45 protein-coding genes, 1 tRNA gene and 1 pseudogene (1 of these 47 running past the window's edge) are annotated in these 57,671 nt (G+C 60.8%); 25 read left to right on the top strand and 22 right to left on the bottom strand.

Annotated elements, in window-relative coordinates:
• The 5 genes from SM764_RS19515 to SM764_RS19495 all read right to left on the bottom strand — a co-directional run.
• Positions 1 to 549, bottom strand: partial view of a hypothetical protein gene (locus SM764_RS19515; protein WP_065273753.1) — the 5' portion only. Its footprint begins 18 nt before the window's first position; the window shows 549 of its 567 coding nt (coding positions 1-549); the start codon lies at positions 547 to 549; its stop codon lies beyond the left edge, outside the window.
• Between the two features lie 133 nt (positions 550 to 682).
• Entirely contained in the window at positions 683 to 2,017 is a 1,335-nt protein-coding gene (locus SM764_RS19510; protein ID WP_369002521.1) for an HlyD family type I secretion periplasmic adaptor subunit, read from the bottom strand.
• Positions 2,014 to 4,467 carry a type I secretion system permease/ATPase gene (locus SM764_RS19505; RefSeq protein WP_369002520.1) on the bottom strand — a complete coding sequence of 818 codons (2,454 nt, stop codon included), beginning with the start codon at positions 4,465 to 4,467 and terminating at the stop codon, positions 2,014 to 2,016. The genes SM764_RS19510 and SM764_RS19505 overlap by 4 nt, the downstream gene beginning before the upstream one ends.
• A gap of 82 nt (positions 4,468 to 4,549) precedes the next feature.
• Positions 4,550 to 6,463 carry a hypothetical protein gene (locus SM764_RS19500; RefSeq protein WP_369002519.1) on the bottom strand — a complete coding sequence of 638 codons (1,914 nt, stop codon included), beginning with the start codon at positions 6,461 to 6,463 and terminating at the stop codon, positions 4,550 to 4,552.
• Between the two features lie 237 nt (positions 6,464 to 6,700).
• Positions 6,701 to 8,158: a hypothetical protein gene (locus SM764_RS19495; RefSeq protein ID WP_065272815.1), complete on the bottom strand. Its 1,458-nt coding sequence runs from the start codon at positions 8,156 to 8,158 to the stop codon at positions 6,701 to 6,703.
• A 709-nt stretch (positions 8,159 to 8,867) separates the two neighbouring features.
• Between SM764_RS19495 and SM764_RS19490 the strand changes: the two genes are divergently transcribed.
• Together SM764_RS19490 and SM764_RS19485 are read left to right on the top strand one after the other, a co-directional pair.
• A complete protein-coding gene (locus SM764_RS19490; RefSeq protein ID WP_274839759.1) occupies positions 8,868 to 9,557 on the top strand; it encodes a helix-turn-helix transcriptional regulator in 690 nt (229 codons plus the stop codon).
• Positions 9,554 to 10,051, top strand: coding sequence for a hypothetical protein (locus SM764_RS19485; protein ID WP_369002518.1), 498 nt, complete (start codon positions 9,554 to 9,556; stop codon positions 10,049 to 10,051). The genes SM764_RS19490 and SM764_RS19485 overlap by 4 nt, the downstream gene beginning before the upstream one ends.
• A gap of 61 nt (positions 10,052 to 10,112) precedes the next feature.
• Here the strand turns inward: SM764_RS19485 and SM764_RS19480 are convergent, their stop codons facing one another.
• The 3 genes from SM764_RS19480 to SM764_RS19470 form a co-directional block, all read right to left on the bottom strand.
• Positions 10,113 to 11,261: an aminotransferase class V-fold PLP-dependent enzyme gene (locus tag SM764_RS19480; RefSeq protein WP_369002517.1), complete on the bottom strand. Its 1,149-nt coding sequence runs from the start codon at positions 11,259 to 11,261 to the stop codon at positions 10,113 to 10,115.
• A gap of 64 nt (positions 11,262 to 11,325) precedes the next feature.
• A complete protein-coding gene (locus SM764_RS19475) occupies positions 11,326 to 11,997 on the bottom strand; it encodes an amino acid ABC transporter permease (protein ID WP_065272818.1) in 672 nt (223 codons plus the stop codon).
• 94 nt (positions 11,998 to 12,091) lie between these two features.
• The gene (locus tag SM764_RS19470) at positions 12,092 to 12,901 is read right to left on the bottom strand and encodes an ABC transporter substrate-binding protein (RefSeq protein ID WP_369002516.1); all 810 of its coding nucleotides are present in this window, start codon (positions 12,899 to 12,901) and stop codon (positions 12,092 to 12,094) included.
• Between the two features lie 181 nt (positions 12,902 to 13,082).
• On the opposite strand from SM764_RS19470, the gene SM764_RS19465 reads away from it, so the two are divergent.
• The 4 genes from SM764_RS19465 (at position 13,083) to SM764_RS19450 (ending at position 19,657) form a co-directional block, all read left to right on the top strand.
• Entirely contained in the window at positions 13,083 to 13,745 is a 663-nt protein-coding gene (locus SM764_RS19465) for a GntR family transcriptional regulator (RefSeq protein WP_065272820.1), read from the top strand.
• Positions 13,746 to 13,798: 53 nt separating this feature from the next.
• Complete coding sequence (locus SM764_RS19460; RefSeq protein ID WP_369002515.1) at positions 13,799 to 14,581, top strand: amino acid ABC transporter ATP-binding protein; 783 nt, start codon at positions 13,799 to 13,801, stop codon at positions 14,579 to 14,581.
• 199 nt (positions 14,582 to 14,780) lie between these two features.
• On the top strand, positions 14,781 to 16,538 hold the full coding sequence (locus SM764_RS19455) for a methyl-accepting chemotaxis protein (RefSeq protein ID WP_369002514.1): 1,758 nt from the start codon (positions 14,781 to 14,783) through the stop codon (positions 16,536 to 16,538).
• A gap of 293 nt (positions 16,539 to 16,831) precedes the next feature.
• Positions 16,832 to 19,657 carry a Hint domain-containing protein gene (locus SM764_RS19450; RefSeq protein ID WP_369002513.1) on the top strand — a complete coding sequence of 942 codons (2,826 nt, stop codon included), beginning with the start codon at positions 16,832 to 16,834 and terminating at the stop codon, positions 19,655 to 19,657.
• A 2-nt stretch (positions 19,658 to 19,659) separates the two neighbouring features.
• Here the strand turns inward: SM764_RS19450 and SM764_RS19445 are convergent, their stop codons facing one another.
• The gene (locus tag SM764_RS19445) at positions 19,660 to 21,090 is read right to left on the bottom strand and encodes a sensor histidine kinase (protein WP_369002512.1); all 1,431 of its coding nucleotides are present in this window, start codon (positions 21,088 to 21,090) and stop codon (positions 19,660 to 19,662) included.
• 3 nt (positions 21,091 to 21,093) lie between these two features.
• Positions 21,094 to 21,792, bottom strand: coding sequence for a response regulator transcription factor (locus SM764_RS19440; RefSeq protein ID WP_368948711.1), 699 nt, complete (start codon positions 21,790 to 21,792; stop codon positions 21,094 to 21,096).
• A gap of 205 nt (positions 21,793 to 21,997) precedes the next feature.
• Here SM764_RS19440 and SM764_RS19435 point away from each other — a divergent pair, with 205 nt between their 5' ends.
• The 5 genes from SM764_RS19435 (at position 21,998) to SM764_RS19415 (ending at position 27,396) form a co-directional block, all read left to right on the top strand.
• A complete protein-coding gene (locus tag SM764_RS19435; RefSeq protein WP_369002511.1) occupies positions 21,998 to 23,254 on the top strand; it encodes an ABC transporter substrate-binding protein in 1,257 nt (418 codons plus the stop codon).
• A 112-nt stretch (positions 23,255 to 23,366) separates the two neighbouring features.
• Positions 23,367 to 24,239, top strand: a complete 873-nt coding sequence (locus tag SM764_RS19430) for a carbohydrate ABC transporter permease (RefSeq protein ID WP_368948733.1) — start codon at positions 23,367 to 23,369, stop codon at positions 24,237 to 24,239.
• Positions 24,232 to 25,119: a carbohydrate ABC transporter permease gene (locus tag SM764_RS19425; RefSeq protein WP_274830197.1), complete on the top strand. Its 888-nt coding sequence runs from the start codon at positions 24,232 to 24,234 to the stop codon at positions 25,117 to 25,119. Before SM764_RS19430 ends, SM764_RS19425 begins: the two co-directional genes overlap by 8 nt.
• Positions 25,120 to 25,129: 10 nt before the next feature.
• Positions 25,130 to 26,242: an ABC transporter ATP-binding protein gene (locus SM764_RS19420; RefSeq protein ID WP_369002510.1), complete on the top strand. Its 1,113-nt coding sequence runs from the start codon at positions 25,130 to 25,132 to the stop codon at positions 26,240 to 26,242.
• 440 nt (positions 26,243 to 26,682) lie between these two features.
• Positions 26,683 to 27,396: a trypsin-like serine peptidase gene (locus SM764_RS19415; protein ID WP_369002509.1), complete on the top strand. Its 714-nt coding sequence runs from the start codon at positions 26,683 to 26,685 to the stop codon at positions 27,394 to 27,396.
• Between the two features lie 166 nt (positions 27,397 to 27,562).
• Here SM764_RS19415 and SM764_RS19410 read toward each other — a convergent pair whose 3' ends face one another.
• From SM764_RS19410 to SM764_RS19395, 4 genes are all read right to left on the bottom strand, one after another.
• Positions 27,563 to 28,735 (bottom strand): HlyD family type I secretion periplasmic adaptor subunit, encoded by a 1,173-nt coding sequence (locus tag SM764_RS19410; RefSeq protein WP_347510590.1) that lies wholly within the window; start codon positions 28,733 to 28,735, stop codon positions 27,563 to 27,565.
• Positions 28,732 to 31,176, bottom strand: a complete 2,445-nt coding sequence (locus SM764_RS19405) for an ATP-binding cassette domain-containing protein (protein ID WP_490363089.1) — start codon at positions 31,174 to 31,176, stop codon at positions 28,732 to 28,734. The genes SM764_RS19410 and SM764_RS19405 overlap by 4 nt, the downstream gene beginning before the upstream one ends.
• Positions 31,173 to 32,471, bottom strand: a complete 1,299-nt coding sequence (locus SM764_RS19400; protein WP_369002507.1) for a TolC family protein — start codon at positions 32,469 to 32,471, stop codon at positions 31,173 to 31,175. Before SM764_RS19400 ends, SM764_RS19405 begins: the two co-directional genes overlap by 4 nt.
• A gap of 87 nt (positions 32,472 to 32,558) precedes the next feature.
• Positions 32,559 to 35,639, bottom strand: coding sequence for an Ig-like domain-containing protein (locus tag SM764_RS19395; protein ID WP_369002506.1), 3,081 nt, complete (start codon positions 35,637 to 35,639; stop codon positions 32,559 to 32,561).
• A gap of 505 nt (positions 35,640 to 36,144) precedes the next feature.
• Here SM764_RS19395 and SM764_RS19390 point away from each other — a divergent pair.
• Positions 36,145 to 37,239 (top strand): M24 family metallopeptidase, encoded by a 1,095-nt coding sequence (locus SM764_RS19390; protein ID WP_368948717.1) that lies wholly within the window; start codon positions 36,145 to 36,147, stop codon positions 37,237 to 37,239.
• Positions 37,240 to 37,278: 39 nt separating this feature from the next.
• Here SM764_RS19390 and SM764_RS19385 read toward each other — a convergent pair whose 3' ends face one another.
• On the bottom strand, positions 37,279 to 37,941 hold the full coding sequence (locus SM764_RS19385) for a GntR family transcriptional regulator (protein WP_368948718.1): 663 nt from the start codon (positions 37,939 to 37,941) through the stop codon (positions 37,279 to 37,281).
• A 137-nt stretch (positions 37,942 to 38,078) separates the two neighbouring features.
• The gene (locus SM764_RS19380; RefSeq protein ID WP_065272835.1) at positions 38,079 to 39,194 is read right to left on the bottom strand and encodes an S-(hydroxymethyl)glutathione dehydrogenase/class III alcohol dehydrogenase; all 1,116 of its coding nucleotides are present in this window, start codon (positions 39,192 to 39,194) and stop codon (positions 38,079 to 38,081) included.
• Between the two features lie 357 nt (positions 39,195 to 39,551).
• On the opposite strand from SM764_RS19380, the gene cueR reads away from it, so the two are divergent.
• Entirely contained in the window at positions 39,552 to 39,965 is a 414-nt protein-coding gene (cueR, locus tag SM764_RS19375) for a Cu(I)-responsive transcriptional regulator (RefSeq protein ID WP_065273756.1), read from the top strand.
• A gap of 34 nt (positions 39,966 to 39,999) precedes the next feature.
• On the opposite strand, the gene SM764_RS19370 is transcribed toward cueR, so the two are convergent.
• The 5 genes from SM764_RS19370 to pcaC form a co-directional block, all read right to left on the bottom strand.
• Positions 40,000 to 40,920 (bottom strand): PHP domain-containing protein, encoded by a 921-nt coding sequence (locus SM764_RS19370; RefSeq protein ID WP_369002505.1) that lies wholly within the window; start codon positions 40,918 to 40,920, stop codon positions 40,000 to 40,002.
• 343 nt (positions 40,921 to 41,263) lie between these two features.
• On the bottom strand, positions 41,264 to 42,094 hold the full coding sequence (locus tag SM764_RS19365) for a 3-oxoadipate:acetyl-CoA acetyltransferase (RefSeq protein WP_274868894.1): 831 nt from the start codon (positions 42,092 to 42,094) through the stop codon (positions 41,264 to 41,266).
• Positions 42,095 to 42,106: 12 nt separating this feature from the next.
• Positions 42,107 to 42,727 (bottom strand): protocatechuate 3,4-dioxygenase subunit alpha, encoded by a 621-nt coding sequence (gene pcaG / locus SM764_RS19360; RefSeq protein ID WP_369002504.1) that lies wholly within the window; start codon positions 42,725 to 42,727, stop codon positions 42,107 to 42,109.
• Positions 42,727 to 43,467: a protocatechuate 3,4-dioxygenase subunit beta gene (pcaH, locus tag SM764_RS19355; protein ID WP_274835099.1), complete on the bottom strand. Its 741-nt coding sequence runs from the start codon at positions 43,465 to 43,467 to the stop codon at positions 42,727 to 42,729. The genes pcaG and pcaH overlap by 1 nt, the downstream gene beginning before the upstream one ends.
• Before the next feature lie 13 nt (positions 43,468 to 43,480).
• Entirely contained in the window at positions 43,481 to 43,888 is a 408-nt protein-coding gene (gene pcaC / locus SM764_RS19350; protein WP_274835098.1) for a 4-carboxymuconolactone decarboxylase, read from the bottom strand.
• Between the two features lie 93 nt (positions 43,889 to 43,981).
• Between pcaC and pcaQ the strand changes: the two genes are divergently transcribed.
• Positions 43,982 to 44,896 carry a pca operon transcription factor PcaQ gene (gene pcaQ / locus SM764_RS19345; RefSeq protein WP_369002503.1) on the top strand — a complete coding sequence of 305 codons (915 nt, stop codon included), beginning with the start codon at positions 43,982 to 43,984 and terminating at the stop codon, positions 44,894 to 44,896.
• Here the strand turns inward: pcaQ and SM764_RS19340 are convergent.
• Entirely contained in the window at positions 44,893 to 45,504 is a 612-nt protein-coding gene (locus SM764_RS19340) for a TetR/AcrR family transcriptional regulator (RefSeq protein WP_369002502.1), read from the bottom strand. The two genes, pcaQ and SM764_RS19340, sit on opposite strands and share 4 nt — an antisense overlap.
• Positions 45,505 to 45,820: 316 nt before the next feature.
• On the opposite strand from SM764_RS19340, the gene SM764_RS19335 reads away from it, so the two are divergent.
• The 11 genes and pseudogenes from SM764_RS19335 to SM764_RS19285 all read left to right on the top strand — a co-directional run.
• The gene (locus SM764_RS19335) at positions 45,821 to 46,696 is read left to right on the top strand and encodes a branched-chain amino acid ABC transporter permease (RefSeq protein WP_065273757.1); all 876 of its coding nucleotides are present in this window, start codon (positions 45,821 to 45,823) and stop codon (positions 46,694 to 46,696) included.
• A gap of 4 nt (positions 46,697 to 46,700) precedes the next feature.
• The gene (locus SM764_RS19330) at positions 46,701 to 47,786 is read left to right on the top strand and encodes a branched-chain amino acid ABC transporter permease (protein WP_065272843.1); all 1,086 of its coding nucleotides are present in this window, start codon (positions 46,701 to 46,703) and stop codon (positions 47,784 to 47,786) included.
• The gene (locus SM764_RS19325) at positions 47,783 to 48,550 is read left to right on the top strand and encodes an ABC transporter ATP-binding protein (RefSeq protein WP_065272844.1); all 768 of its coding nucleotides are present in this window, start codon (positions 47,783 to 47,785) and stop codon (positions 48,548 to 48,550) included. Before SM764_RS19330 ends, SM764_RS19325 begins: the two co-directional genes overlap by 4 nt.
• Complete coding sequence (locus tag SM764_RS19320; RefSeq protein ID WP_065272845.1) at positions 48,550 to 49,323, top strand: ABC transporter ATP-binding protein; 774 nt, start codon at positions 48,550 to 48,552, stop codon at positions 49,321 to 49,323. Before SM764_RS19325 ends, SM764_RS19320 begins: the two co-directional genes overlap by 1 nt.
• A gap of 11 nt (positions 49,324 to 49,334) precedes the next feature.
• Positions 49,335 to 51,230, top strand: a complete 1,896-nt coding sequence (locus tag SM764_RS19315) for an AMP-dependent synthetase/ligase (RefSeq protein ID WP_369002501.1) — start codon at positions 49,335 to 49,337, stop codon at positions 51,228 to 51,230.
• Positions 51,231 to 51,277: 47 nt separating this feature from the next.
• Positions 51,278 to 52,438, top strand: a complete 1,161-nt coding sequence (locus SM764_RS19310) for an ABC transporter substrate-binding protein (RefSeq protein ID WP_274830182.1) — start codon at positions 51,278 to 51,280, stop codon at positions 52,436 to 52,438.
• Between the two features lie 251 nt (positions 52,439 to 52,689).
• Positions 52,690 to 53,577, top strand: coding sequence for an MBL fold metallo-hydrolase (locus SM764_RS19305; RefSeq protein ID WP_369002500.1), 888 nt, complete (start codon positions 52,690 to 52,692; stop codon positions 53,575 to 53,577).
• 292 nt (positions 53,578 to 53,869) lie between these two features.
• Positions 53,870 to 55,537, top strand: a complete 1,668-nt coding sequence (locus tag SM764_RS19300; protein ID WP_065272849.1) for a transcriptional regulator — start codon at positions 53,870 to 53,872, stop codon at positions 55,535 to 55,537.
• 200 nt (positions 55,538 to 55,737) lie between these two features.
• On the top strand, positions 55,738 to 56,742 hold the full coding sequence (locus SM764_RS19295) for an NADPH:quinone reductase (RefSeq protein ID WP_369002499.1): 1,005 nt from the start codon (positions 55,738 to 55,740) through the stop codon (positions 56,740 to 56,742).
• A gap of 105 nt (positions 56,743 to 56,847) precedes the next feature.
• Positions 56,848 to 56,922: transfer RNA gene (locus SM764_RS19290), tRNA-Gln, on the top strand.
• 256 nt (positions 56,923 to 57,178) lie between these two features.
• Positions 57,179 to 57,552, top strand: a pseudogene (locus SM764_RS19285) (integrase core domain-containing protein); the annotation flags it as partial.
• Between the last annotated feature and the right edge of the window lie 119 nt (positions 57,553 to 57,671).

The raw sequence follows: 57,671 nt of genomic DNA, 5'->3' as shown, positions 1-57,671 counted from the left end.
GCGGTCCGATCTTTGCGCATGCCGTTCCGCCACACGCGCCCGGGATGCGGCAAGATGTGCCCGCGCAGCGCGAGCCCGGTCCTGTAGCCTGTCATCAGGCACTTCGGGTGGGAAGCCGCACAGAACGTTGAAGCCTTTGTGGTCAGTAAACGCCCACTGAGCTGCCAAAAGCTGGTAGCATTTCAGATCCCAACCCTCTTCATCCGGTTCAAATCGGATACGCCAGTTGCCCCGTACCTGAACCGGCAGGCGCAGCCGCCGGATCTGCATCATGGCCTCGTGGCCGTTTGTCGCCGTGCGCAGCCCCTGTTCCCGCAGTTTCTTGATCCGGTGCAGCAGGCCTGCTGCCTCAGGTTTGCGGCGGCCGGCAAAAAGCACTTCGATCTCTGCGTCGGGTCTGACGATCCCCTTGATCAGCAGATCTCCCCGGTTGTTGCGGTTGACCACGGGGATCAGCTCCACAGGCACATCGCGCAGCTCACGCTTGAACAGGCCGGCGTCTTCGCTTTGCGGAGTCACGTGCTTTTGCTCTAGGCGTCTGTTCGTCATGCGAATGTCCGGGCGCTGGTTCATAGGGCAGACAGGGCGATAAATGCTATCGTCCTGCTTTCACCCGAAGATTTACCGCGCGCCGGTTAACAGGGCATTGAAAACAGTGTCTTTCTGCGACCAAGCCACGGGATCATTGCTCCCGGAATGCGCGTGACATGCTGTCCTTCACCGGTTTGATCAGATATTCAAAGAAGGTCCGTTCCTCGGTTTCGATCATGATGTCGGCAGGCATCCCGGGCACCGGCGCGAAGTGCGACACCCTCGCATATTCCGCTGACGACAGATCAATATGGGCGACATAGACCTCGCGGGCGATGCCCTGCGAGGTGTCGGTGATGGAATCCGCCGACAGGTAACTCACGTGACCGGTCAGCATCGGCGTGGTGCGCCGGTTCAGCGCCGAAAGCCGTACCGCCGCGACCTGTCCGACGCGGATACTGTCGATATCAGTGCGCGGCACCAGGGTTTCGATCAGCAGGGGTGCATCGGCGGGCAGGATCTCGGCGATGGGTTTGCCGCTTTCGATGACGCCGCCAGAACTGTGGTAGTAAAGGCGCACGATGGTGCCGTTGACGGGCGCCACAACGGTCGAGCGGGACAGCACGTCCTTGGCCTTGCGGGCCTTTTCGCGGATCGTGTCCAACTCGGCCTGCACCGCCTGCAGCTCATCCAGCGCCTTGCGCCGACGTTCCGTTGTCAGTTTTTCGATCTCCAGCTCAAACTTAAGCCGGGATCGTTCTATTTCTTCAACCTCTGATTCAATCCGTGCGATATGGCCGTCTGTCTCCAGCATCGCGCGGCGCACATAGTTGAATTCGGGGCGCCGGATCAGGCCGCGTTCCAGCAGGGCTTCCTTATCGCTTAGCTCTTCGCCGAGGTTCACGCCCCGCGCGCGATAAGCGGCCAGCTGCGCCTTGTAGCCCTTGCTGCGGATTTGAAGCGAGGCGATACCGTTCTCCAGAATCTCCAGCTCCTTTTGCTGCATGTGCCGGGCCGAGGTAAAGGATAGCCGCTGATCCTCAACGATTTGGGCCACCTGCTGGTTCTCTTTGGCCAGTTGCAGAAGGCGGGGGGAGAACGTGACCTCCTCCGCCTCATCATATTCGGCCCGAACCCGCGCTTCGGCGGCCTCAAGCCGCGCCTTGCGGAACTCCATTTCGCGCAGGTCGGCCTGCGCCGCTGTCTGTTTCAGCTGGATGATTTGATCGCCCTTGCTGATGCGGTCGCCCTCGGAGACAAGGATCGCCTCGATGATGCCACCTTCCAGGTGCTGGACGATCTTGTTCTGGCCGGTGGCGACGAAGCTGCCCTGTGAAATCACCGCCGCCGCCAGCGGCGCGCGGAAGGCCCAGGTGCCAAAGCCGCCAAAGGCGATGGCAAAGAGCGCGATGCCAAAGATCACATGCTTGCGGATCGAGCGGGGCACCTCGTGGTGCCATTCCATGAGATCGACGGTCTGTGTCATTGCGCGTTCCCCCCTTGTGTGGGCGTGGTGCCCCCCTCGGGACCACGGGTGTTGCCCTGCTGGAAATTGGCCAGCTGCTTCAGCACTTCATTGCGATGCCCCATCAAGGCGACATTGCCGTCCGACAGCAGCATGATCTTGTCGACAACGCTCAGCAGCGTTGGTTTCTGGGTGATGACCACCACGGTGATCTTGTTCTCCTTGGCGTGCTGAATAGCGCGCGCCAGCGCCTGATCACCCGCGACATCCAGGTTCGAATTCGGCTCGTCCAGAACCAGAAGCCGCGGATTGCCAAAGAAGGCCCGGGCCAGGGCGATACGCTGTTTCTGCCCACCCGACAGGGGCGATCCATCCGCTGCCACCATGGTTTCATAGCCCTGCGGCAGTGACGCGATCATGTTGTGCACGTCGGCCAGTACCGCAGCGCGGTGGATCTGTTCGTCGGTGGCATCATCGCGCATCCGGGCGATGTTCTGTTTGATGGAACCGGGGAACAGCTGCACGTCCTGTGGCAGGTAACCGATGTTCTCGCCCAGCTGGCGCGGCTCCCAGTTTCGCAGATCCATCAGATCAAGCCGGACATTGCCCGAGGTCGGCAGGATCGACCCCACCAGCATCTTGCCCAGTGTCGTCTTGCCCGCGCCGGAATTGCCGATCACCGCCAGCGTATCGCCGGGTTCCAGAGAAAATCCGACAGCATTCAGCACCACCTGTTTGGTGCCGTTCGGGACATATAGCAGCCGCTCTACATCCAGCCGACCTTGTGGATCGGGCAGGCGCAGCCGTTCGAACTGATGGGCAGAGCGGGTGAGAAGGTTGGAAATCCGACCATAAGCCGAGCGCGACAGCAGGAAGGCGTTCCAGCCTTCGATGGCGCCTTCGACCGGGGCCAGCGCCCGGCCGGCAATGATCGAGGCAGCAATCACCATCCCGCCGGTAATCTCCCCGGCAATCGCCAGATAGGCGCCCCATCCCAGCATCCCGACCTGCGTCAGTAGCCGCACGCCGCGCGACAGGGTGGCAGACATCACGTTGCGGTCTTGCGCGCGGACCTGCGAGGTCAGCGAAGCCGCAGTGTCGCGGCCCCAGATGGTGACCGCCTCAGGAATCATCGCCAGCGCGTTGATGATCTGGCTGTTCCGGGTCATGGAATCGAGGTGCATATTCGCTTTTGACTGCGCCAGGTTCGCCTCGGCAAAGGGGCGCGCGGTCATTTTCTGGTTCACGTTTGCGATCACCAGCAGAACGATTGCCGTTCCCGCAACGATATAGCCCAGATGCGGGTGCACCAAAAAGATCGCGACCATAAAGATCGGCGCAAAGGGCACGTCGAGAAAGGACATCAGCGTGCCGGAGGTGAGGAAACTTCGCACCTGCTGCAAATCGCCCAAGGCCTGATACTCGCGCCCGGATCCATGCAGCGAGGCATGCGCCGCCGCGCTCAGGATTGGCGCGCCAAGGCGGGCAGCCACCTCGACCGCGGTGCGCATCAGCATGAAGCGTCGCACCGCGTCAAAGACTGACTGCAGGATCACCGCGCCGGCAATCACCAGCGTCAGCATGATCAGCGTATCCACCGAGCGGCTGGTCAGCACGCGGTCGGAGATCTGAAACAGATAAAGCGGAATGGCCAGCACCAGAACATTGGTGGCGCAGGTCATCAGCATCACGAAGCCCATATTGCGCCGGACCGCCACGACGCCTTCGCGCAGGCTCTTTTCGTAGTTCTGTGGTCCAAGCCGCCGGTGGAACCGTGCAGGTCCGCCACCGCCGCCATTGCCGCCTCCGTTGCCGCCTCCGTTGCCGCCATTGGCAGGGGGCTCTGCGGCGTCGTCCTGCTTGCGCACACGGGTATTGATCTGCCCCTCCAGCGTTGTCCCGCCCAGCCCGCGGGCCGGTGGGGTCATGCGGCCTTCCTCGGGGGCTTTCTGTTTCGCTCTGGCAGTCTGTAAGGCCTGAGAGATCGGCCCGGCCTTGGGGGTCGGCCGGGGGGTGGAGGGGGGCGTGGTTTCGGGCGCGACTTCCGGGTCGGCAGCCTTCATCGTCTCAGGTGTGATCTCGGCCTCTGCCGGGGTAGGTTGCGGCATTGCGAGAGAGGGGGGGCTGTCGCTTGCGGCAGGTTCGTGGCCCGAATTGGGAGGCGCCGGTTCCTCGGTGGGTCGGCGCATGTGGCGTTCCAGGCAATAGGGCGCGGGATCCGGTTTGGCCTCCAGCTGCTCCGGCCCGAACCGTTCCGGCTTTTGCTGGTCTTGATCGTCGGTGACCAATGTCAGAGTGCTTGTTTGCTCTTCCTGTTGCGGCGCCGTGGCTATGGTGTGCGGGAAGCCTGCGGTTCGACCAGATTTTAGTGAGGCTGCGGCCTTTGCCTGCAAGACCTGCAGAGCTTTTTGGTTGTCGATTGCTTCTTCTTCCTCGGTGCCGCAGCGTGCATCGTATTTGGTAATTTTCATGACACTCCCCCTGTGTTTCGTCCCTGTTTCTCGTCCCTGTTTCTCGTCCGTGTGTTTGTCCCTGGTCTCAGTCCCTATTGGTTCAGGCCAGCATCGTCTGCATGACATCCAGATGTGCGGGCGCTTCGTCTTGAACCGCGGTTGACGCGGCTGTGTGATCCGCATCCGCGGCGTTTCCGGTGGCATTCAGATCGGTCAGAAAGGCCACCGCTTCGCTTGCCAGTGGCGCTTCGGGGCCGGGGGCAAGACGCACATCGGTGGGCGGCGCATCGCCGGAAATCAGCTGGGCCTGGTACAAGACCGCGTCGGAAAACACCGATCCGCCCGACATCACATGAGAAGGCAGACCATTGTCGAAGATCGTGGCCAGATTTACGGTCGCATTGGCGCCCGTGCTGACCATCGCCGCATCACCCGGAGCCTCAGGGGCCTCGGGGCCGTCCGGGGCGTTGGGAATGTCGATCAGGTCGCTGTCGGAGAGGACATTGATCTGGGTGACCTCGCGCATTTGGATGAGGTCGCCGCCGACATAAAGGACGCTTGGCACCTCCTGCGGGGCCCAGAGGCCGCTGGTCAGAACCGGCGACAGGTCGGGCGCTTCGGGGTCGAACCCATCCAGCAGAGCGCGGAAGTCCCCGGTGAGGGCGCTGATCTGGTCTTCTCCGGTATGGGTGATCGACGCGCTGTTGATCAGCGCGTTGTCCGAGCTTTGGCTGGCTGCGCCGGGCTGAGAGGCCGCGGTCGGCGCGGGGTGGGGCAGCCAGAAATCCTCATCCAGCAGGATATTAGTCTGCGTGATCGTGTTCTGTATAATCATGTCGCCGGCGACAATGATCAGGTCATAGGCCTGACCAAAGGTGCCGGTGAAGTTGAAATTGACGGCTTGGTTTTCACCGGTGGACAGGGTGGTTTCGCTGCCGGAGGTGGTGAAGGAGACCGTATCCTCATCCCGGATCATATTGATCTGGTGAATCCAGTCATAGGTGATCAGGTCATCCTCGATACAGGCGAGGGTCACCAGACCGGGCAGACTGCCCGCGCTGCCGGTTGCGGGCGGGGCGGTTTCTGTCGGCTGTCCGTCAAAACTGGCTGCGTTGATCAGCTGGTTGTCCTCTTCGGGCCGCGCAGCGTCATCCCGCAGCACGTTGACCTGCGAAATTACATCCAGGTTGGCCACGTCGCCCCCGACCGCGATGACGGCCGCATCGACGCCACCGCCGCTGATTATCGCTTCGTTGAGAGCGAGGTTCTCACCAGTGGTCTGGGTTGGGGTGTCGGCCGCCTGTGGTGTTTCGTCCGTTTCTGTTTCGGCATCGGGTTGCAGGGGTTGAGGCAGTGCGTCCTGCCAGGCGGGTAGCTCCGGCTCTGCCTCACCGTTCATTGTCACACCCTGCAGGGATGTGCCCGTGGCGATATGGACTGTAGCGGCTGGTGTCTGCGCCGCAGCATCATCGGCGCGGTCGAGGATCTGCGTGACGATCGTTTCGCCCACCTCGGCCGGGCTTGGCAGGTCGTTTTCCTCTGCCAGATCGTCAGATTGACTGGAAAACTGATCGGTAGCGAGGGTGACGGCCTCAGGATCCAGCACCTGCAAGCGCGCGGCCAGAACTTGCAGCTCCATCAGGTTCTCGCTCTGAGTCTGCACGAAGCCCTGAGCGGTTTCTGCGGAGATGTTCAGATTGTCCTGATCCATCAGCGTGTTCACCTGCAATGTAACATGTACGGAAGCGCCCGGCGGCGGTGCTGCATGGACTGGCGGCAGAGCGCCGCTCGGCCCGGCAGCACTGGCCTGCTCCAGCGGAGGCGCCAAGGCGCCTGGCGGCAGGTGGACATCAGGCGGTGCCAGAGAGGTTTGCGGAAGAGGCTGCGGCGCCTGGGGCGCGGGTGTCGGTGCCGGAAGGCTGTAAGACGTGGCATCCTGAGCCTGCGGGGCGTACCCCTGTGGGCCGTAGACGAAATCGCGGGCTGCGGAGTGTTCCTGCAGCAGGTCGAGCATCTGTTTCTTTTGTTGGAACCGGAAGCTGCTATATTCAATACGTGAATGTGTATTTTCGGTAACCGTTTGAAAGAGGCCGATAAAATATGCGATCGCTTCTGTCGTCTTGTCCATAAACATGGCGGACGCTACCGATACGGAAAAAGAGTTTCGGGGCAAGCCCGCGCGATAGATACGCCGCGCGGGCCGGTTTCTGGTGGGGTGCCGGCACGTTGTCCGACACCCCCGGCTGTGGGGTCAGCCGTCGTCTTCGCCGGTCAGGGTGTAGGTCGAGTTCAGATCGTGACCGACGGTGGTCATGTCCACGGTATTGCCAAGGACATTTGCACCCATGGTGATCGACTGGTTGAACGCCGTGGTGTCCAGGATCGCATCTGCCGAGGCATAGGATTCGCCTGTGACGAAGCCGTCATCCCCGTTGTGCGATCCCCACATGCCGCCGCTGCCGCCGCTGCCGCCGTCACCACCGACGGCCATCGCTGCGTCGCCGCCGATCACCGAGGAATGGGCCGCGCCTGCAGTGGTGCTGCCACCAACCGCGCTGCCGGTTGCGCCGCCTGCACCACCGGCTGCGCCGGCTGCACCAGCCGCACCAGAGGCTGCGCTGGAATGTGCGCCCGCAGCGATCCCGCCGCCTCCGGCCATGGCGCCAGAGCTGGCCGCCGCGATCGCCGCAGCCGCATCGCCGCCTTCCAGGAAGTCGAGCAGGCCAAGGTCAATACCACCTTCGACCGCTGATGCACCTGCAGCCGCGCCACTGGCCGCTGCGCCGACACCGACGCCAACATTCACGCTGGTGGCATCGGCCGCGCCGCTGGCGCCGCCCTGAGCAGATGCTGCCCCGCCGCCGCCGCCATCACCGGATTCGACATCGTCGGATTGCGACCAGCCGCCAAAGGCTGCGCCAAGCGCGTCACCGCCGCTGGAACCGGCGTCACCGCCGCTGGAGCCGCTGCCACCTTCGGCCGCGATGCCTTCGTCAGCCTCTGCCGAGCCACCGGTGGCACTGCCATTCTGGTTGAAGCCGGCGCCGGAATTGGTGACATCCGGATCATGCAGCGAGTCGTTGTCATTGAGCTTGTTGTTCATGACGTTGACGGTGCCGACATCATTGCCCGGGCCGTTGAGCGCATTGTTGAGCAGGTTTTCCAGGTTCACGTCATCGCCGATGTCGTAGTGCATATCGCCGTCTTCGGTCATCAGCACATCACCAATCGAGGAGCCACCCTGCACGTCGATGTCGGCAAAGTCGTCATCGTTGGGCATGTAGCCTTCCATATCGATATCGATATCCACGTCCACGTCCGTATCGGTGGTGTGGGAGCTGTCGGTGGCCGTGCGACTGATATTGGTGTCGCTGTTGGTCGTCGTGGTATTGTTGTTGTTGGTGTTGCTGTCCGTATTGGTGTTGGAATCGACGTCCTCGTTGTAGTCGTAATTCCAGTTGCCATTGGCGTTACCGTTGGCGTTGCCGTTCAGGCTGGCGTTGCCATTGAGGTTCAGGTTGCCGTTGCCATTACCGTTGAGGTTGAGGCTTTCCTGGGACTGCGCCTGACCCTGACCTTGGCCCTGGGCTTGCCCCTGACCTTGTCCTTGATCCTGGTCCTGAGTTTGTTCCTGATCGCCGTTGTCGTTATAGGTCACCGGGCTGTTGTTGAACCATCCGAGCGCGGTTTGATTGTTTTTGATAGACATTGCTTTGGGTCCTTTGTCGGTTTGCCCGCTGCGACCGTCAGTCATCTCTAAAACGGCCATCTCCGGGCGGTTGAGTTCAGCCGGGCATGTGTGTCCAGCTGGCTTCGGGGAACGCCGCCTTCAGCAGGCATTGGCATTCCGGGCGCTGCAATAAGCGCTGGACCAGAGTGCGCGTGGACCGGGTGAAAAAATAGCTGGATGAAATATTAATGCTCGAACCGGCGTGGTTTCTTTCCGCTTAGAACAAATGGACAAAGTTTGTAGTGGGATTCGGAAAGTCGGGCAGGGGGCTACTACCGATTCGGTCTATTTCAGCAGAAGCAAGCCCTTTCCGCAAAGGGCCCAGGTCAGCGGCTGTCAAGAGGGTGGTCAGCGTCGCGCCGACTGAAAAAATGTTAGTTAATATAACGTTAAGACTTTCCTGGTGCAGGGCGCTCGCCCCGGGGCAGGTGGCTTCGCGTTAAGTCTAAAGGTTAATATAAATTAGAATTTCACCTCTTGGTTCGATTTGTGTAATGTTTATTCAGAGGTGGTCGCGCCTAACAGCGCCGGGGGGCCATCCCGATGGGGAAGCTGACATTACCGGCGACAAAAACCGCACCCTTGCTGTTGAGGATTGCGACAGACACCCGATGTAAAAATATTGCAACATTTGAAGCCGGACTGTTGAGCAGTCGGTCCCGACCTCGATGGGTTGTGGAGTAGTGTTATGAGTGTAAAGTCTATTACGATCCTAGGCGGGGGGGCGACCCTGTCCGAACAATGTGCCCGTGTGATCAAGCAAGAATATGCGGGTGTTCAGCTCATTCGGCTGAAGAGCATCGACCAGTTGAAGATTCTCGAACATTCCGAGGGCATGACTGTTCCCGGTCCAACCTCCCTTGCGCTTGTCGAGCAGGAGGTGATCGAAGAGGATATCGAAAAGGGCCTTGATGCCGTCAAACTGCTGGCTCCGAAACGGGTGGTTCTGGCCTATCACGACGATGATGTCGCTGCCGAGTTCTACCGTCACGTGCGCGGACGGCAGGAGCTAGGCCGTTTCGGGTTCCTGCCGATGAACCTGCAGCTTGATTGCTGGCTGTCGATGCTGCGGTTGCTGATCCTGGACCAGGGCTGCGTTCCAAACGCGCTATTGGCCAAGGTGCGGCCTCAGGCATCTTCCCGGGTGAGCGAGCAAGTCACCGGCGGCTGCCGCTGCGCCGACGCGAACCTCACTCCGCGCGAGAACGAGATCCTGCGTCTTGTGGCGCGGGGCAAGCAGAACAAGCTGATCGCGGCCGATCTCGCGGTTTCGGAGCACACGGTGAAACTGCACATGCACAATATCATGAAGAAGCTGGGCGTGCGGAACCGGACCGAGGCTGCCGGGCTATACTTTAGTGAGGCTAGGACCGGATGACCCTGGCGGCCGATCAGAACTTTTCTCAGTTGCTGATGTTGATCGGTCGCCTCAACTACACCTGGACCAATACCGAAAGCCTGTTCATCCATCTGATTGCGGGGCTGTCCGATACGGATACCGAAGCGGCGCTGATCATCTTTCTGACGCTCAACACCACCCGCGCCCGGGTCGAACTGGTCGAGCGCCTGGTCAAGCTGGAGCGCTGTGACCGAGAACTGCGGGGGCGGGTGCTGGAGGCGACCAAGCTGATGATGCGCCAGTCCGCCCTGCGGAACAGGTACAATCACTGCATCTATTCCTTTGACAAGGACGCGGGCATGGCGCGGACAATTCTGATGCGCATTTCCGACCGCAAGGACCGGCTGAAGATCGGGCAGACAAGTGATGTCGATGATCGCGCGATAGAAGAGATCGAACGCACGATCGCCACGCTTCAGGACGTTAACAGCACCATCTGGACGATCGTTCAGGATTACGGGTTTCCGACCTGACAGGGCCGACCAGGGCCGCCGCCGCGCCCGTGGACACGGCGGCGGTGAGGCGTGTGTGGTGTCAGGCGGCCTTTGCCAACAGGCTGCCAAGCGCTTGCAGGGCACGCGAAACGCCTGCTTCGGTGGTGATGGTTCCCGGGGACATGCGCAGGATCTGACCGCGTGCATCCATATAGATCTGCTGGGTGCGTAGCTGCTCCAGCACCTCCGGCGCCGGGGTGCCTTGCGGTAGGGAAACCATCAGGCTGCCACCACGCTTGTCAGGATCCAGCGGGCTGGCCAGTCTCAGGCCAAGAGAGGTGAGACCATCGCACAGCTGCTGCGACAGGGCGCGGTTGTGTGCCACGAACGCGGCATCGTCCTGCTGCATCCGCCATTGCAGCGCGGGCAGGCTGGCGACCGCAGGCAGGCAGGAGGGGGTGCCATTGTCGAACCGGCGCGCATCCGGGGCAAAGGAAAAGGCATCCAGTGCCCAGGAGAACGGGTTGTCCTGCGAAAACCATCCACGCAGGTCCGGCTCACACTGCGGCAGCAGGCCTTCATCCACGTAGATAATACCGGCGCCTGGCGTGCCACAGAGCCATTTGAGGCTGGTAGAAATCACGAAATCGGCCTTGGGTTTGGCCACGTCATAAGGCAGCAATCCGGCGCCTTGGGTGATATCGACGCCGATCAGGCTGCCCATCTTGCGGCCATGGGCAGCCAGACGTTCAATGTCGCTGCGGTGTGAACTGGTGGAGCTGATCCAGGTGAGCAGGGCCAGACCGACGTTTTCGTCCCATTCGGCCAGAATATCGTCATCCTCGACCCAATGGGCGCCTTGCCGCATGGCAACGGTCTGCAGGTCGAACTCGTAACGCTCCGAAAGACCGCTGAGCAGGAAATGCAGCGACGGAAAGCCATCCTCGGCCACCAGGACCTTTTTGCCTTTCAGTGTTTCGGCAGGCAGGGCACCGATCACCGACATCAGTGCGGCGGTCACGTTCTCGGCCGTGGTCAGGGTGCCTGGCGGCGCCTTGATCAGTTGTTCCCAAAGGTCGATGAACTGCTGGCGCTTGTGCAGGATCTCGCCCCATTGTCCGTCGTCGAAGGCGGCCCAGGTCTGGGCAAAATCAGTCAACCCGCGGGACAGGTCGGCCTCTTTTTCGGGGTAGTGGCCGATGGAATGATACAACAGGTAGGCGTCGCCGCCGCCGGAAACTGCGGACATGGTCTTCTCCGTGGAATGGGATTGGGCGCCGGGGGCGCCGGGAGTGGGATGGCTCAGCCGGGGATTAGCGGTAGCCACGTTTATAGTGTTGTTCGAGCCAGCTGGTGAACCGGACTAGGGGCCACAGGAAAGCGGCATAGATGGCCGCAGCCAGCAACAGCGGGGTTGGGTTGGCAAACAGCGCCTGCGCATCGGTTGCCTGTTTCAGCAGGTCATCCATCGCCACCACCGAGGCCAGCGAGGTGTCCTTGATGATCGCAACACAATATGACGCCAGCGGCGGAATCATCATGCGAAAGGCCTGCGGCAGCACGACCTTGCGCATGGTGGTGAGAAACGAAAGGCCAAGCGCCTCGGAGGCTTCGAACTGGCCCTTTGGTACCGCTTCGATGCCCGCGCGCACCACCTCGGCGGTATAGGCGGCCAGCACCAGTGACAGGGCGATGGTGGCCGCGACGAAAGAAGAAAAGACGATCCCGGCAAAGGGCAGGGCGTAATAGACGAGGATCAGTACCACCAGCACGGGGATCGCGCGCAGAAGATCAATGTAAAAGGTGGCCAGCAGCCGGAAGGGTTTCGCGGCATAAAGCCGGACCAGACAGATCAGCACGCCAAGGCTGCCACCCACCACAATTGCGGAAGCGCCCAGAAGAAGCGTGTTCAACAAACCGCGCATCAGGATGGGAAAGGCGCGCTGCATCACGTCCAGATTGAAGAAGATATCGAAAATTTCCATGTGATACTCTGCTGTCTGTAGGACGTTGGGCCAAAGGGTTGGCCCGGCAGGCGCAGCGAGGGTGGTCGATCCCATCCCCCGCTGCGCCCAACGTTTAGTCTGCCGAGGTCGGGACCGGCAGTGGGGTCACGGTCAGGCTGTCGGCCTTGGGCGCAACCTGGAACCATTTCTCGTAAAGCTTCGCCATGGTGCCATCGGTCTTCATCTCTGAAATCGCGTCGTTGAAGGCCTCAAGGCGTTCCGATCCTTTGGGCATCATGATGGCGAATTTGTCGCCGGTCGGGATCTCGGCCGCAATGGACAGGCCGGTCATGTGTTCCTGATTGAAGGCATAGCGCAGGCCGACGATGTCATTGACGGCCGCGTCGATACGACCGCTGCGCAGATCCGTCAGCATGTTGGCGGTGCTGTCGTAGCTGGAATAGGACGCATAGCCGATTTCACCTTCGCGCTCTTTCAGCCAGTTTTCAGGGAAGGAGGTCGCGATGGAGCCGACCCGCTTGCCGCCAAGGTCCGCAACGCTGGCGATGCCTGCGCCGTCCTTGGTCCCCACACCCAGAGCGCCGGAAAAATAAGGCTGGGTAAAGGATTGCGCCTCAAGCCGTTCGTTGGTGATGGTGAGCGAGGAAATCACCGCATCCACCCGGCGCGATGCGGTAGCGACGAAAAGCGCCCGGAAGTCGAGACTGCTGATCTCGGCTTCGGCGCCGATGCGAGAGGCGATTTCGTTGATGATGTCGACCTCGAAGCCTTCGAACTTGCCGTCTTCGTTCTTGTACTCCCAGGGCGGGTTGGCCGGGTAAGAGCCGATCTTGAGCGTCTCCTGCGCGGTTGCCGCAAGGCCGGACACCGCGACCATGGCCGCTGCGGCCAGTCCGGTAAGCATTCGAGTTCTGAAAGTCATGGGAAACCCCCTTGTTGAAGCAAGCTGCGCGGTTGATTGGGCTCCGCGCTTATCGTCTACGGTAGTCAGAATCAGTATACGGCTTCAAGCTTTTATTTTAAGCATAAACCTTTTCAGGCCTTATATGGCTGTGTATAAAGGGATTAGTTTGTTGTTTCTGTATACGAAAGTAGGGGCGCACATGTCGGATACACCCAAGCGGCACATGAAGGATGTGATCTATGATGCCTATCTGGGGCGCATTCAGCGCGGTGAGCTGACCCCCGATGACCGTCTGGTGGATACCGCCATTGCAGCGGAGTTCGAGGTGTCGCGGATGCCGGTGCGCGATGCCCTGATGCGGTTGACGCACGAGGGCTATCTGGCAAGCACCACCCGGGGCTTCACCCTGCCAACGCTGGAGCCGCGACAGATTCTGGAAATCTTTGAATTGCGACGCCTGTTGGAGCCCCGGGCTGCTGCGCTCGCCACGCATGAGCTGACGGCTGATGATTTCGAGCGGATGCAGCAGGCTGTTACCCTGTCTGAAAGCACGCTCGAGACAGGAGACATAGAGGCGCTCTACCGCGCCTCCGAGGACATCCGGCGGACCTGGGTCATGGCGGTTCCGAATGCCGAGCTGCGCGACACGATCCAGCGCTACATGGTGCAGATACAGGCGGTCCGCATGGCAACCCTGCGCGACACCCAGGCGCACCGGGTACTGGTCGCCTTTCACCGCCGCATGCTGGAGACTTTCAAGAGCCGCAGGAGCGCGGATGTGGAGCTCTTGCTGATGCGTTTCGTGCTGGCCGGGGAGGACAGCTACCTGCGGGTGTCGGGCCGTGAGGCGGACACAGAATGAACCACCGGCGCTAAAGCGCGCGCCGTACTTCAAAGGCTTTTCAGGGGCAGAACATGACCAATCCGACACTAACCAAACCGGCACAGACTGAGGCGCGCGAAGAGGCCGTGATCCAGATTTCCGGTCTCAACAAATGGTATGGCGACTTTCACGTGTTACGGGGGATCGACCTGACGGTGAAGAAGGGTGAGCGGATCGTCATCGCTGGGCCATCAGGGTCGGGTAAATCCACGCTGATCCGCTGCATCAATCGGCTGGAGGCCCATCAGGAAGGGCAGATTGTCGTCGATGGCACCGAGCTGACCTCGGATTTGAAGAATATCGGGCAGGTACGGTCCGAGGTTGGTATGTGTTTTCAGCACTTCAACCTGTTCCCGCATATGACGATCCTGGAAAACTGCATTCTGGCGCCAATGTCCGTGAGGGGCCTGTCGCAAGCGGAGGCCGAGGCCACTGCCCGCAGTTTTCTGGCAAAGGTGCATATCGAGAACCAGGCCGAGAAATATCCCGGGCAATTGTCCGGTGGTCAGCAGCAGCGGGTGGCCATCGCCCGAGCCCTGTGCATGCGGCCCCGCGTGATGCTGTTTGACGAGCCGACGTCGGCCTTGGACCCTGAGGTCATTAAGGAAGTTCTGGACACCATGATCGAGCTGGCAGAAACCGGAATGACCATGGTTTGCGTAACCCATGAAATGGGATTTGCCCGGCAGGTGGCGGATCGGGTGATCTTCATGGATGAGGGAAAAATCATCGAGGAAAACACGCCAGAGCTGTTTTTTTCTGCGCCAAAACACCAACGGACCCAGGGTTTCCTCAACCAAATTCTTGGCCATTGATGGGGGGCGTCCGGTTGCTCAGAAAACGGAATGAATGCGGAAAATTGAACCTGTTTTCCGTTTGATTCACCTTTCCAGAGGGGCGGGGGTAACCGGATATACATTAATTTTACCTAGCGTGAAGATCTCCAGGGCGTGTGTTGTCCTGCAACAGCACGGCTATGAGCGCTCTGTGAAGGCTCCAAATAGGTAAGTAACTATGCACCGTTTCTCTCTGCGCACTCAGGTTTTCTTATTGGGCGGCACCTTTGTTGCCATGCTTGCGGCCATTGCCGTGACATCCTGGCTCGTAAGTAACCGTCTCACCGAAAGCATCTATCAATCCCGCCTCGTGGTCGCTCAGCTGAAAAGCCTGGACGACATGAAAGAAGATATCGAACAGGGGCTGGCTGATCTTCTGGCCTATACCGGCGGCGATAATGCCGGTCTGGCCGGTCTGCGCGGCAACATCGAAGAGGTCGTTGCCGAAGTCGAAGCCGCCAAAGGTCGTTTCGTCGATGTTTCCATCGCCAGCGCACGGCAACCGGATGTCTTCAAGACCGTGATGACTCTGACGCCGACCTTGGACAGCTTTGCCGCAACGACCGCGGCTCTTGAACGGGCTGCACCCGAAGAACGGCGGGATCTGGCCTATGCCGAGATCGTTCCGGCCATTGCCCTCCTGCGTGATACCGTGAATGGCCTGCAAGACACGATGGGTGAGCGCACACAGGCGGTCGAAGCCGAAATCACTCAACTGATTGAGCGCAGTCGGCTTTTGCAGCTCGGTATCAGCGTTGCCGCCATGGCCGGTGCTCTGATCATGGCGCTGGTGTTCGGTGTGCTTCTTAGTCGTCCCATCGTCGAAGCCGCTGGTGCAGTGAAGCGGCTGATGGACGAGGATTACAGCAGCGAAATCGCGGATACCCATCGCGGCGATGAAGTTGGGGAGATTGCCCGCAATCTTGCCGGGCTGCGTGACCGGCTTGCCGAAGCGCAGGTGACCGAGCAGAAAAACCAGCACGAGAATGCACGCCGGGTGGAATTGTTCCAGATCCTCAGTTCGTCGATGGCGCGACTGAAGGGGGGCGACATGCAGCAGCGCATCCCCTCCGGGGACTGGGTCGATCTGGGTGAAAGTTATGAAATGCTGTGCATCGACTTCAACGATCTGGCCTCGGCGCTGGGCGATCTTGTCGAGGAATTGCGGATCAGTGCCGGCGCTGTGGATCAGAACGCCCGCAGCCTGTCCTCGATGTCCGATGAAATGTCGCAGCGTGCCGAAACCCAAGCCGCTACTCTGGAAGAATCCGCTGCCGCGTTGGAGCAGCTGTCGGCCAGCGTACAATCGGCTGCAGAACAGGCACAGGCTGCTGATCAGCAGGCCAAGGCCGGGCGCACCCGCGCCGAAAGCGGTGGTCAGGTCATGCAGGAGGCCAAGGCGGCGATGAGCTCGATCGCAGAAACCTCGGAAAGCATCACCAAGATCATCACCGTCATCGACGATATCGCCTTCCAGACCAGCCTGCTTGCGCTCAACGCTGGCGTCGAGGCTGCGCGGGCGGGTGAAGCGGGCCGCGGTTTCGCTGTTGTCGCCTCCGAGGTGCGCGGTCTGGCCCATCTGGCGGCCAAATCGGCCAATGATATCAAGGAACTCGTCGGCAGCAGCGCCAAACAGGTTGCAGAGGGCGAACGCCTGGTAGAGGCAACCGGTGACACGCTGAGCGAGATCGTCAAGAGCGTCACCGAGGTTTCTGAGCTGGTGTCCTCCATCGCCTCCTCTGCAACTGAGCAGGCCTCGGGCCTGCAGGAGATCAACGTCGGCGTTGCACAGCTGGATCAGGTCACGCAGCAGAACGCGGCCATGGTCCACGAAACGATCGGGGCAAGTCAGAAAATGCAGAGCGAATCCTCGCGTCTGACCGACCTGTTGCAGCGTTTCGCAGGCACTTCGGACGCGGAACAGCAAGCCGCCTGAGCGTCGGCTTGGCGATGCGAGCCTTGTTAAAGCGAGACACCCCGGCAGCTGCGCAGGCTGTCGGGGTGTGTATTTCGGGGAGGCGCCGCAAGCGGCATCTCAGAACCTGTGATGAGCTGGATCTGCCCCTACGCAGTGCCGATGGATACTGAGCCGGATACAAAGACATTGGCGCTGATTTACGTTTTTTTACCGACATGTCTGTAGATGTTGCCGCTGGTGCTACTGCGGACCTTTGTAAACCGTTTCCTGTACTGCCTCTGACCCGAACCGCATGAGAATGAGAAAACACCATGGCTGAACCAGACTGGTTATCCGACCTCGTTGCATCCCTTGCCGGCAGTAAGGGTAACGACCACATGGGCGGCACCACCGGCGATGACACGATGAGTGCCGATCTCGGTGACGATACGGTCGCCGGTGAAGAGGGTGATGATGTCATCGACGGCGGTGGCGGCGACGATATTATCTTTGGCGACATGGGCGACGGTTTCGACCAGGGTATCGATGCCAGCCCGTTGGAGCTGAAGCTCAGCAACCTTCAAAGCGTGTCTCACGATGGCTGGACCGGTTCTTCTGGCGACAACGCCGTTTTCAGCGACATCGCAACCCTGGAGGACGGCAGCACGGTCTGGGGCAGGCTGGTTCTGGTCGAGAAATCCAACCCGAACATGTGGGTCGAATTCGGCTATGCAGAGGGCGCAGAGGTCTTGCTGGACGGTGATCAGCCGGGGGACCGGGCGACCTTCCGCCTGGAATTCTTTGACCCGGTAACCGGCGACCCGATCTACCTGAATTCGACTGCGACATTCAACGATGTGGATGACAACAGCTACGTGGGCGATGCCGAGGCGGTCATCATTGATGGCAACAGCTTCACCTCCTTCGGGGTGTCGGCGGATTCCTCGCTCAACACCTCGATCGATGGAAATATGGTCACTGCGACCGGGACTGAGCTGAACGATTACACCGATCAGGACGCCTGGTTCTCGGCCGGATTCGAAGACCGTTCCTCGATCGAGTTCACCCTGCAAACGCGCGACGGCCTGGCCGGTTTCACACTATCGGGTGATGTGATCGATGATGCCGTCGTCACCACCATCGAACAAGGCAATGACACGGTTCTGGCAGGTGATGGTAACGATGCGGTCTTTGGCCAGGGTGGGGATGACTCCCTGTTCGGGGAGGAAGGTCATGACAGCCTTGATGGCGGGGCTGGCAACGATTTCATGGAAGGTGGGATCGGCAACGACACTCTGATCGGCGGGGATGGTGCGGATACGCTGGCCGGTGGCGATGGCGACGACTATATCGAAGGTGGTCTTGGCAACGATTACATGACCACCGGGATCGGCAATGACACGCTGATCGGTGGCGAAGGCGATGACACGCTTAAGAACTCGGCCGGGGATGACAGCCTTGTCGGCGGCGTTGGCAACGACAGCATCGTTGCGACCGATGGCAACGATACCTTGGAAGGCGGAGAGGGCAACGACACCCTTTACGGTGGCAATGACAACGACAGCCTCGACGGTGGTACCGGTGACGATTCCATGGATGGCGGCACCGGCAACGACACGCTGATCGGTGGCGATGGCGCGGATACGATCGCGGGTGGTGATGGCGACGACTACATCGAAGGCGGTCTTGGCAACGACTACCTGACCACGGGTCTTGGCAATGACACGCTGATCGGCGGCGAGGGCGACGATACGCTCAAGAACTCGGCCGGGGATGACAGTCTTGTCGGCGGCGTCGGCAACGACAGCATTGTTGCAACCGATGGCAACGATACGCTGGAAGGCGGCGACGGCAACGATACGATGTACGGTGGCAACCACAACGACCTGCTTGTAGGTGGCGCCGGGGATGACCTGATGTTCGGTGAGGCCGATGCGGATGTCTTTCAGATGTCCGACGGCTTTGGCAATGACACCCTTACGGGCGGCGAGGCCGGGGTTGACTACGACACAGTCGATATGTCGGCTGTCACTACGGGCGTTTCGGTCACCTACACTGGCAATGAAGCCGGGACGATTACCGACGGCGCCGACACGATTACCTTTTCCGAGATCGAAGCGCTGACACTGACGGATCAGGCCGATGTGGTTGATGCGTCGGCGGATGCCAGCGGCGTGAAGATTGATTCCGGCGCGGGCGATGACACCATCAAGATGGGTGCCGGGGATGATTCCATCACCAGCGGCGCCGGCTATGACCAGATGGTGCTGACCACCTCGGGCGGCGTCGATACCATTGGCGACTTCGACATGGGGGACGATGACAGCGACTCGTTCTTCAACGACCAGCTTGATGTCTCTGAGCTGACCGGTGGCACCGGGCCGGATGGGGCCATTCGCACGATTGATGTCACCGTCACGGACGATGGGTTCGGCAACGCGCTTTTGTCTTTCCCGGGCGGTGAGAAACTGGTGCTGAGCGGCGTTGCCCCCGGGGATATCTCATCCCATGCCCAGCTGATGTCTGCGGGCATTCCCTGTTTCACGCCAGAGGTCCTGCTGGCCACCAGCCGCGGCGCTGTGCCTGCCGGGCGGATCCGGGTAGGGGATTTGCTGCAGACCGCCGACAACGGTTTTCAGCCGGTGATCTGGGTCGGTAAACGCGAGTTGAGCCCGGCCGAACTGGCGCTGCGACCGGAGTTGCGCCCTTATTGCCTGCGCCCGGATGGCTTGCTGCGGCCAGAGCGACCGATGCTGTTGTCGCCGCAACACCGCCTGCTGGTCAACCGCCGTACCTTTGACCGGGAAACACCGTTTGGCGAAAGCTTCCTGTCGGCAAAATTGCTGGCAGAGGTCGACGAGAATTGCGGCCAGCTCTCAGAGGTGACGGGACCGGTCACCTATGTGCACCTGATGACCGAGCGGCACGAGGTGATCTTTGCCGAAGGCATCGCGACCGAAACCTTCTGGCCTGGCCCCGAAGCGATCCGCGGGCTCTCTGCCGAGGATCTGCGCGAACTGCTCTATCTCTTCCCTGAACTGGCCGCCGTGCACGGGCTGACGGGTGAAGAGGGCCGCGGATATGTTCGCACCGGGTATGGAGATCTGGCACGCCAGTCCCTGAAGAGGCGGGACCTGCAACACCTGCCAGCCGCCTGATGTCACTCTGGCAGGACTGGTCCCCGCATTAGTCGCAGGGTTGCCTTTAGCCCGGTCCGGGTATTCTCGACGAAGAGCTCCCCATTGTGCAGCTCGGCGATTTCCTGGGCAATCGCCAGTCCCAGCCCAACGCCGCCACCGCCGATATGCCCCCGGGAAAACGGGCGTAGCATGGCGGTAATCCGGTCCGGCGGGATGCCCGGCCCGTCGTCCTCGACAATGACGTCAAGCGCCTCGGATCCGGCGCCCGAAATCGACACCGAGACCTCGGTGCCATAGGTCAGCCCGTTGTCGATCAGATTGCTGAGCGCGCGGCGCAGCTTGTCCGGCTGCCCTTGCATCAGGCTTTGCCCGCCAGTGTATATGTCCACCGGAGCGCTGCGGCCAAAGACGGTGGGAACCCCCGGCAGACGTAGGGGAGGCTGACCTAGAAATCGCACCGCACGCCCGGTGTCGCGGTAATCATCCACCAGGCTTTCGACAAGGCTGGAGAGCGCGAACTGGTGGCTCTGCTCGCTTTGGTGGCGGATGCTCAGCAGATCAAGGGCACCGTCGATAATGCCGGAAATCTCGTCCAAATCGGCGCTGAAGCGCTGGTGCAGCTCTTCATCCTCCAAGAGCTCGCTGCGCAAGCGCAACCGGGTCACGGGCGTGCGCAGATCGTGCGAAATCGCGGCCAGTCCGCGCACCTTCTGGGCCTGCTCCTCAGCAAAGCGTTCCTTCAGCAGATCAATGCGGTCGCGTACCTGAATGGCCTCGCTTGACGCCAGTGGCGGCAGCTTTGCTGGATCGCGCCGGGCCAAAAGCCGGAAGGGCGCCGCTAGGTTCAGCGCCAGCGGGATGATGGCGGCCATGCCCAAGAGGAAACCCGCAAGCCCGATCAGCGCCACCTTTGTTTCTTCCAGACGCGGACGCCACAGGCTGGGGGCGGCAATCGACAGCACCGTTCCGTCAGATTCGAACAGCGACAGGGTGGCGCCGCTGTCCTGACGGGTGATCGCGCGCGAGAGGTCGCCCAGACGCCGTTCGGGCGATTGCGGTTCACTGGCCGCGCGCAGGATGTCCGGCAATTTCGGCGGCGTGTCGAACACAGCTGCGGCACGCAGGCGGCGACCGTCGAGGATCAGGATCAGCGGCACCGTATGGGCGGCCTCGGCGGTAAAGCCGCTGGGCGTGCGCTGCCATTCATAGGGCGGCAACCTGCCCGACGTTGCGCCATCGGGCCCACTTGCCTGCCGCAGGATCTGCAGCATCGCAGGCCCCGAGGTTTCGGCGATCAGCAGCGCAGAGCGGCGGTCAAAGATGCGGTAGGAGGTCCAGCCCGCCACCACGATCCCGGCCACAAAGGACAGCGCCACCAACAGTGGCAGGCGCTGGGCCAGAGATCCGGGCAATTGCCCCAGACCCTGGATCAGGAGGGAGCGCAACCGCATCCGTCAGCCGCTGACCGGCGCCGAGAACTGATAACCCCGGTTGCGCACGGTCTTGATGAAATCCGCGTCCGGCGCCGCGGCCGAGAGTTTTTTGCGCAAGCGGCTGATCAGGATATCGACACGCCGGTCCTCGGGGCCAAGCTCGACGCCAAAGATGTCGCGGCCGATCACATCGCGCGACACCGGATCGGGCAGGGCGGAAATCAGCGCGGTGATCAGCTGGTACTCGGTTGAGCTGAGCGGTACCAGCATGCCTGCGGGGCTGTGCAGCTTCTGCCGCGCGCAATCCAGCATCCAGCCGGAGAACCGCACTTGTCCGGTGAGCATGCTACGCTCGCCGGGTCCCTTGCTGCGCCTCAGCAGCGCGTTCATCCGCGCCAGAAGTTCACGGGGATTGAAAGGCTTTTCCAGATAGTCGTCTGCGCCCAGTTCCAGCCCGATGATGCGTTCGGTGTCGCCTTTTATGGCCGACAGGATGATCACCGGCACCTCTGATCGCTCGCGCAGCCAGCGGCACAGCGACAGCCCGTCCTGTCCCGGCAGCATGACATCGATCACGTAGATGTCGAACTCCTGCGGCGTCAGTTCTTGCGCGGCTTCGGCGGAGGCAGAGACGCAGCAGTCAAAACCGCGGCCTGACAGATAGGTGGACAGAAGATCGGAAATCTCGCTGTCATCTTCGACGATATGCACGCGGGGCACGGGGCAGGGTATCCTTGGTCGTATGTCCGGACCGCCATCATAGCGAGATCAGCGCCGGGGTATGTAACAGTTTGTATCTCACGGGGGGCGACTGTGCGGAAGAACGCAACAAATCGCAACAAATTGAATGGACCGCGCGGGCACAAGGCCCGGTAGAGTGAGCCATCAGGTGCCTGAGGAGACAGGCATGATCTGGGAGGATATTATGAAAAACGTTGCAAAGGCGCTTTTGGGCGCTGTTTCGATGCTGGCCGTGACCGTTGCCGCGCCCGCGATGGCTGAACCCAAGGCCGAGGTGCTGCATTACTGGACGTCCGGTGGTGAGGCAAAGGCGGTTCAGGCGCTTCAGGAAGCTTTCAAGGCGCGCGGTGGCACCTGGGTGGATGCGCCCGTCGCTGGCGGTGGCGGTGATGCGCAGGCTGCCGTGTTGCGCGCCCGCGTGCTGGCAGGCGATCCCCCGGCTGCGGTGCAGATCAAGGGGCCGAACATTCAGGAATGGGCCGAGGCAGGCGCGCTGGGCGATCTCAACGCTGTTGCCGAGGCGCAGGATTGGGACAAGGTGCTGCCCGAAACCATCCAGAACATCGTGAAATACGATGGCCAGTACGTGGCCGTGCCGGTCAACGTGCACCGGGTCGACTGGATCTGGGCCAACCCCGAGGTTCTGGCCAAGGTCGGCGCCGATGTGCCCAAGACCTGGGATGAATTCAACGAGACTGCAGAAAAGCTGAAGGCCGCCGGGATCATCCCGCTGGCCCATGGCGGTCAGCCTTGGCAGGATGCGACGGTCTTCGAAACCGTGGTTCTGGGCGTCGGCGGCATTGATTTCTACCAAAATGCACTGGTCGATCTCGATATGGAGGCGCTGGGATCGGACACGATGGTCAAGGTGTTCGACCAGATGCGCAAGATGCGCGGTTACGTGGACCCCGATTTCCCGGGCCGCGACTGGAACCTGGCGACAGCCATGGTGATGCGCGGCGAGGCTGCGATGCAGATCATGGGCGACTGGGCCAAGGGCGAATTCGCCGCGGCGGGTCTGGAGCCGGGCAAGGATTACATCTGCGCGTCGACCCCGTCCGATGGCGGTTACCTTCTGAACTCTGACAGCTTTGCCATGTTCAACGTCAGCGGGGATGACAATGTCGAAGGGCAGGCGCTGCTGGCTGAGCTGATCCTCGGCACCGACTTCCAAGAGACCTTCAACCTCTACAAAGGATCGATCCCGGCCCGCACCGATGTACCGCGCGGCGAATTCGATGCCTGCGCGATCAAATCCATGGACGATATGGTTGCAGCGGCCGAAGGCGGCACGCTGATGGGGTCGATGGCGCATGAAATTGCGCAGGCCGGCGCCATCCGCGGTGCCTTCATCGACGTGGTGACCGCGCATTTCAATTCGGACATGTCCTCGACCGAGGCGACCGAAAAGCTGGTGAAAGCCATCAAGCTGGCGATGTAAGCCACTGCGCTGCATGATCTGCTGCGCGGCCCCGACAAAACTGGGCCGCGCAGCGTCACCTCCCGCAGTCTAGCGAAAGAATTCCGTTGTGACCCGTCCCTCTGCCACTGTGATGGACCGTTTGGCACGCCTCTTGCCGCAGATTGTTGTGGCGCCGGGGTTTGCGGCGATCCTGTTCTTTGTCTACGGCTTCATCCTTTGGACCGGCTATATGTCGCTGACCAAATCGAAGATGCTGCCGAATTATACCCTGACCGGGGTCCGCCAGTACGAACGGCTGTTCCAGATGGACCGCTGGTCGGTGGCCATCGACAACCTGTTCGTCTTTGGCGCCCTCTTTATCATCGCGGCCACCGTGATCGGCTGCCTTCTGGCGGTATTGCTGGACCAGAAGATCCGCGCCGAAGGGTTCATCCGCACGATCTACCTGTATCCGATGGCGATTTCCTTCATCATCACCGGTACTGCCTGGAAATGGATCATGAACCCCTCGCTGGGGCTGGAAACCGTGGTGCGCAGTTGGGGCTGGGAGAGTTTCCGGTTCGGCTGGATCGTCGATGAGAATCTTGCGGTCTACGCGCTGGTAATGGCCGCCGTCTGGCAAAGCGCCGGTTTCGTGATGGCCCTGTTCCTGTCTGCCCTGCGCAGCGTCGATCAGGACATCATCAAGGCGGCCAGCCTTGATGGCGCTTCTCCCTGGCAGATCTACCTGCGCATCATACTGCCCTCAATGCGCCCTGTTTTCATGAGCGCGGTGGTGATCCTGGCGCATCTGGCGATCAAGAGCTTTGATCTGGTTGTGTCGCTGACCGGGGGCGGGCCGGGCTACGCCTCCACCCTTCCGGCCAACTTCATGTACGAAATGACATTCCGCCGCAACGAGATCGGGGTCGGCGCGGCTTCGGCCATGGTGATGCTGGCAACGGTTGCCGCGATCATGGTGCCCTATCTCTACTCCGAGCTGCGAGGCAAGAAACATGTCTGATCATCTGAGCCTGTCCACGGCGCGGCCCGGCCAGCAGATGCTGCTGCGAGGGCTTCTCTGGGCCGTGCTGATCCTGTTCGCCGTCTGGTTTCTGCTGCCTGCCTATGTGGTGGTTGGTACCTCGATGAAAGAGCTGGAAGAGATCCGCAGCGGATCACTGCTGGCCCTGCCGCACGAGTTGAACTTTACCGCTTGGCGCCACGCCTGGAGCGAGGCCTGCATTGGCGTCGAATGCACCGGGCTTGAACCCTATTTCTGGAACTCTGTGCGGATGGCCCTGCCTGCGGTGGCGATTTCGACCCTCTTGGGGGCGCTGACCGGATTTGCCCTGACCAAGTTCCGCTTTCGCGGCGCCAATCTGGTGTTTGCCCTGATCCTGTTCGGCTGTTTCGTGCCGTTTCAGGTGGTGATCCTGCCGATGGCGCAGACGTTGGGGCGGCTTGGCATCACCAATACGGTCTACGGGCTGATCCTGGTGCATTCGGTCTATGGCCTGGCCTTCACCACGCTATTCTTCCGCAATTATTATGTCACCATCCCGGATGAGCTGGTGCGTGCGGCCACCATCGACGGCGCCGGGTTCTTCACCATCTTCTGGCGGATCATTCTGCCGCTGTCGCCGCCGATCATCGTGGTCTCGGTGATCTGGCAATTCACCCAGATCTGGAACGACTTCCTGTTCGGGGCCAGCTTTACCACCGGCGGCGCACAGCCCGTTACCGTGGCGCTGAACAACCTGGTGAACACCACCACCGGGGTCAAACAATACAATGTGGACATGGCGGCGGCGCTGATCACCGCAGCTCCCACGCTCTTCGTATATATCGTCGCGGGCCGCTATTTCGTGCGCGGACTTACCGCTGGCTCGGTCAAAGGATGAGGATAGTCACATGGCGTCTCTGACAATCAACAACGCGGTCAAGCGGTACGGCACGGTCGAAGTCCTGAAAGGTGTGTCGATCGATCTTCAGGATGGAGAGTTTCTGGTGCTGCTTGGTGCCTCGGGCTGCGGGAAATCCACGCTGCTGAACATGATCGCCGGGCTGGAAAGCGTGACTGAGGGCGAAATCAGCATCGGCGGGCGCGTGGTCAACGATGTGCACCCCAAGGACCGCGACATCGCCATGGTGTTCCAGTCCTACGCGCTTTACCCGACCATGACAGTGGCACAGAACATCGCCTTTGGCCTTGAGATGCGCGGCATGCCCAAGGCTGAGCGCAAGGAGCGGGTGTTGGAGGTCGCGAAGATGCTGCAGATGGATCACCTGCTGGACCGCAAACCGGGCCAATTGTCCGGCGGTCAGCGGCAGCGGGTCGCCATGGGCCGGGCGCTGGTACGCGATCCCGAGGTGTTTCTGTTTGATGAACCGCTCAGCAATCTGGATGCTAAGCTGCGACTTGAGATGCGCACCGAGATCAAGCGCCTGCATAAGCGGCTGAACGCCACCATGGTCTATGTGACCCACGACCAGATCGAGGCGCTGACCCTCGCTGACCGGATCGCCATTCTTAAGGATGGTGAGGTACAGCAACTGGCCAGCCCTGCGGAAATCTACGAGCAGCCCGCGAATATGTTCGTGGCCGGGTTGGTCGGATCGCCGCCGATGAATTTCATCGAGGTGGTGCCGCAGCCTTCGGATCGCGGTCCGGTGGCGGAAATCACCGTGCGGGCAGAAGGGGGGGATCAGACCGTTGTCCTGGACCTTTCCGCCCATGCCGCACAGCTTGAGGGACGGATGGGGCAGAAACTGGTTCTGGGGCTGCGCCCCGAGATGATCACCCAGTCCTCCATTGCAGCCTCGGGGCAGGTGGTGCCCTGCGAGATCGACGTGACTGAGGCGACCGGCGCAGACACGCTTTGTGTTCTGACCTGGAACGGGAAGGAAGTGCTGGCGCGCGGGACCTCAGGCTACGCCATGATCCTTGAGGGCACCATGGACTTTGCCATCAGCCTGGAGCGGGCGGTGCTGTTCGACCCGCAGACTGGTGCACGCCTCGGTTGATTTTTCCCTGCAGCGCCTCCCGCCGGTCCATGTTGCGATATCTTAACGCAATGCGGCGGGGGCGTGGCACGACCGCCTGAACCCGGCCCGTTAAACGGGGTGGAAGCGGGCCAAGATTCGCCACATTCCCCGCGATTCACCCCCGGATTCGCGACTTTATTGACAAGAAGTTTCCCCTCACCCCCCTATTTCACGCCCTATAGACGAAGAATTCACTCATATTTTTTGGGCGTTTGACTAAAATTTTCGGACAATCCGCAAGCTTTGTTAGGCTTTTCCAAAGGAATTGTTCATGCTGAAGAGGGAAAAGCCGGGGGGTTAAGGGTTTGTTTACCGCGTCATATTCTGTCCATCATTTCGTCCAGTCCACGCAAGATTGAGCCGCATTCCAGCCGCAGGCCTCCAACAGGATGCAGGTGTGGAAAGTGGAGTGGATGACAATGAGACTAAGAGCTGCGATAGCGGCGGTCTGCCTGTCTTTCGGGCTGTCCGGCGGCGCCGAAGCCGATGAGCTTCGTCCAAGCGTCAATTCGATGCCGGGCTGGGAGGCCGTAGGCCGTCTCAATATTGCCGGGCGAAATATGTGCACCGGATCCCTAATTGCGAATAACCTTGTGCTGACGGCGGCCCATTGCCTGTTCGATCCGTCAACAGGGCGCAGGGTAGACCCCAGGACAATCAAGTTTGAAGCTGGCCTGAACGGACAACGGGTGAAGGCGTCGCGAACTGTAACCAAGGCGGTTCTGCATCCGGGTTACCGGACCGGCAACGGCGGCGTGGCGCAGATCGGCAGCGATCTGGCGGTGCTGCGGCTCAATAGCCCGATCAGTGCCCGCGAAATCCGGCCTCTGGACCTGTCGTGGCATGCCGACCGGGGGGATGTGGTCGGGGTCCTGTCCTATTCGCATACCCGGGCGACCAGACCCAATCTTGAGCGTGGATGCCAGGTGCTGGCGAAACAGAACCGCACTCTGGTGATGTCCTGCCGGGTTGATTACGGCGCTTCAGGCTCTCCGGTGTTCGAGGTTACCGCAGGTCACGCGCCACGACTGGTGTCGGTGATTTCATCAAAGGCGGCCATCGGATCCAGACGGGTGTCCCTCGGCTCGGTTCTGGACGGCACGCTGCGGACATTGATGCAACGGGCCGGTTGATCCGGAATCCGTGCCTGCGCGCGAAAAGAAATTTCGCGTATGCCCGCCTGCAGAACGAGGTCGGCACTTGCGCAGAGGGAAGACCGGCCAAGGTAGGTCACCTATGGGACAGATGGTCCCGAAATATTAGATCCATGCGGATATGCGCGGCAAAGGCGCCGCAGTCTTAGGGTTCACGGAACGCTTCACGTGATTTGTAGAGCGGTTTGAGAAGGTAATTCAGCACGGTCTTGGAACCGGTCTGAAGTTCTGCCGTTGCGCGCATGCCGGGGCGGATCTCGATGGATTGCTGGCGCTGGGTGAAGCCGGATCTGTCGACCCGTACAGTCACCCGGTAAAACGGTTCTGCCCGCGGGTTGCGATCATCCTCGAAGGTATCCGCCGAAACAAAATCCACTTTCCCCTTCAGCGCGCCATAGATCGTATAGTCATAGGCCGACAGTTTGATCGTGGCGTCCTGGCCGGGTTGCACGCTGGCGATGTCCTTTGGGTTCACACGGGCTTCGACGAATAGCTCTTCACCCAGCGGGATGATCTCGAAAATCTCTTCACCGGGGCGCACCACGCCGCCGATGGTGGTCACAGCCAGGCTGTTGACGATGCCCGACATCGGCGCGGTGATAATGGTCCGGTTCAGCTGGTCCTGCGCCAGACGCAGCTCCTGGCGCAGCGAGGCCAGCTTACGCAGGGCTTCGGAGTATTCCTCGGCCAGGTCCAGCTCGTTCTGGGTGCCAATTTCATTGTATTTGGCCGCGGCATCGGTGGCCGATTTCTGCGCCTTGTTGACCTCGGTCAGGGCCACGATGTTGGTCTTGTAGAGACGTTTCAGGTTCTCCAGCTCCTCGTTCAGCTGGGTCATGATGGCATGCGCGCTTTCCCGGCGGCTGTTGAAATCCGTCTGGCGCGCCTTCAGCAGCGCGCGTTCAGAGGCCAGAATTTCAGGAGAGCGCTGGGTCAGATGGGCCGGGACACTGAACTCAAAAGCGCCACTCATCTCTGCCTCAAGCCGGTATTGCTTGATCTCCAGCGCGTCGATCTGCTCCTGCAGTTCGTCAGCGGCAGCACGGAATTTTGTGTCCTGCAGCTTGCCCAGCACCTGACCGGCCTGCACCACGTCGCCCTGGCGGACGAACAATTCGCCCAGAATGCCGCCTTCGAGGTTCTGTACGATCTGCGCCCGGGACGAGGATACGACCTGGCCTTCACTGCGTACGATTTCATCGACCGAGGCAAAGGCCGCCCAGGTGAGGAAGATCACCAGCGCCGCCCCAACCAGATGAATGATCCGGCTTGAACTGCGCGAGCTTTCCATCAGGTCAAAGTGGCTGGTTGCTGTCATTTCTTATCTCCCGCCGCAAGATGGGCAAGTACCTGATCGCGGGGTCCGTCCACGACCATGCGCCCGGCCTGCAGGATCAGGGTCCGGTTGGTCAGCGACAGGATCGGCATCCGGTGGGTCGCGATGACTGCCGTGCGGCCCTCCAGCCAGCTTTCCAGGCGGCTGACCATGGTGCGCTCCAGCGTCTGGTCCAGCGCCGCCGTCGGTTCATCCAGCAGGACAACCGCAGGGTTCTGCAGCCACAGGCGTGCCCATCCGATGGACTGGCGCTGGCCGATCGACAGACCGCCGCCACCATCGCCGATTTCCAGATCCAGCCCCTTGTGGTGGCTGCGCACAAAGGCGCCGAGTCCGGCGAAATCCAGGGCCTCCATCAGGCGGCTGTCGTCGCGTTCCAGCTGGCCAAGGTTCAGGTTGTCGCGCAGGGTGCCCGCCATCAGGCGCACATCCTGGCTGAGATAGCCGATGTTGCGGCGAAGATCGCGCGGGTCGATCTGGCTGATGTCGGTGCCATCGACCATCACGCGGCCTTTTTCAGGTGCGTAAAGACCGGACAGCAGCTTTAGCAGAGTGGATTTGCCGGAGCCGTTGACGCCAAGGATGGCGACACGTTGGCCGGGCAGGATCGCCACGGCGGGCACGTCCAGCGTCGGGGCGGCATCGGGATCGTAGCGGAATACCACTTCGCGCAGGTCGAACCGGCCCGTGAGGGTATCGCGGCGCAGATAGCTGCGCTGGCTGTCGTTTTCCTGGGGCGCGGTGGCGATAGCCTCCAGCCCTTCGAGGGCGGCCTTGACGTTGCTCCAGCGCGCCAGCGTGCCGGCAAACTGCGTCAGCGGTGCCAGCGTGCGGCTGGTCAGGATGCCGGTGGCGATGATGGTGCCAACGGTGAATTCCCCGGCAAACACCATCAGCGTGCCCAGCACCACGGCGACGATATAGGTGGCCTGTTGCACACCTTGAGACCAGTAGGTGAGGGCGCTGGACAGGCGGCGCTGCTCGGTCGAGGAATGGGAGGACAGCACGTTCAGTTCATCCCAGAGCCGCAGAACCCGGTCCTCGCCGCGCTGGGTTTTCAGAGTGTCGAGTTCGGTCACCACCTCGTGCAGCAGGCGCCCGGCCTTGGCATTGGCGCCTTGGGTCTGACGGGTCAGGGCGATCATGCGTTTCTGCATGAAATAGGCCGGCAGCAGCATCAGCAGCCCGCCCAGCACGATCACCCAGACAATCGGCCCAGCGATCGAGGAAACCAGCAGCAGGAACACCGCGATGAAGGGAATGTCGGCCAGCGTCGAGATGGTCGAGGAGGTGAAGAATTCACGGACTGAGCCGAAATCGCGCATCGCGGCAAACAGGCCTGAGGGCGGCAGGGGCTTCTTGTCCGAGCGCATGCCGATGATCCGGCGCATCAGACTGTGCTGCACCGAGAGTTCGATCTGGCGGCCTGCGGTATCCGTCAGCCGGGCACGGGCCACTTTCAGAAGCGCCTCCAGCATGATGGCCAGAAAGGCTCCGATGGCGAGAACCGACAGCGTTGCATGGGATTGGTGCGGCACGACGCGGTCATAGACCTGCAGCGAAAACAACGCGACCGAGACGGCAAGCACGTTGGCCACCAGCGAGCCAAGCATGATTTCGCCCACCTGGCGGCGATATTTGGGGAATTCGCCCCAGAACCAATGGCAGTTTTCCAGCTGCGGGGTATGGCGTGCGGCCATTTGCGACACGGAGGTACGGGCAGTCAGAACCTGTCCCGTGAAATAGGGGCTGAAGTCGCCAAGAGGCACTTCGGTGCGATTGTCGGGGCAGCTGGTGTCATAGATGGTCAGAAACTGACCGGTCTGCTCCAGGACCAGAACGCATTGCCCGCCTTGCATCATCGCCAGAGCGGGCCAGAGGCCGGGGGTGATTTTCTTCGTCTTTTGCAGCCGGGCCTTGAGCCCTGCAGAGCCGAGCGCCTTGGCGAGAACATTGGGCGAGGTGTCGCCCTTGCCGTCGCGCCAGAGGAAGCTGGCAATATCGCTGGTCTGAGTTTCGGCGCCTTTGAGGGCGGCAAGCGTGGAAATCAGCTCGGCCCGGTGCCGGATCCGCTCATCAGCACCGGCGACCGGTGCTTTGGTTGCCTGTTCGGCGGCACCATCGGCATTTTCCGGGGCGATCTCCGGCTGTAGCGGCGCATCTCCAGCAGTGTCGCCCAACGGCGCGGGGTCAGGGGCGCCGGTTGCGGCGATCTGCATGTCTTCGGGGTGCAGCGGCAGCGGGTCGGCTGCCGGTTCCAGCGCAGGGCTGACAGTCATCGGCTCCGGCGCAGATGCGGTGAACGGGGGAGGGGACAGAGAGGCAGACAGCTCCGGAGCAGGGGAGATCGGCACCGGCTGTGCCGGGGGCTCAGCGTTCGCGGCCTTCTTGGGTCTTCTGAATTTTCCGGGGAACCTGATCATATTTTAGTCCCATCTGCCAACAGACCCATATCCCGCGACAGTTCCAACTGGATCAGGATGACTTCGTATTTGGCTTCGATATGTGCCTGTTCGCGGCGTATCAGCTCTTCGTAGATGGAGACGACCTCCATCACCGGGCGCTGACCGGCTTCGTATTGAGATTTGAACAGCTTATAAGTTTCGCGGCTGGCACGGGCGAGGGCAGCGGTTTCGCTTTCTTGCCGGATATATGAGGCAAGACGCTGCATCTGCCGGGAATAGGTGCGGCGGGCGTCTTCCTGGGCCTCGCCAATGGTGCGGCGGGCGGCTTCCTTGCTGGCTTCGAGCGCCTTAAGCGCGGCAGGCGTGCCAAGGCCAAGAGGTGTCGCCAGATCAAGGGTCAGACCGGCGCCGGACCCATCGGTGGTGGCGTTCCCGGCAGCAGCGATCTGCGGCAACAGGCCCGCGCGGCCAGCCATAGCCTCGGCAATGGCGCGATCGGCTTCGGCTTGGGCTTTCAGCACGTCCAGAAAGGCGGTCTGTTGCGGGGGGGTACCAAGATCCATACGGGCAGGTTTTTCCGGGAACCTTTGACCGGTCATGGCCTGAAGCTCGGCCCGCGCGGTGGCGGCGGCGTCCTGCGCGGTGGCCCGCGCCGTGCGCAGCCCGCTGATCTTGCTGTCCACCACGTTGAGATCGGACTGATCGTTCAGCCCGCCGTCGACACGGCCTTTCACGATGCGGCGGAACTCGCTCATCTGGCGGATGGCGCGGTCCAGATAAGCGGCCTTTTCGTCGCCGCGCAGACCTGCAGAGTATAGACCAACTGCAGTCTGGACCCGCGTGTTGATGTCGATTGACAGATTGACCGCTGCGACCTCGACGTCGGCGGCGGCAAAGGCGCGTTCTGCCTTGCGGCGGCCATTGTCGAATAGGATCTGTTCGATCAGGATCCCGGCCACCAGATCACCAAGGTCCGTCAGGCTGACAGAGGGACCGATGGTGGGCAGCCAGTTCTTGGATTTTGCCTCGGCGCGCAGTTTGGCGCTGATCAACTCGGCTTCGGAGGCGCGGGAGGACGCTTCGATCGCCGCATCCCCAACCCGGCGATAGACGCTGTTGGGTTCCAGCAGGGACTTGCGCTGCATCAGGGCCGAAATCACCTCGGAGCTGTTCTCGCCCTCGGTCTGCGCAAAATTGCTGGAGGTTCCGGCAACGGCATCGTCACCGCCGCCCAGCAGGAACGGCGATTGCTCTGCGCAGGCCGACAGGCTGCACAACAGCGCAATCACTCCAGCGGATCGTCCCAAGTGCATCCTGCCCTTTGCCCTTCTTCTGCGTCGCCGGTTTTCGGCTTGTCGTTGGTTCCGGCGGCAGGGAAAACCCGTCGCCGGAACATGTCGTCAGATGAGAACGTTGACGTCCTGGTCCACCAGCAGTTTGGTGCCATCGTCACCGACGGTGTAGACGTTGTAGATCTGTCCATCGACGGCCTCGACGCCTGCGGCCGATGCATTGGCAACGGTCAGCGTGTCATCCGCCCCGCCATGCACGGTCAGAGTGTCGGAATTGCCCGACAGCGCCTTGATGTCGGCCTCGGTCAGGCTGAGCGAGACGTCGGAAGCATAGTCGAGGTTCAGAGCATCGATATTGAACTGCGGTAGCCCCGCATGATCCAGCGCGCCGCTGTTGGTCGCATTGTCCTCCAGAACGACCAGCGTGCTGGATGCGTTCTGAGCGCTATCCTCGCTAGTAATCACCAGATGGGTGCCGTCCGACACTGGGGTCGAGAAGGTGAACTCGGTTCCGAACACCGGGTCCTGATCGACGCTTGCGGTGGGGGCTGTGACCGAACCATCGCTATTAAGGGCATTCACCGTGTAGCTGTCGGTTGCGCCTTCGGTACTGATCCGGCGCACATCGCTGCTGGAGAAGGTCACTGCATCCACATCCGGCGTAGTGTAGCTGGTGTCGACCGTGAAGCTTTCGGTCAGGGACTGGACGTTTCCTGCCCCGTCCGTCGCGGTGATAGTTGCTGTCGCGGTATAATCGCCGTCGGGCAGGTCTGCACCGGCGATATCGGCGCTCCAGTTGCCGGCAGCATCCACAGTCGCCGCATGGGTGACGCCTGCGATCGTGACCTGAACGGTGGATCCCTGTTCCACGGTGCCTTGCAGAGTGACGCCCGCCGCGCGTTCGGCGAGGTTGATGATATCGTCGGCGGTCTGGTCCGGGGCAACCGTCAAGGGGTCGACCAGCGTGTCCAGCGCCACTGTATCCGTTGCGCTGGCGGTATTTCCGGCGCTGTCGACAATGGAGGCAGTGATCGGCAGTTCTGCGTTGCCCTGTGGGATCTGACCCGCCAGGAAAGTGGTGCTCCAATTACCGTTCACATCCGCAACAACCTGGTTGCTGGCAGTGCCAAGCCCGACGGTAACCAGCAGGCCAGGTGTGGCGGTGCCGCTGATCTCGACACCGTCCGCACGCTCGGTGGCGTTGATGATATCGTCGAGTTCCACCGGATCCGGCGATATAGTGACGGTGCCAGCCACAGTATCTACCCGCAAGGCAGAGGAGGCGGAGGCGGTGTTTCCGGCGATATCCGTGGCCGCCACGGTGACGGCGCTGTCGTATTCACCGGGAGGGATGGCACCCGGTTCAAAGGTTGCGCTCCAGTTGCCGGAGGCATCCACCAATGCGTCGCGGGTGACGCCCGCTAGGGTAACCGAAACCTCCGCTCCGGGCTCTGCGACACCGGTCAGGGTGACGCCGACTTCGGCTTCGGCAGCGTTGACGATATTGTCACCGCCTGCCAGTCCAGGATCAATTGTCACTGCGGTTTCGGTGTCGACACCAATGGTTTTGGTGACGGTTGAGACGTTTCCAGCGGTGTCCGTTGCAACGGCCGAAACGGTGGCATCATAGGTGCCGATTCCGATCTCTGCCGGGGAGAAGGCCGATGACCAGCTGCCGTCAGCTGCGGCGGTGACTGTGTGGCTGATACCTTGGAAGGTTACAGCAACTGTTGCGCCCGGATCGGCCATGCCGGTCAGGGTCACGCCAGCAGCTTGCTCGGAGGCATTGATGGTATGATCATCGCCCACCTGAGTGTTGATCGTGACGCGGTTTTCGGTGTCGATATGCACCGTATGGGTTTCGGTGGCGCTGTTGCCTGCTGCATCGGCCGAGGTTACAGATATGGTGCTGTCATAGACGCCGTCAGCGATATGTTCGGCGCCGTAGATTACCGACCAAGTGCCGTCGTTCGCAACGGTTGTGGTTCGCGTAACGCCCTGGAAATCAACAGAGATTGAGGCGCCAGCTTCGCCGGTTCCGGTCAGTCGCACGCCGTCAAAGAGTTCGACGAAGTTGATCTTGTCGTCACCTTCGACGGTGTCGATGCCGATGGGCGGCGCAACGGTGTCGACCACCAGCACATCGTGATAGGTATTGCGGTTGCCGAACTCATCTGTGGTTCGGATCCGCACGGCGGTCTCGTATTCGCCAGTGGGAATATCGGCAGGATCAAAGGTGACAGACCAGGTGCCATCGTCGTTGACCGTGGTGCGCTGGGTAACGTTGTTAATCCGCACGTTCAGACGGGCGCCGGGCTCGCCGTTGCCGGTGATGACCGGGCCATCGGCTTGCTCGATCGCATTGACGATATCACCGGTGGACTGGGTGCCGCTGGTGACCTCGGCCTCGGGCGGGGTGGTGTCGATGATCACCGTCGGCCCGTCTAGGTTGAAATCATTCCCGTCCGGGTCGGTGACTTCGACTGTGGTATCATAATTGCCATCCGGCGGCAGATCGTTGATCGCGATTGTCGCCGTCCAGGTGCCGTCATCGCGGATGGTCACTGTTTCCGTATGGCCGCCGATCAGAACCCGCACCTCAGAGCCTGGGGTGCCGGTGCCGGTGATCACGACCGGATCGTTGGTCGAGCCGGCGATAGGGTAGACCGCATCGGGGTCGTCCACCGTGGGCACCCGGCCTCGGCCCGGAGGCGTTCCAGTCTCGCTGTCGTCTGTGACCAATACGGCGGTGCCGACTACCCCAGCCGCTGCGACACCGGCGGCGCCAAAACCGCCCAGCAGCGGCGCTGCCAGCGGGGCGATCACCGGTTCGATGCGGTCGACATCCAGGAACACCAACTCGTCATAGGCGCTCCATTTCCCGGAGAGGTCCAGTGTTTCGTAGCTGGCAAACAGCATGCCATCGGCCTTGTCCTCCAGCACAACCTCGATGAACTGGCCATCGGCGCTGAGGAACAGGTTCTTGCCACCGGTCGCGCCGTAACTGAAGAAGTTGTCCAGCACGAGGGTCTGGCCATCGGCCAGCACGATATGCAGATCGGCGCCATGCCGTGCGTAACTTTCGACCGCGGATCGGCCAAGGTTCAGTGAAATGTCTTTTGTTTGAGAGACGTTCAGGTGGGCCGGCGTACCTTCAGCAAACACACCCTGTACGGTCGTTCCCGTCATATCGCGGGAAATATATCCAACACTACTCATTTTTTTGCTCGCTTATAGACCGGACAACGCCGCCAAAGCGGGTCACCTGGTTCATTGCCTGTATCGTCTTGCCCAATGGCCGTCTTTGCGGCCTTATTGTGGGCATAATGCGTCAATTTTGGGTCTTATGTCTACATTTTAAGTAACATGAAACTCTTTCAAGCGGTGGGAATAGTGGCTTTGCCGCCGCATTTGGCTCAATTCTATTAAACTTTGTAGCGTTTTTGCGCCAGTTCTTACCAAATGGTTAACGGCTTTGTGAGGCGTTTGCAGGATGTTGGCAGTCCCGAGGCGGTCTCATGTCTCTGGGCGCGAGGATGCAGGGGCGGGGACGGGGGCGCAGTTTGATACCGAAAACGGGCGAGCGGGGAACGCCTTGTTTCCAATGTCAAATTTTCGATGTTATCACGGAGGCATTGCTGCAACGAACAGCCCCCACTGGTCTGACATCATCAACGCGCGAGGTCCGAAATCGATGACGCAACTCTTGGCTGACTACCGTCAACTTGCCGCTGCCTTAAAGGTGGAGGCCATCGCACTGGTGCCCGGGCCGAATTTCACGCGGGCCCTCGGTCACAGTTTCATGAGCCATGAACGACCTTTCGTTCTGGTGATACCCGCCGAAGGCAAACCGGCCGCGATCGTTCCGAACCTTGAACTTGGCTCCTGGGAGCAGGTCGGCTTTGATGGGGCGGTTTTTGATTGGCGCGATCAGGATGGCTATGCCGGGGCCTTTGCGGCGCTGGCGGCGCATCTGCCGATGACCCGGCTGGCCGTCGAAGGGCAGGTGATGCGGGTCTTTGTGCATCACGCGCTGAAACAGGCAATGCCCGATGTCGAAATCATCGATGCCGAACGTCAGATCTCGGGACTACGGATGATCAAGACGGCGGCTGATATCGCTGCGCTTGAGGCGGCTATCAGCCTGTCAGAGCGTGCGCTGCATCGGGTTCTGGAAGGCGTGCGTGTCGGCCAGACCGAGAAAGAGATCGAAAGTGCGCTGATCCAGGCTCTGTTTGCCGAAGGCGCCGACGACCTGGCCTTTACTCCTATCGTTGCGGCCGGGGACAATTCCGCGCGCCCCCACGCGCACGCGCGCGCCGATTACAAGGTTCAGTCCGGTGATGCTCTGCTGTTCGATTTCGGCGGCCGCAAGGACGGCTTCTGCGCTGATATCACCCGCACCGTTTTTGTTGGCGAGGTCAGTGAAGACGGTCGCGCGGTCTATGACACGGTGCTGCGCGCCAATCTGGCTGGGCTGGAGGTGACGCGGGCCGGGGTCACGGCGCATGAGATTGATGATGTGGTGACCGGCGTGCTGGAAGCCTCGCCCTATGCCGACCGGATCCGCACCAAGACCGGGCATGGGCTTGGCCGCGATGTCCACGAAGCACCCTATATCATGCGTGGCAATCATCAGGAGCTGCCCGCCGGCACGGTCTACACCAATGAGCCGGGCCTTTACGGGCCGGGCCTGTTTGGCGTGCGGATCGAGGATGACGTGCTGATCACCGAGGACGGCTGCCGTACGTTGACCTCCTTCCCCAAGGAGCTGATGATCGTCGGCTGATCGGGAAACTCTTGGGTTGGGGGAGGCCCCAACCCGGTCTCAGGTTGCCGATTGCAGCTGCGCTTGAAGCGAGGCCTTGGCATCCTGAATATGGGCAAAGGTCAGCCGCGCAGCGGTCTCGGCCTCTCCTGCCGCGCAGGCCTGCAGGATGGCCCGGTGTTCTTCGGTACTGCGATCAACGCCGCCGCTCATCACCAGCTGGGCGCGCAGGTAGCGGTCTACCCGGTCCATGGCGTTTTCGATGACCTGAATGTGGTAGGGCATGCCGCTGACACTATAAAGCGCGCCGTGGAATTTCCGGTTCAGCTGCCCCCAGATCATAGGATCGTCCGAGGTGGCAAACTGCTCCAGACAGGCCTCGGCGTTATTCAGGGTCACCGGTGTCATGTTTGGAACCGCCTGACGGATCACATCGGCTTCCAGCTTGGCCCGCAGATCGAAAACCTCGCCCGCCTCCTGCATCGACAAGGTGGCGACCACCGCGCCCTTGTAGCGCTGGGTTCTGACCAGCCCCTGCTGTTCCAGCCGCGTCAGGGCCTCGCGCACCGGAAAGCGGGAGGTGTGAAACGCCTTGGCGATCTCTTCCTGGCGCAGCGGGTCGCCATCGGCAAGATCGCCCTGTATGATGGCCTTGCGCAGCGCGTCAAAGATGACCGTCGCAGCACTGGCTGTCTGTGAAATATCCGTGGCCTGAAACTTCACGCCTCTGCCTCATCTGTCTTGCGGTGAACCGGCCTCTCTATACAGGGCTTCTGCTCAGCTGTGAAAGCCGCAAAGCAAACGCCGCGAGCCCAAGGGACCCACGGCGCTGATTGGTAACCGGGTTGGGCTGGCCTGTCTCAGAATTCCACGACGGCGCGGATGGATTTGCCTTCGTGCATCAGGTCGAAGCCGTGGTTGATTTCGTCCAGCGACAGCTTGTGGGTGATCATCGGGTCGATCTCGATCTTGCCGTCCATGTACCAGTCGACGATCTTCGGCACATCGGTACGGCCCGAGGCGCCACCGAATGCGGTGCCGCGCCAGCTGCGGCCGGTGACCAGCTGGAAGGGACGGGTGGAAATCTCGGCTCCGGCAGGTGCCACGCCGATGATGATGCTTTCGCCCCAGCCCTTGTGTGCGGCTTCCAGCGCGGTGCGCATGACCTGCACGTTGCCGGTGGCGTCAAAGGTGTAATCGGCGCCGCCGCCGGTCAGTTCGACCAGATGCGCGACCAGATCGCCCTCAACTTCGGCGGGGTTGACGAAATCGGTCATGCCAAAATGCGTCGCCATCTCCACCTTGCCGGGGTTCAGGTCCACGCCCACGATCTGGTCAGCACCCGCGAGCCGCAGGCCCTGGATCACGTTGAGACCGATGCCGCCCAGACCGAAGACGATGGCGGTGGAGCCGATTTCGACCTTGGCGGTGTTGATCACCGCGCCGATGCCGGTAGTGACGCCGCAGCCGATGTAGCAAATCTTGTCAAAGGGTGCGTCCTTGCGCACCTTGGCCAGCGCGATTTCCGGCACAACCGTGTGGTTGGCGAAGGTCGAGCAGCCCATGTAGTGATGGATCGGGGTGCCATCCAGCATCGAGAAGCGGGTGGTGCCATCGGGCAGCAGGCCGGCGCCCTGGGTCGTGCGGATCGACTGGCAGAGGTTGGTTTTCGGGTTGAGGCAGTATTCGCATTCGCGGCACTCAGGTGTGTAAAGCGGGATCACGTGATCGCCCACTTCCAGGCTGGTGACGCCTTCGCCGACTTCGATCACCACGCCTGCGCCTTCGTGGCCCAGGATGGCAGGGAAGATGCCCTCGGGGTCATCGCCCGAGCGGGTGAATTCGTCGGTGTGGCACAGACCGGTGGCCTTGATCTCTACCAGAACCTCACCCGCTTTGGGGCCTTCGAGGTTCACGTCCATGATTTCAAGCGGTTTGCCGGGAGCAACGGCAACGGCGGCACGGGTGCGGATCATGTTTGGGTTCCTTCGCTTCTGTCTGGCGGCCGACGGGCCGGGTGTTCTGTGGCATGAGGCATCATGCGCTGGCGGACCTTTTGGCCCTGCTTTTGCCAGCGTTACATTCGCCACCCTATGGGCGCAAGCACCCCTGTTGCACGGATTTTCACCAGCAAGTGGGCGTATTGTAGAAAACCGGCGCTTGCGTGCAGCTCTGCGTCATCCGGGCTTGTGCGGCCGTTTCGGAGGGGAAGATCTGCAATGCCTTTTACGCCTGCCTGTCTGGTGGTGCTTGTACGGGCGATGACCGACTATAGATGAAAGGGATGACTGCGATAGCGCCCTATGCGACACCGGGATGAAGGAGGCACCAGCATGAATATCGGAGATGTTGCAGCCCGCTCAGGGCTGCCTGCCAAAACCATTCGGTATTACGAGGACATCGGCCTCATCAAACCCATGCGCAGCGCCAACGGCTATCGCAGTTTTGCCGAAACCGACCTGCATAAGCTGGCCTTTCTGGGGCGGGCGCGGGCTCTGGGCTTTACCATCGAAGACTGCCGTATGCTGATGGCGCTCTACGAGGATGAAAGCCGCGCCAGCGCCGATGTGAAGCAACTGGCGCAGGAGCATCTCGGCAAGATCGAAGCCAAGATCGCCGATTTGCAGGCGATGCGCGATACACTGACCGAACTGGTGCATTGCTGCGCTGGGGACAACCGGCCAGATTGTCCAATTCTGAAAGATCTGTCCGGCGAATTCTGTGCAAAGGAAACCGGCGCGGAGTAGCGCCGGTTCCTGCGGGTTGTCGGTGCGATCCGCGTCAGAGCCAGATCGGATTTGACCAGGCCCGGTTGCCAGCGCGGTCAATCACGGTAACCCGTAGCCAAGGGCTGTCTTTCAGACGGTCGAGCGGAATACGCGCCTGTGTCAGCGCGGTGCCATGCTGCAGAGTTGTGGCAGAGCCATGCCCCTGCACGATGACCGAAGAGACCGGGCTGCAGGCCACATCGATATGCCCGCCGTTCAGCGCCACAGCCTTCAGTTCGGGCCCTTGTGAAGAATAGAAATTTCCGTCCTTCAGGGCCTCCAGCAGCAAATCGGGTTCATTGGCTTCTGCCTTGACCATGACCCAGCCGCCGAAATGATCGGGGCCAGCGAAATGAGCGTCATCGGTGGCGATGAGGTTCAGGTCGCGCCCATCAGAGAGCAGAAGGTCGGCGACATGGCCGCCTTCGCCGCGATCAGTGCCGACGGCGCAGGTGTGGTTGTAGATCTCCACCGCGTGGGCCGCTTCTATGCTGCGCGCATCCGACAGTGTCATGCCCGACCAGTGCGGATGGGCGATGGTCACGAAGGCCCCGGCCTCGCGGGCGCGCCGGGCGATTTGCGGCCCGGTTTCCTGGCCTTCAACGGGGTGAAAGTCAGGCGAGTGGGACGGCGCAAAATCCGCAGGCAGGCCGACGGCGAGAATGTGCCACAGCTCACCGTTTTCCATGGCGCCGGAATGCAGTTCGGCGCCGGGCAGGGTGGTGAAGACCGCGTCCCTGAAGTCGCGCGTGTCGGTGATCGGATAGTCAAACCGCCCGACGAAATGATCGGTCAGCGCAATGAAATCATAGCCTTCCGCCTTGTAGCGGCGGCAGACCTCTGCTGGGTCAAGAACCCCGTCCGACCTGTTGGAATGGCAATGCAGGTTGCCGCGGAAAAACTCTCCGGGGGCGGCAAAAGCGGGGTGCAGCATGGGGTGTCTCCTGTCCGTGTTCCCCGGCTGGTAGCGGCCTTTGGCAATGGTTTTGTGACAGGGGAGAGCAGGGATGGTGACACGAGAAGGAGAAGGAACGCGCGCGGCAACCCCCTGCCTAAGAATAGGCAGCGCCGAGGGAGGAGCGGCTCGAGAGAAACGGGGTGCCGCGCGCAGGGGGGGATGTAGGCCGAGGACGCCGGACCCGCAAGGGGGGCGGCAGAGGTGACGCAACGGTCCGGCCTGATCAGACCGGACCGTTGCCTATTGTATATGCGGTATGAAGCGGGCCTGCGAGAAACAGACCTCAAGAACAACTCCGCGTGAACAGGCTGCGCCAGGCTCAGGCCGGGCGCAGTTCCAGAATTTCCCGCGCCTGCTGCCAGGTGGCAACGGGGCGTTCGTACTTCTCACACAGGTCAGCCGCGCGTTTGACCAGGGCCGCGTTCGACGGCGCCATGGTGTTGCGATCAATGCGCAGGTTGTCTTCGAGACCCGTGCGGGTGTGACCGCCTGCGGCAATCGCCCATTCGTTCAGCATGATCTGACCCGGGCCAATGCCGGCACCGCACCATTCGGCATCGGGGGCAAGACGTTTGACCGTCTGGACGTAGAAATCAAAGGTTTCCTTGTCCACGGGCATCGCGTTCTTCACGCCCATGACGAATTGCACATAGAGCTTGCCCGGAATGGCGCCTTCACGGCTCATCTTCACCGCCTGATGGATATGGCTGAGGTCGAAGGCTTCGATCTCGGGCTTTACCTCATAGGTGCGCATTTCGGAGGCCAGCCAGTCGACCAGATCCGGCGGGTTCTCGTAGACGCGGGTGGGGAAGTTGTTGGACCCCACCGACAGCGACGCCATGTCGGGACGCAGCGAAAGCATACCGCCGCGCTCCTTGCCTGCGCCGGAGCGGCCACCAGTGGACAGCTGCACGATCATGCCGGGGCAGTGTTTGTTCAGCCCTTCCAGCAGACGGCCGAATTTCTCCGGGTCCGAGGTCGGCGTCTGATCGTCGTTGCGCACGTGGCAATGGGCGATCGAGGCGCCTGCCTCAAAAGCTTCTTGAGTGCTTTCGATCTGCTCGGCGATGGTAATCGGCACCGCCGGGTTATGTTCTTTGCGCGGCACCGAGCCGGTAATGGCCACGCAGATAATGCAGGGTTTGCTCAACTCTGTCCCTCCTCAGATGTCGAAGAATACGGTTTCATCGTCACCTTGCAGGCAAATGTCAAAACGATAAACCGTTTGCCCATCACGTTCGCTGCGCTTGGCGATCAAGGTTTCGCGACGTTTCTCCCACTCGATCAGGTTGATCACCGGGTCCGTCGCGTTGGCTGCGGCCTCGTCGTCAAAGTAAAGGCGAGTGTTGAGGCCGATATTGATGCCGCGCGCCACGATCCAGAGGTTGATATGCGGCGCCATCATCTGACCGTTGCGGCCCATAACCGGGCCGGGCTTGACGGTCTCAAACGCCCATTCACCGGTTTCGAAGTTGGTGATCACGCGGCCCCAGCCGCGAAAGCCCTCTTCGACTTCGCCGGAATGTTCTGGATGGGCATAGACACCGGCGGCATTGGCCTGCCAAGCCTCCAGCAGCACGTCCTTCACCGGCGATCCGATGCCGTCGATGACAAGACCTTCGATCCGGATCCGCTCGCCTGCGGCATTGGGGCCTGCGATGTCCTGACCCAGTTCCTGTTCGTAGATCTGGAAACCGGCAGCGCCCGGCGCAAGGCCGATATGGACGTAGGGGCCTGCGGTTTGCGACGGGGTTTCTTTCAGATAATCAAGCTTCTGTTGCATCAGTTCCCCTCCAGACGGTTTTCGAACAGGGTCGAACGACGACCGCGCAGCACGATGTCGAATTTGTATGCGATGGTGTCGAGCGGAATGGTCGCGTTGCGGTCCAGTCGCGCGATCAGCTGGTCGATGGCGTCCGGATCCGGGATCGTCGCCACGATGGGACAGGTTTTGATCAGCGGATCACCCTCGAAATAGAGCTGGGTGATCAGGCGCTGGGCAAAACCGCTGCCAAAGACCGAAACGTGAATATGCGCCGGGCGCCAGTCGTTGACCCAGTTGCGCCACGGGTAGGCACCGGGCTTCACGGTGCGGAAATAGTAATAGCCATCCTCATCCGTCATGGTGCGCCCGCAGCCGCCAAAGTTGGGATCAATCGGCGCCAGGTAGGTGTCTTTCTTGTGACGATAACGTCCACCGGCATTGGCCTGCCAGATTTCCACCAGTGTATTCGGAACCGGGCGGGCGTTTTCATCCAGCACCCGGCCATGCACGATGATCCGTTCGCCAATGGGGCTTTCGCCGGGCTTGGCGTAGTTCGAGATCAGATCGTTGTCGGTGGCGGCGAGATCGCTGTGGCCAAAGCGCGGGCCGGTGATTTCGCTCGGCGTGTTTTCCAGGCTGATTAGCGAAAACTTGGGCGAGCGCGCCACCGAGGTTTTGTAGTCCTTGTCATAGGCTGGCGGGTGCCAGCGGCGGTCGCGCTGGTAGAATTCAGCCATGTTCTGTGTCGGTTTCGTCATTGTCCTATCCTCCTCAGGTCTTGGATGCCGGGGACGCGGCGGCTTCGGCATCCATTTCCGCATAGGTTTGTTTGGCCAGTTTCAGCGCATGGTTGGCGCGCGGCACCCCGGCGTAGATCGCCACGTGCTGAAACGTTTCGATCACATCGGTGCGGCTGGCGCCCGTGCGCGCGGTGGCGCGGATATGCATCGGGATTTCCTCGAAATTTCCCATCGCCGCCAGCAGGGCCAGGGTCAGCATCGACCGTTCGCGCTGGCCGATCCCGTCCGAGGCCCAGACGGTGCCCCAGGCGCCTTCGGTGATCAGCGTCTGAAAGGCCACGTCCATATCGGTCTTGGCAGCTTCGGCGCGATCCACATGCGCATCTCCCAGCACACTGCGGCGCACGGTCATGCCCTGATCGTAACGACTGTCGGTCATCCGGTCCTCCCTCTTTCATATGGTGTGTACTATCGCATATCTAAATTGGACTGTATAATGCTGTGAATTGCATAATTTCATATTGGAAATGGTATGCGTTTATCATCGCAGCTGAAGCTGCGCCATCTTGAAGTCTTCGTCGAGGTCGCTCGGCAGGACAGCGTCACCCAGGCGGCCGAGGCATTGGGCATGACCCAACCTGCGGTGACCCGCACCCTGCGGGAGCTAGAGGCTGTTGTCGGCAAGCCCTTGGTTGAGCGGCACGGGCGCGGTATCCGCCTGTCCGCCTATGGTGAGATGTTCCGCGACCACGCCGGGCGCAGTCTGGCGCTGGCACGGGACGGGGTAGCAATGCTGCAGGGGCTGGACGAGGCAGAAGGGCCACGGGTGGCTATTGGCGCTTTGCCGACAGTGTCAGCAACAGTGGTGCCGGATGCCCTGGCGGCGCTGCGCACCGAGGGTAGCCACAGTCGGTTTTCCGTGCGCACCGGCGACAATCAATACCTGCTGGACCAGCTGCGGCGGGGTAATCTGGACGTGGTGGTGGGACGTCTGCCCGCGCCCGATCACATGGTGGGGCTGGATTTTGATCCGCTGTTCCGCGAACGGGTGGTCGCGGTCGTCGCCCATGATCATCCGCTGGCGGCGCTGCCGCATGTCCCGGCTGATGCCTTTGAGAGGTTCCCGGTACTGATGCCCTCGGAAGGGTCGATCATCCGGCCGCTGGTGGACCGCATGTTTCTGGAGCAGGGGATGACGGTGCCCCGTTTCCCGATCGAAACCGTCTCTGCCACGTTTGGGCGCCGGTTCACGCTGAAGCATCGGGCGATCTGGATCATCAGCCATGGTGTGGTGCGTGCCGATCTGGAGGAGGGCGTGCTGGCATTACTGCCGCTGAACACGGACAGCACGCTGGGTCCGGTGGGGCTGTGTATCCGCAGTGAACACCAGCTCTCTGCCGCCGCCGCGCGGTTCTGTGCAGCCCTGCGGGAGATTTGCGAGGCTTAGGTGCGCAGGCTGGCCAGCGCCATCTCTGCCAGATCATCCGCGATGGTATGACGAAATTCTTGCCCGGCGCCGCGATCCGGCTGATACCAGAAGACCGGGGAATTGAGCATCAGCATCAGCCCGGCAACCGTGACCGTCAGGTTGCGCTCGGGGAATATGTCTGCCTCGATACCCCGGGCGATCTGGTCGCGGAAGAGCTCGGCATACTGCCGGTGCTCTGCTCGCACCTGCGCCTGCATGCCCAGCTCAAACGCGTTGGAGGTTTTGGCGCGCGCGCCGGTATAGGTTTGGAGAATCACCTTGTGGTAGGGCAGGGAGCGCAGCACCTCCATCACATGGGCGCGGGCCATCCGTTCCAGACAAAGCTGCGGAGACAGGGCATCATCGGCCACTGCGCTGACCGCCTGATAGGTGAACCGCGCTGCGCGCAGTTGTACCGCAGCCAGAAGCGCGCCTTTGGAGGGAAAGTGATGATAAATCCGTCCCTTGGTCGATCCAAGGCTGGCCGCGATATCGTCGATGGATGCGGAATCGGCGCCCATCGCCATGAAACAATGGGCCGCTGCATCAAGAATTTCACTTTTGGATGCGCTGATCTGTTCTAACATGATGCATCGCCTGACGTCGTCTGCTTGCGGGGCGGCGCGGCTGGAGGGGCCATTTCACCATCCTTGATCGCTGCCGCGCACCATCGGGCGCGGAGCGAACAATAGGGGGGCATATGCTCAAAATATAGCCGCATTTTGCCATTTTGACGCTGGGTCTTAGCAATTGACAGGGGAAAAACATACTCAGTAGTCTGTTTTTAGACGCCAAGGGTTTCCGCCGCTTGAGGAGGCGCAGCGAAAGCCCAGCAAAATAAGGCGCATATGCCCGGCAATGACCGGGTCAGGAACCGCTCATGACGGGCGGGGGGAGGAAAATTTGGAAGTATTGCAGCTCCTGGTCAGCGGGCTCGCGAATGGCTGTGTCTACGGCCTGATCGCGCTCGGATTTGTGCTGATCTACAAAGCGACTGAAGCGGTCAATTTCGCTCAGGGCGATTTCATGATGCTGGGGGCATTTGTGACCCTTGGCCTTACCAACGCAGAATACATGGACCTGCCATTCTGGGTCGCAGCACCGCTGGCGATTTCGATCATGGCGGTTCTTGGCTATCTGCTCGACTTTTTCATTCTGCGGCACCTGTTCGGGCAGAGCCAGACTGCGGTTGTCATCCTGACCATTGCGCTGGGCTTTGTGCTGCGCTTCGTGGCCGGTCTGATCTGGGGGCACGAGCCGCAGACATTGGAAAGCCCGCTCGCGCTGGGCGATCTACAACTGGGCGGCGTCGTGCTGGGCATGGCGGATGTCGCGGTGATCGTGGTGACCTTCCTGCTCACATGGTCGCTTTACCAGTTCTTCCAGCGCACCAAGCTGGGGCTTGCCATGCAGGCGGCCAGTCAGAACCAGATGGCGGCCTATTTCATGGGCATTCCGGTGCGCCGGGTGCAGGGGCTGATCTGGGGTCTGGCGGGTGCAACTGCTGCCGTTGCCGGGATCCTCTTTGCCTCCAAGGGCGCCATTGATCCCAACGCCGGCCTCTTGGGCATCAAGGCCTTTGCGGCGGCTGTCATCGGCGGCTTCGGCTCGCTCCCCGGCGCGCTGGCCGGTGGTCTGATCGTCGGTGTGATCGAACCCTTCGCCGCACGTTACCTTGCGGCGGGCTATTCGCAAATCGCGCCTTATGCGCTGCTTCTGGCGGTGCTGGTGTTCCGTCCGCACGGCCTGTTCAGCCAAGTCCGAGTGAAGAAGGTCTGATCCCATGCGCATTCATTTCAAAACCACCTATGAGCAGGATATCCGCCTGTTCCCCGACATGTGGACGGCCTGCGTTTATGGCCTTCTGATCCTGATTGCCTTTGGCCTGCCGTTCCTGATCAACGAGTTCTATATTGGCGAAGTCACCAACGTGCTGATCTGGGCGATTGCCGGTCTGGGTCTGATGCTGCTGACCGGTCAGACCGGTCAGGCCAGCCTTGGCCATGCGGCGTTTCTGGCCATCGGCTGCTATACCAACACGATCCTGATCGAACAGGGGCTGCCGTTCATTCTGGCTTTCCCGCTGGCCGGGGTCATCACCGGGATCGTCGGCGCCGTGATCGCCATTCCGGCCCTGCGGCTGCACGGGATCTATCTGGCGATTGCGACCATTGCCCTGTCGATCCTTGCCGATGACATTATCGTCCTTCTGGAGCCCTGGACTGGCGGCGTGTCGGGCAAGTTCCCGGACATGATCACCATTTTCGGGTTCGAGATTGAACGCTGGTCGATGCCGACCCGGTTCTACTATCTGGTGCTTGTCGTCACCATCATCTGCACACTGTTCTACCGCAACCTGCTGCGCTCGCCTTTGGGCCGTGCCTTTGCTGCGGTGCGTGACAGTGAGGTCTCGGCGACTGCTATGGGCGTTCACATTGCACGCACCAAGGCGACCGCCTTTGGCCTGTCTTGCATGATCACCGGCTGGGCTGGTGCGCTGATGGGATACTATGCGGGAACCTTCAACAACGAGACCTTTTCGATCGTGATTTCGATCACCCTGCTGATGATGATCGTGATTGGCGGCCTCGGCTCCATTCACGGGGCCTTCTTCGGCGCGGTTGTGGTTGCCTTCCTGCCGCAGGGTCTTTCGATCCTCAAAGACAGCGTGATCGGTGGCGGCGTCGCCATCCCGGGGCTGGAAACCGGCGTCTTCGGCATGATCCTGATCCTGTTCATCCTGTTCGAACCCATGGGCATCTACGGTCGCTGGCTGAAGATACGGACCTGGTTCGAATTGTTCCCCTTTGCGCGCAAGGACATGTTCCGTCGCCAGAAAACCTACCTGAAGACGGAGCGTTTGAGATGAGCCTTTTGGAGATCAAGAATGCAACGCTGAAATTCGGTGGCGTTGTGGCTGTGAACGATCTGTCCTTTTCGGTCGAGGAAGGCGAGGTCTATGCCATCGTCGGCCCGAACGGGGCAGGGAAGTCGACCGTGTTCAACCTGATTTCGCGGTTCTACGAACCCTATGCGGGCTCTTTCACCTTCGACGGGCAGAACCTGCTGGATCGCAAACCGGACGAGGTGGCGGATCTTGGCATTGCGCGGACCTTTCAGAACATTGAACTCTTTGATCACGCGACGGTATTGCAGAACCTTCTTGTGGGGCGGCACCGCCACCGCAAGTCCACGCTGATCGAAGAGCTGTTCTTTGCCCCGCGTGTGCGCCGCGAAGAGCACCGCCACCGCGAGGCCGTGGAGGAGGTGATCGATTTCCTCGACCTGCAGCCCTACCGGAACAAGATGATCGCTGGCCTGCCATATGGCGTGCGCAAGGTGGTCGAACTGGGCCGGGCGTTGGCCTCGGGGCCGCGGCTCTTGTTGCTGGATGAACCTGCCTCGGGACTTTCGGTTGAGGAAACGCAGGACATGCGTTGGTGGATTGATGATATCCGCAAACAGATGGGGATCACCGTATTGATGGTGGAACATGACATGGGGCTGGTCTCTGGCGTGTCCGACCGCGTTCTGGCGCTGGCGGATGGGGCCAAGCTGGCCGAAGGCACCCCGGCTGAGGTGCAGTCGAACCCGGCCGTGATCGAGGCCTATCTTGGCGCGGGGGCTGTCTGATGGGAGAGCCTTTGCTGGAAATCAAGAACCTCGAGAGCTTTTACGGGCCGATCATGGCAATCCGGGGCGTGTCGCTGAAGGTGGACAAGGGGCAGATCGTCACCGTTCTGGGTGCCAATGGCGCCGGGAAATCCACCCTCCTGAAAACGATCTCGGGCATCATGGATCCTGAAAAGGGCGAAGTGCTGTTCGATGGCAAACCGATTCAGGGGCAGGAGCCGCACAAGATCGTCAGTCAGGGCATCGTACACGTGCCCGAAGGCCGCGAGGTCTTCCCGCTGCTGACGGTGAATGAAAATCTGAGCCTTGGCGCTTACACCCGGTCGGACAGGGCCGAGATCGAAAAGGACCGGGAGATGGTGTTCGACTATTTCCCGATCCTCGCCGAACGGCGCGACCAGGAGGCCGGGACGCTGTCCGGCGGCCAGCAGCAGATGCTGGCGATCGGGCGTGGGCTGATGCTGCGGCCCAAGATCATGCTGCTGGATGAACCCAGCCTCGGCCTGTCGCCGCTTCTGGTGCAGGAGATCTTTGCCATTCTGCGGCGGCTCAACGCCGAGGAACACGTGACCATGATGCTGGTGGAACAGAACGCCCGCATCGCGCTGGAACTGGCGGATGTGGGCTATGTGATGGAGATCGGCCGTATCGTGATGGACGGCACCGCCGACCGCCTGATGCAGTCCGAGGACATCCAGGCCTTTTATTTGGGCCACCAGGAAGAAGGCCAGCGCGGAGAGAAACGCTGGAAACGCAAGAAGACGTGGCGATGAGGGGGGAAGGGATGAACATGCAAAACCTTGGACAGACCGCACACCCGCAGGTGGTTCTCAACGGCGTTTCGTTCAACGCAGAGCCGGGCCAGCGCCCTGTGTTGGTGGACGGCTGTGACACCATCGTGAAACTGTTTCAGCTGCGTTGTCAGGCGCTGGGTGACCGAACTGCTCACCGCGAAAAGGATATGGGCATCTGGAAGGCCTTTTCCTGGAACGATTACTGGGATCACGCGAAATGGATTGGCCTTGGCCTGATGTCGCTGGGGCTGAAACGCGGCGAGGTGGTGTCGATCTTAAGTGAGGACCGGCGCGAATGGCTTTACTCCGACCTGGGTATCCAGGGTGTCGGCGGGATTGCCTCTGGCGTCTACACCACGGATTCCGCCTCGCAGCTGGCCTATCTGGTCAATGACAGCGACAGCCGGTTCCTGTTTGTCGAAAACGACGAACAGCTCGACAAATACCTTGAGATCGCCGATCAGGTTCCGGGGCTGGCCAAGGTCATCATCTATGAACGCGAAGGGCTGCATGATCTGGATCATGAAAAATGCCTCTTCATCGAGGATCTGTACGAGCTGGGTAAAGCCTATGAAGCGCGCCATCCCGGCACCTTCGAGGCTGAAATTTCCAAATCCCAGCCCGAGGACACTGCGCTTCTGATCTATACATCGGGCACCACGGGCATGCCCAAAGGCGCTATGCTCAGCAATGAGAACATCCTTGCCTCGACCGAGGCAGGGGCGCGGGCGCTGGAAGTCTACAAGACAGACGATCAGCTGTGTTTTCTGCCGCTGTGCCACATCCTTGAACGCAACGTGTCGGTCTATTTCCCGCTCGCCGCTTCCAGCACGGTGAACTTCGCCGAAAGCCCGGAAACCGTGTTCGACAATATGCAGGAGGTCTCTCCGGCGACCTTTTTCGCGGTGCCGCGGGTCTGGGAAAAGATCTACTCCCGGGTCCTGGTTCTGGCGCAGGAAGCCACGCCGATTGGCCGTATGGCCTTCCATCAGGCGGTCAAGGCCGGGCGCAAGCGGGCGCAATACGTGATGTACGGAAAACCCGTCCCTTCGGGCGTGGCGGCGTCTTATGCCTTCTGGGATTTTGCGGTTCTGCGGAATCTGCGCCGGATGCTGGGCATGGACAAGATGCGCCGCGGCGGAACCGGCGCCGCGCCGATCTCACCCGAGCTATTGGAATGGTACTGGTCCATCGGTGTGCCGCTGATCGAAGGCTACGGCATGACCGAGAACGCCGGCCTGTCCACCATCAACACTTTCGACACCAACGCGCCGGGAACAGTGGGGCACGCGGTGCCTGGGGTCGAGGTGCGTATCGCGGAAGACGGGGAGATCCAGACCAAGGGGCTCAACAACTTCCAGGGTTACTGGCGCAACAATGAAAAGACCGCCGAGACCTTTACCACCGATGGCTGGCTGCGCACGGGTGATGTCGGCAGGCTGGATGACAAGGGCAATCTGACCATCACCGGCCGGATCAAGGACATCATCATCACCGCAGGCGGCAAGAACATCACCCCGGCCGAAATCGAAAGCCGGTTGAAGTTCAGCCACTATATCTCGGATGCGGTGGTGATCGGGGACGGGCGCAAATATCTCACCTGTCTGATCATGATCGATCAGGAAAATGTTGAGAAATTCGCGCAGGACCGCAAGATACCCTTTAGCGACTTTGCGTCGCTCTGTGCCGCGGAGGAGGTGGTACAGCTGATCGGAGCAGAGGTCGAAGCTGTGAACCGGGACTTTGCACGGGTCGAACAGATCAAGGATTTCCGCCTGATCAACGTTCTTCTGACGGCCGAGGACGACGAGTTGACCGCAACGATGAAACTGAAACGCAGTTTTGTGGAGAAGAAGCACAAGGCACTAATCGACGACATGTACTAGCGGCGGCGACAAGGAACGCCGGACAGTTATTTAGGGAGGAAGCGAAAATGAAAAAACTGACATCTGCGCTGACGATGGCGGCTGTAGCCCTTGCCGGGGCCACGGCTGTTCAGGCCGACACCCAGGGGGTTACGGACAGCGAAGTCGTAATCGGCTCGGTGAATGACCTCAGCGGTATCTTTGCTGCGGTGGGCGTGCCGGCGGTCAATGGCGCCAACCTGCGCTTTGATGAAATTAACGCCGCAGGCGGTGTGCATGGTCGCCAGATCAAGTTCGTCGTCGAGGACAACGGCTATCAGATCCCGCGCGCGATGCAGGGCTACAACAAGCTGCTGAACCGCGACAAGGCCTTTGCCATGCTTCTGTCGCTGGGCACACCGATGAACGTGGCTGGCTTCAAGCTGCTGGACCCCAAGGGCATTCCGAACATCAGCCCGCTGTCCGCCGCGCGTCAGATGCTTCAGGAACCGATGCACAACAAATTCATCGGCTTCTCCAGCTACTACGATCAGGTGCAGGTGGGCGTGAAATATCTGGCCGGTGAATTCGAGGCCAAGGAAGTCTGCTCGATGTATATCCCGTCGGATTTCGGCAAGGAAATTCAGGAAAGCACCGAGGATGTAAGCAAAGAGCTGGGCCTGACCTATGCGGCGGAAACCTCGCACAAGCCGGATGAGCTGGATTTTGTCGGCTCGCTCACAAAGCTGAAGTCCGCTGGCTGTGACGTGGTGACACTGGCGCTGGGGGTGCGGCAGGGCATCACCGTTGTCGGCACCGCCAAGAAATTGGGCTGGACCGATGTGAAATTCCTCAACACGTCGGCCGGGTTCCTTGATGTGGTTGCTGCCGTTCCCGGTGGTGTGACCGATGGTCTTTACGCGGCGGCTGGCTGGGTCAGCCTGATCGCTCGCGCCGAAGATCCGGTGCCGGCCGAATTCATGAAGGCCTATGAGGAAAAGTTCGGTCAGCCGGCCGGTGGCTTTGCCATGCTGGGGTATTCCGCAGCGGATACGGTTATTCGCGCGCTTGAGGCCGCGGGTCAGGATCTGACGCAGGAAAGCTTTATCAAGGGGATGGAGAGCCTCAATTTCTATGATGAGCTGACCGATAGCAAGATCACCTATGCGGCGGATGATCACCGTGGTGCGGACGATATCGTGATCTCGGTTGTCGAAGACGGCAAATGGAAAGAACTGAGCCGCCAGTAACGCGCGCTCTTTAGTTATTCTGATATAAACCGGTGCGGGGTGACCCGCGCCGGTTTTCTGTTTGTCAGCCGCGTCTGTTTTTGCCCGGTGTTCTGCGCCCGGCTTTACATTGCTCAACCCCAAATTATATAAATTCGCGTACGTGAATATAACTGCGCCATGGCGGCCGGATATTTGCGCAGATGCATTATTGGGAGGCAGGTGCAATGGGTGTGAACAGAAGAGAATTTCTGCAAGGGGCAGGGGCCAGTATGGCGTTGGCAGGATCTGCTGCTGGTATGGCATCGGCGGCTGCAGCCTCGGGCGGCGATCAGCTGATGATTGGCGATATGTCCCTTCAAACCCTGTCTGATGGCAACCTTGTGCTGCCTCAGGGGTTCCTGTTTCCCGAGCAGTCGCCAGAGCAGTTGATGCCCATCCTGACACGGCACGGCGTTGCCCAGGATCCGATGGAACCTCCGCTGAACGTGACGCTGATGCGCCAGGGCGACCGTGTCGTGCTGTTCGATGCCGGTTCCGGCCCGGCCTTCCAGGCCAGCGCGGGGCAACTGCCCGCCGCGCTGGAGGCGGCGGGCGTATCCCCCGAGGACGTCACCCATGTGGTGTTCACCCATTGCCACCCGGATCACCTGTGGGGCGTTCTGGACGATTTCGATGATCCTTTGTTTGCCAATGCCGAACATTTCATCGGACAGCAGGAATGGGATTTCTGGTTCGACCCCAGCACCATTGACACGATCGGCGAGGCCCGCGCTACCATGGCCGCCGGGGCGCTTCGGCGGATGGAGATCCTGGAGGACCAGATCACCCGGTTCCGCGATGGCGAAGAAATCCTGCCCGGTGTCGCGGCGCGGGCGACCTATGGTCATACGCCGGGCCATATGTCCTTTGAACTCAGGTCCGGCAGCGAGAGCGTGATGGTGCTTGGCGATGCCATCGGCAATTCCCACGTGAGCTTTGAAAGGCCCGATTGGCACGTGGGATCCGACCAGGATGCAGCCATGGCCGCTGCCGCCCGCATGAGCTTGCTGGATCAACTGGCTCACGAGCAGACGCGGGTGATTGGCTACCATCTACCAGAGGGTGGTTTGGGTCAGGTCGCGCGCAAGGGTGACGGTTACCGGTTTATCCCGTTGTAACTTGCCTCCTTGTAAATTTGGCCTAAGTTAAACTATGTTTTTAAGAGAAGCCGCGCCCAGCGTCGTCTGGGGCGCGGTTAAAGGCGGAAAATCCGAATTTTTTCGGAAAATCCAGCTTATTGGCTTGGCGGCAATTCATTCCGTTACTATTCCTATGCGTGTTTAAAGAAACTTGATACATGTAAATTTCAATTCAATTATCTTTATTTATTTGAAAAGGTGATTTTTCACTACATCTTTGCGTCGCATTGTTGTAATTTGATCCTGCGATCACGGTCGATTAGGTGGATTAATGTGTAATTTGATCAAGTTGAATCAGTTCGGCGCGTTCGGTGTATTTCTGTCGGATGGCAGCAGCGTACCCCTAGGGGCCAAGCATCAGGCCTTGATGGCCCTTTTGGCGACCTCAGCATCGGGTATCCGAACAAGAGCATTTTTAGAACACACTTTGTGGAGCCTTGCTCAACCTGAACAAGCAAAGGCCAGCCTGAGGACGGCATTATCGACGCTAAAACGCCATCTGGGACCGGAAGCGGCCCAGGCGATCACTGCTAATCGGGAACGCGTTACTCTGGACCTGTCACGGGTGGAGTTCATTGAGCCCGAGGATCAGGCCGAGTTCATGGAGGGTTTCGAACTGCCGCATGAGACCCGGTTCGAAAGCTGGCTGGCCCAGATGCGCGCGGACTTCGAGGCAAAGCAGACAGGGCAGCCCACCGGCGGCGCTGGGCAAATCGGGCAAACCGGTCGGGTGCAGTATAATGATCTTCTGCCTCCGATCGCGGTCTTGCCCTTCGTGCAGCACACCCCGGGCGAGGACACCTCGCCTCTGGGCTCATTGCTGTCCGAAGAACTGTCTCGCTGCCTTGCGCGCAGTCAGGCTTTTACCGTGACATCTTATCTGGCCTCGCGGCAATTCGACCCGAACCGGATCCGCCCGATCGAGGTCTCGCAGGTGGCTGGGGTGAACTATTTGGTGTCTGGTGTGGTGCATGTGCGCGGGCAGATGATGAATGCGGATATCGAGTTGCACGATGCGGTGCGCGAAAAGGTGATATGGTCGCGCAGCTTCCAGGGGCCGTTGTCGGACCTGATGGCGGGACAAAGCGCGGCCCTGAGAGATGCCACGCGCCAAATCGGTCAAACGGTTGTGGGCGAATCGATCCGCCTTATCGGCTTCAAGCCGTTGGCAGGGCTGGAGGGGCACACGCTGTTAATGGGCGCGATTTCCCTGATGCAGGACATGAACCCCGCTTCCTTTGAAAAGGCACGTGAAATTTTGAACGTGCTGCTGAGCCGGGCCCCGCAGCATCCGCTTGCTCTGACATGGATGGGGTTCTGGCACGTACTGCGGATCCAGAAGGGTTTTTCCAACGATCGACAGCTTGATATCCATCTTGCGGAACAGCTTGCGACCTCGGCGCTCAGCGCGGATCCGTCTTTCTCGCTGGCGCATACGCTGAAGGGCGTGATTTCCAGCCATCTGCTGTTCCATTTCGATCTGGCGCAGACTTCCTATGATCTGGCTTTGAAGGACAATCCAAACGAAGCCTTGGCCCTGCTGCTCAAAGGTACCACCCGGGCCTATCAGGACCGCCCGGACGAGGCGGTACAACTGACAGATGCTGCGCGGCGGCTGTCCCCACTGGGGCCGCAACGCTATTATTTCGACGCGGAATCCGCAGTCGCGAACCTGACCGCGCGAAATTATGGGCGGGCGATCGAGCTTGCGGACCGGTCGCTTGAGGCAAATGCCTCCTATCCGACCAGTCTGGGGACCAAGGCCATTGCTTTGCAGATGTCGGGGCGCACCTCCGAAGCCCGCGATACGGTTCAGGATCTTCTGAAGGCCGCGCCAATGTTCAATATGAGCCGGTACCACAACTACACGCCGCTTGCGGCAGGACCTGCCGGAGAGGAATGGGGGCATGCGCTGAAAATGGCGGGTGTTCCGGACTGATACCTCTCTGATCCAGAGCACCACGCTGAAGGGAGGGGAGGCGCTTGCTGCCTGCCATCCGGCAAATCTGAGGGTCTCTGTTCATCGGGGCGGCGGTTTTGTGGGAACCGCCTTGTGTCTGTGGCCGTCTTGAGGCTCCTTGTCTGTCAAAGGTCCGGGCCGACGTCGTTCCGGGCTGACACAGAAAATGGAGCCCCATCATGAAAGCCGTCGTTTACCGCGCCTTCGGACCTGCCCAAGAGGTCCTGTCCCTTGAAACCCTGCCAGCACCCGAACTTGCCTCTGGCGAGGTACGCGTCGCGCTGGCCTATTCCGGCGTCAATCCTTCCGATGTCAAAGCGCGGGCCGGAGCACGGGCGGGCGTCACCGAACTGCCCTTTCCCGCAATCATTCCTCATAGCGATGGCGCGGGCGTTATCACCGAAGTCGGCGAAGGCGTGGATCCGGCGCGAGTCGGGCAGCGGGTCTGGATCTGGAACGGTCAGTGGCAGCGCGCCTATGGCACCGCCGCAAGCGAGATCTGCCTGCCGCAGGAGCAGGCGGTGCCCATGTCTGACACGGTCGATTTTGAAACCGGTGCCGCGCTTGGCATTCCGGGGCTGACCGCCTGTCATACCGTGTTCTCCGGTGGCGAGGTTTCTGGCAAAACCGTTCTGGTGCAGGGCGGGGCAGGGACCGTAGGTCTTCTGGCTGTACAATTGGCCAAATGGGGCGGTGCGCGGGTGATCGCGACCTGTTCCGCAGCTGCGCGAGACCGTGTTCTGGCGGCCGGGGCTGACGCGGTGCTGGATTACAGCGCTACGGACCTCAGCGACCAGATCATCGCCGCAAATCACGGCCAGCTCGTCAATCTGATCGTCGAGGTGGAGTTTGGCGCCAACGCCGAGGTGGACGCGGCAGTGATCGCCCCGAACGGCCGGATCACGGCCTATGGCTCAGCAAAGGCGATGCAACCCGCCTTGCCCTTCTATCCGCTGATGTTCAAGGCGGTCACGTTGGAGATGGCTCTGGTCTACCTGCTGACGTCGACCCAACGCGAGGCGGCGATCGCCCGTTTGAATCGCGCCCTGGAGGCTGAGGCCCTGTCGGTTCCCGTGGCGAAAGTCTTTCCTCTGGCCGAGGCCGTCGCGGCGCATGAAGCCGTTGAGGGTGGTGATCGCAAAGGCGTGATTTTGCTGCAAACTTCTGAAAATCCAATGAAATAAGGGGCGATAAGGGGGGGCGCCTGCGGTGTTGGGAAAAGGATGTCAGATTTTTTCAAAAACCCTCTTGCACCCCCCCGCAACTAACTTTAGACAGCGCCTCACCGATGGGGTGTAGCCAAGTGGTAAGGCAGCGGTTTTTGGTACCGTGTATCGTAGGTTCGAATCCTACCACCCCAGCCATCGGCCTTCTCATTAAGAAATCTAGCATACGGCCCACCCGTTAGGCCCCAGATCGCCCCAGTTTCGGCCCCAGTTGGTTTGCACGCTGGCTGGTCGCTGACGAGGGCGGTTGCCCATGGTTTGCGTCCCCTCCCATAGCTTTCCTCTTCCCTTAGGCTAGGCTAGGAGGGAATAGGTATAAGTAATGAATAGAAAGCGGAGGAGACCCCAAGTTCTTCCTTCCTTACCTGAATAAAGGGAGACCTATGGGAGACATAGAGAACCCCTGGCGATCAAGGTGAAGCGCAAGCTGAACTCGGGCGACGTGATAGATGCCTTGAGCGATTTGTTCGTCCTGCGCGGCATCCCTGCCTTCATCCGCTCCGACAACGGCCCCGAGTTCGAAGCTCAGGCCGCCCAGGTTTGGATCAAGGCTGTCGGTGCCAGAACGTCCTACATCGAACCAGATTCACCCTGGGACAACGGATATTGCAAGAGTTTCAACCCCCGGCTCCGCCCCTCTCGGCAGCATGCGTTGCATGCGCCTGCCGGGCAATGGATGAACTGCTCGGTGGCGAGGTCTTCTACAGCCTGCGTGAGGTTCAGATCCTGATCGAACAATGGAGGAAACACTACAACATGAAACGACCTGACCTGCCCCCCGAGGCTCCCTTATTCATAACGAGAGTCTGCGGGTCTGGTTTTCATATTCTCCGTCGTCTGATTGGGCAAGCGCGCCGGGCGCGGAGCCCTCAAATTGCTCAAGCGTC

The sequence above is a fragment of the Pseudophaeobacter sp. 1A16562 genome (genome assembly GCF_041008785.1).
Taxonomy (GTDB): domain Bacteria; phylum Pseudomonadota; class Alphaproteobacteria; order Rhodobacterales; family Rhodobacteraceae; genus Phycobacter; species Phycobacter gallaeciensis_A.
The sequence above is the reverse complement of the archived record's forward strand: the minus strand, read 5'-3'. Positions and strand labels throughout refer to the sequence as shown.

Excerpts from the sequence above, each read along its gene's own strand:
- SM764_RS19395 (WP_369002506.1), bottom strand. The coding sequence starts at position 35,639 with ATGACGGGAACGACCGTACAGGGTGTGTTTGCTGAAGGTACGCCGGCC.
- SM764_RS19300 (WP_065272849.1), top strand. The coding sequence starts at position 53,870 with ATGTGTAATTTGATCAAGTTGAATCAGTTCGGCGCGTTCGGTGTATTT.
- SM764_RS19390 (WP_368948717.1), top strand. The coding sequence starts at position 36,145 with ATGACGCAACTCTTGGCTGACTACCGTCAACTTGCCGCTGCCTTAAAG.
- SM764_RS19445 (WP_369002512.1), bottom strand. The coding sequence starts at position 21,090 with ATGCGGTTGCGCTCCCTCCTGATCCAGGGTCTGGGGCAATTGCCCGGA.
- SM764_RS19315 (WP_369002501.1), top strand. The coding sequence starts at position 49,335 with ATGAACATGCAAAACCTTGGACAGACCGCACACCCGCAGGTGGTTCTC.
- SM764_RS19460 (WP_369002515.1), top strand. The coding sequence starts at position 13,799 with ATGACCAATCCGACACTAACCAAACCGGCACAGACTGAGGCGCGCGAA.
- cueR (WP_065273756.1), top strand. The coding sequence starts at position 39,552 with ATGAATATCGGAGATGTTGCAGCCCGCTCAGGGCTGCCTGCCAAAACC.
- SM764_RS19435 (WP_369002511.1), top strand. The coding sequence starts at position 21,998 with ATGAAAAACGTTGCAAAGGCGCTTTTGGGCGCTGTTTCGATGCTGGCC.
- SM764_RS19465 (WP_065272820.1), top strand. The coding sequence starts at position 13,083 with ATGTCGGATACACCCAAGCGGCACATGAAGGATGTGATCTATGATGCC.
- SM764_RS19490 (WP_274839759.1), top strand. The coding sequence starts at position 8,868 with ATGAGTGTAAAGTCTATTACGATCCTAGGCGGGGGGGCGACCCTGTCC.
- SM764_RS19340 (WP_369002502.1), bottom strand. The coding sequence starts at position 45,504 with ATGTTAGAACAGATCAGCGCATCCAAAAGTGAAATTCTTGATGCAGCG.
- SM764_RS19430 (WP_368948733.1), top strand. The coding sequence starts at position 23,367 with ATGGACCGTTTGGCACGCCTCTTGCCGCAGATTGTTGTGGCGCCGGGG.
- SM764_RS19425 (WP_274830197.1), top strand. The coding sequence starts at position 24,232 with ATGTCTGATCATCTGAGCCTGTCCACGGCGCGGCCCGGCCAGCAGATG.
- pcaG (WP_369002504.1), bottom strand. The coding sequence starts at position 42,727 with ATGCAACAGAAGCTTGATTATCTGAAAGAAACCCCGTCGCAAACCGCA.
- SM764_RS19410 (WP_347510590.1), bottom strand. The coding sequence starts at position 28,735 with ATGACAGCAACCAGCCACTTTGACCTGATGGAAAGCTCGCGCAGTTCA.
- SM764_RS19470 (WP_369002516.1), bottom strand. The coding sequence starts at position 12,901 with ATGACTTTCAGAACTCGAATGCTTACCGGACTGGCCGCAGCGGCCATG.
- SM764_RS19405 (WP_490363089.1), bottom strand. The coding sequence starts at position 31,176 with ATGATCAGGTTCCCCGGAAAATTCAGAAGACCCAAGAAGGCCGCGAAC.
- SM764_RS19415 (WP_369002509.1), top strand. The coding sequence starts at position 26,683 with ATGAGACTAAGAGCTGCGATAGCGGCGGTCTGCCTGTCTTTCGGGCTG.
- SM764_RS19330 (WP_065272843.1), top strand. The coding sequence starts at position 46,701 with ATGCGCATTCATTTCAAAACCACCTATGAGCAGGATATCCGCCTGTTC.
- SM764_RS19295 (WP_369002499.1), top strand. The coding sequence starts at position 55,738 with ATGAAAGCCGTCGTTTACCGCGCCTTCGGACCTGCCCAAGAGGTCCTG.
- pcaQ (WP_369002503.1), top strand. The coding sequence starts at position 43,982 with ATGCGTTTATCATCGCAGCTGAAGCTGCGCCATCTTGAAGTCTTCGTC.
- SM764_RS19370 (WP_369002505.1), bottom strand. The coding sequence starts at position 40,920 with ATGCTGCACCCCGCTTTTGCCGCCCCCGGAGAGTTTTTCCGCGGCAAC.
- pcaH (WP_274835099.1), bottom strand. The coding sequence starts at position 43,467 with ATGACGAAACCGACACAGAACATGGCTGAATTCTACCAGCGCGACCGC.
- SM764_RS19420 (WP_369002510.1), top strand. The coding sequence starts at position 25,130 with ATGGCGTCTCTGACAATCAACAACGCGGTCAAGCGGTACGGCACGGTC.
- SM764_RS19450 (WP_369002513.1), top strand. The coding sequence starts at position 16,832 with ATGGCTGAACCAGACTGGTTATCCGACCTCGTTGCATCCCTTGCCGGC.
- SM764_RS19320 (WP_065272845.1), top strand. The coding sequence starts at position 48,550 with ATGGGAGAGCCTTTGCTGGAAATCAAGAACCTCGAGAGCTTTTACGGG.
- SM764_RS19305 (WP_369002500.1), top strand. The coding sequence starts at position 52,690 with ATGGCGTTGGCAGGATCTGCTGCTGGTATGGCATCGGCGGCTGCAGCC.
- SM764_RS19495 (WP_065272815.1), bottom strand. The coding sequence starts at position 8,158 with ATGTCTATCAAAAACAATCAAACCGCGCTCGGATGGTTCAACAACAGC.
- SM764_RS19510 (WP_369002521.1), bottom strand. The coding sequence starts at position 2,017 with ATGACACAGACCGTCGATCTCATGGAATGGCACCACGAGGTGCCCCGC.
- SM764_RS19505 (WP_369002520.1), bottom strand. The coding sequence starts at position 4,467 with ATGAAAATTACCAAATACGATGCACGCTGCGGCACCGAGGAAGAAGAA.
- SM764_RS19380 (WP_065272835.1), bottom strand. The coding sequence starts at position 39,194 with ATGATCCGCACCCGTGCCGCCGTTGCCGTTGCTCCCGGCAAACCGCTT.
- SM764_RS19500 (WP_369002519.1), bottom strand. The coding sequence starts at position 6,463 with ATGCTCGACCTGCTGCAGGAACACTCCGCAGCCCGCGATTTCGTCTAC.
- SM764_RS19325 (WP_065272844.1), top strand. The coding sequence starts at position 47,783 with ATGAGCCTTTTGGAGATCAAGAATGCAACGCTGAAATTCGGTGGCGTT.
- SM764_RS19400 (WP_369002507.1), bottom strand. The coding sequence starts at position 32,471 with ATGCACTTGGGACGATCCGCTGGAGTGATTGCGCTGTTGTGCAGCCTG.
- SM764_RS19475 (WP_065272818.1), bottom strand. The coding sequence starts at position 11,997 with ATGGAAATTTTCGATATCTTCTTCAATCTGGACGTGATGCAGCGCGCC.
- SM764_RS19485 (WP_369002518.1), top strand. The coding sequence starts at position 9,554 with ATGACCCTGGCGGCCGATCAGAACTTTTCTCAGTTGCTGATGTTGATC.
- SM764_RS19480 (WP_369002517.1), bottom strand. The coding sequence starts at position 11,261 with ATGTCCGCAGTTTCCGGCGGCGGCGACGCCTACCTGTTGTATCATTCC.
- pcaC (WP_274835098.1), bottom strand. The coding sequence starts at position 43,888 with ATGACCGACAGTCGTTACGATCAGGGCATGACCGTGCGCCGCAGTGTG.
- SM764_RS19310 (WP_274830182.1), top strand. The coding sequence starts at position 51,278 with ATGAAAAAACTGACATCTGCGCTGACGATGGCGGCTGTAGCCCTTGCC.
- SM764_RS19455 (WP_369002514.1), top strand. The coding sequence starts at position 14,781 with ATGCACCGTTTCTCTCTGCGCACTCAGGTTTTCTTATTGGGCGGCACC.